Origin of the sequence: Winogradskyella maritima (genome assembly GCF_042650215.1) — a bacterium.
GTDB lineage: Bacteria > Bacteroidota > Bacteroidia > Flavobacteriales > Flavobacteriaceae > Winogradskyella > Winogradskyella maritima.
The window spans coordinates 173,015-230,685 of sequence record NZ_JBHSAT010000022.1 but is presented as its reverse complement, the minus strand read 5'-3'; the positions used below and the strand labels follow the sequence as shown (position 1 = coordinate 230,685).

Sequence of the window (57,671 nt, the reverse complement as noted above, 5' to 3'; positions counted from 1 at the left end):
TCATAGCTGAAGGTGTTGGCGGTACAGGTATTTACGAATACAGTCTAAACGATGGGCCTTTCGGCACGGAAAATACATTCCTCATTTATGAGTCGGGCGATTACACCGTAACTGTTATGGATAGTAACGGGTGTACGGCTTCGGTGACTGCATTCTTTGAATATATCGATGTATGTATTCCAAATTACTTTACGCCAAATGGCGATGGTGTTTTGGATGGCTGGGGTCCTGGATGCGCTCAGCAGTATAGAAACTTAACCTTCGACATTTTTGACCGCTACGGCCGTAAAATTGCGACCCTTAACGTGGACCAAAAATGGGATGGAAAATATAAAGGAAAAGAACTGCCAACAGGAGACTATTGGTATGTTGTTAAACTGAATGATAGTGTAGACGACCGCGATTTTGTGGGCCACTTCACCCTTTATAGATAATATTAAAATTACCCAAAGATGATAAAACTCAACCTAAAACACCTCAGTATTGGCTTGGCCATGCTCTCTGCATCGTTTTGCAGTGTGAGAGCGCAGGAGCTGAACCTACCAGTGTGGACCCAATATTTGGCCGACAATGCCTTTGTGGTATCGCCAACTTTTGCCGGGATTGGAGACAACCTTAAGATTAGAGCTAACGGACTTACCCAATGGGTAGGTATAAAAGGTGCACCAGACAATCAGTCTTTGTATGCTGATATTCGGATTGCAGACCGCTCCGGACTTGGTTTTTCGGTCTATAACGATAGAAACGGAAATACCATACAAACAGGAGGGAAGCTGTCCTTTGCGCATCACTTGATTTTAGACCGAACGTCTGAACAGTACCTGTCTTTCGGGTTGTCCTATAATATTAATAACTTCAGAATTGACATCAACAATTTTAATACAACAGTTGAGAATCCAACGATAGACCCATTTGTAACGGACGACAGACGAACCACGAACAGTAATTTTGATGCTGGTGTCTTATACCGAAACCGAGGGTTTTGGTTAAGTATGAATGCCAATAACATCCTTAGAAAGAAGATTGACGAGGATGAACGAATTTTTGAACCGAATTTGCTTTTCAATCTTCAAACGTATGCAGGCTATACTTATGGCGACCGTCGTAAGGGAGGATTGGAGTATGAACCGTCAGTGTTCTTTCAGTATTTTGCCAGTGACAGCCGTTCGGCGACGGATATCAACTTTAAAGTCCGAAAGTACGGCAGGGACGACAATTACTTTTGGGGTGGAATTTCATACCGTTTCCTAAACGACCAAGTCTTGAAACCTTTGAATGTTGGTCCAATGGTAGGTTTTTCTCAATCTATATTTTACTTTGGGTATGCGTATCAAATTACGACTAATGATTTGGCGGGCTACAACTCCGGAACGCATGTGGTGACGATTGGTTTAAATCTCATTAGGGATATCAGTAACTGTCCGTGTACGCGAAGCCGTGTGAGTTACCGAAGAACGAATTAAAAATATATTTAAGTCAGATTGACCTTCAAAAGTACCAAGATTTAACGCTTTTAAAGAATATCCGTGTTTATACGTTGCTTCAAGATGTATATATGATTTCAAAGCTGTAAGTTCATTTCAAAATTAAAATGCTATGAAATTTCTATACGCCATTATTGGCTTATTACTTATCACATCCTGTGTATCTTCAAAAGGATTGGACTATAAAGAAGGGTCGGACAACGTTTACGAGAATGATGTAAAAAATGTTTTGGACCATAGTGACTGGGATACACTTCTCAAAAAACACGTCAATGCCTCAGGTCTTGTCGACTATCAAGGATTTATTGATGATACATCTAAACTTCAAACTTATATAGATTATTTAGGACAAAACACACCGACCAACTCTTGGAGTTACCAGGAGCAATTGGCCTATTATATTAATGTCTACAATGCCAATACCATTAAACTTATTGTCGATAATTATCCAGTAAAAAGCATTAAGGATGTCGATGCTACGATTTCTCCGTTTCTAAAATCATTTATCAATTTAGGTGGAAAAGAACTGTCTTTGGCGGATGTTGAAAAGGGTATTCTTCAAAAAATGAACGAGCCTCGTATTCACTTTGCAATTAACTGCGCGTCGATTTCGTGTCCAAAATTAATGCGTGATGCCTACACGGCTGAAAACGTTGATGCCTTGATGGAGCAAGCGGGAAAGGAGTTCGTCAACTCAAAAGAAAACGAGATTTCGTCGAATACGGTTCGTTTGTCTGAAATTTTCAAATGGTACAAGAATGATTTTCTAACGGATGCCAATTCAATTTTAGAATACGTGAACCGCTACAGCGACGCAAAAATCAACCCGAATGCTACAGTAGAATACATTGAGTACAACTGGAATCTTAATGATACCAAGTAGTGACTTGTCAGGTTGAGCATTACTTGAGAAGAAACGACAGTTTCAGCGAAAGTACCTTACTCAGTAAGTCGAAACCTTGTTAATGACGAAAAATATGAAATGTTATACTTGTGAGGTTCTAATCTCGAAGTATCGGGACTTTCAGGAATACTAATCCTCAATTATCAACTGACCAGTATATAAGACCTCCACATCGATAATCGGTGGCGTGTTCGTTAAAATAAGATTTCCCGTACTCAACAATTGTCCAACTACAGATTGTTGCGCATTCAGGTAAATATTGTTTGTGCCTCGATGATAAATTTCCGCATTTTGAACGGTAAGCTCACGGCCTTCAAATCGGGCGTCACCAAAGATAAAGTCGAGATTGAGATTGGTCACATTTCCTGTTAAAAAGAAATTGCTGAGGTTATTTTGAATGATAGTCAAATTGGCTACATCCAAATCCAGAATAAAATCGCCGTTGGTATGAAAAGCGTCTTCCTCTTCCAAATCTTCAGAACGAAGCGTAAGATTAGGGAAGCCCAATGCACCCTCACTTTGAACCGCCAATCCTGAACTGTTTCGGATTTCAGTTAATGTCGGTGTTGATACATAAATTTTCGTGATGCCATAATCCCTAACGAGATTGCAGGCATTTCCGTTTTCGATAATCAATTCGCCATTAGCTACCGTTACAGAAATATCATTGTTGAGGTTTTCGCCAGATTCCAAAACGACGGATTTCGGCCCTTCTGAAATAATAAGCTGTGTGCGTTCAAACACCGTGATTTTCGAAAAATCTTCAAGCTCGTACGACACTTGAATGATATCGCCCGCCGTTTGTAGGCAGTCTAAACTCTTTTTCGAACTGCAATTCAGAATAAAAATACATATCCAAAGTAGTTTTAATTGCTTCATAATCGTAATCCTATTCCAAATTCAACAGCTTCAGCTTTTGCGCCGTGCGAGTGTACGTTAACCACTGCAAATACCTTATCCGAGACATAGCGTTTTATGCCCAAACGGTTGTAGAGTCGATTTTCAAACTCTACAGGATAATAGACATAATAGCCCAAATGTGTAATAAATGCGATTTTGTTAAAACGCAATTCGTGCCCTACAAAAAGTCCCAAACGTTTATAATCCTCTTTGCCAGTGACTCCAGATTCTGGAAAAGCGATTGACTGATGCCTCACAAATTCTTTTAAAAATTGAGCAACAAATAACTCCGTACCTGCCAAAATGGTGCTTTTGTGATTGATGCGTTTATCTACAAAGGCGGAAATAGTATAAAACGGAAAACGTCCACTGCCCACAATATCACTCTCGTTAACACCACCTCTCAGAACAAGATTATATTTAAATGGCTCAGAATATTTGGTGCGCTCACCTTCGGGAATGTAGTCTGGCTGGTTCTCATGGTCAAAACGATAATTGGCGCCGACGGTAAAAGCAAAGGTATTTGTGCTGTTATTGGGTGCCTTAACATTGGCATTGGAGTAGTGGATGATATTAAACCCAGCCTGAACGCCAAAACCATCAAAAATATCTTCCTTTATGTAGTTAAACATAAGGTAGGTAGAACTCAGCAAATGCGAGCCGTAGGCATTATTGATAAAGTTGTCGTTACGGTCGTAAGGCTTGTTGGCGTAAGCAATGCCTTGCCCAATACGGAAGACCAGACTTCGGTTAAGCATGTAAAAATTGAAATGCCCATAAACACCAATATTCTCTCCGAGGTATTGGTTTTTCATATCCTGATAACTAAGGGAAAATCCCCAATCTGGATAATTATAACGACGTTCCCATTCGTTGAATCCGTAGGTTTTACGGTTGTAACTTAATATGAAACCTGTGGGATGGTCCGTAATGAGATGCGCGATGTCTGGATTATGCTCCATGATGGTGCCGTAGAATGGCATAGCATCTAATGAAAAGGGCTTTTTTTCAACATCTTGTGCGGATGACAAGAAGTTTGCAAGGATAATAAAGGCAAAGGATAAAAAATGTTTCATAGCGATACGTGCCGTGAATGTAACCAATTTGAAAAACCTTAATCAACTTTTTAAAAAATTTCTGTAACAAAATTATTTTATCGGCGTCCAATAAGTATGGAATCAAATTATTACACCTTAAAACGAGAAGATAACACTTTATTGGTTATCACGCATTTAGCACAATTGTTAACGGCCTTCACGGGTTTTGGAGGTCTTATAGTGCCATTGATTATTTGGGCAACACAAAAAGACAGAGTGGAAGACATGGACGCCCATGGCAAAGCCATCATCAACTTTCAGTTAAGCCTTATAGTATACAGTATCATCTGTATTCCTTTAATTTTATTATTAGGATTGGGCTTAGTAGGCTTACTACTACTTTGCTTTATCTCATTTATATTCCCAATAATCAACGCCATCAAGGCAAGCAACCGAGAATTGCCAAAATACCCCTTATCTCTTAATTTTGTTAGTTAGTTATTTTATTAAAGAGGTAAAGAAAAACGCTCATCTGGTCGATGGGCGTTTTTGGTTTTAGGGGGTATTTACTATTAGTTATTTTTCATTCAATTATTCTCTACTAATACGGATTTTGTAGTTAGTTCATCTCCCCAGCATCCACATCCTTAATAAAATCAATCAGACCAGGGAAGAAATGTTCTTGGTCATCATATTGTGAGAGATGGCTACCGTTAGGGCAGTGGAGGTAGCGACCGTTTTGTACTTCGCTGGCCATCCATTCCATATGTTTGGGGTCCATGGTATCGTACTGAGCACCAATGGTTAGGGTTGGGACTTTAATTTCTTTCAATCGGTCTTGAACATCCCAATTTTTGAGTGTGGCGTCGCCTTTAATCCCGAATTCGCTTGGGCCTTGCATAGTTACATACACATCTGGGTTTAAATGATTGAATCCACGATTGATGGAGTTCGGCCACTCGTCCACAGGCATTCTTATGACATGTTTTACGTAGTAATTATTGACGATAAGCTCTAAATAACGTGGATTACTGTAGTCTTCTTTTTCTTCATAAGTCATAATCTCGTCCAAGACATCTTTCGGTAATTGAGGCGCCAAAACTTCGTCTGAATATTTCTGATACTCAGGAATGGACGATACCATATTAGAGATTATCAGTCCCTTTAAATTATCTTGATATTTTAAGGCATACTGCATTCCTAAAATCCCACCCCAAGATTGCCCAAAAAGGTAGAAATTATCCTTATCTAGGTCTAAAGCTACACGCACTTGCTCTACTTCCTCAACAAAACGGTCTAAATCCCAAAGCGATAAGTCTTTTGGCTGGTCACTGTAATGTGAGCCGAGTTGGTCGTAATAGATATATTCTATGCCTTCTTGCGGGAAGTAACCGTCAAAGGACTCATAGATTTCGTGTGTCATTCCGGGGCCACCGTGTAATAACAGTACTTTCATTTTGGGATTGTTGCCTATACGTTTTGTCCACACATTGAAAGTGCCTTTTGGCGTTTCTATCGGGATGAGCTTAATTCCACCCGTGAATTGGTCGTCCTTATTTTCAAAACTGTGATAGTCTTGAAGCGAAACTTCAGTAGCTTCAGTTTCGGGATGTGTTGTTTCGTTTTTAGGTGTTTCTGCACATGAGAAAACGATTGCTAATAATAGGAATGGGATGAGGGTTTTCATGATTTAAATTTTAAAAATGAAATGGTCTGAAAACCAATGTTTTGTCAATCAGTCCCAAAGTTTCAGGATGGTTTCAGAATCTTATATAATTCATATTAGAATTTGTGTAGATTCTGAAATAAATTCAGTATAACAGATAATTGAGAGTTTTCAGGCCACCTAAATTATTTCTTACCACCAAGCAAACTCGCTAGTAGCGCTACGACACCAAGTCCGATAGTAATATAGGCATTGGTATTGTCTTGTGCTTCTACGCTTAATGGGCCGACGCTCATAGAGGCTTCTGGTACAACCATGGTGTAGATGCCATAGCCTAATAATACGACACCTGCGACGAGTAATACGGTTTTTACTGTTTTGTTCATTGTATTGGTTTTTTAGTTAGTTGATTAAAGATAGATAAAAAAGAATAGAGTGGTAATTATACAATTTATGTCATTGCAAATTTTTTATTTACATAGGACAAAAGCTATGACTGGGTGGTTTCGCTCCTAGTAATGATGCTTTATTTTTTAATTATCCTTAAGTATAATAAGAGTCATTGCGAATCTCGCCATAGCGAGATGTGGCAATCTGTTAAATATTTGGTATAATTTGAAGAGATTACCACGTCGCTTTGCTCCTCGTAATGACATAACAAAAAAAGTCCAGACATTTATCGTCTGGACTTTACTTTAAATTTTGTTCAAAATGGTTTTATCCATTAAGCATCACTGGCATAACCAACATGGTTACTTCTTCGCCTTCATCTAAACCGTCGATTGGCGTTAGAATCCCAGCACGATTTGGCAAGCTCATTTCTAACTGCACATTATCAGAGCTAAGATTGTTAATCATCTCGGTTAGGAAACGTGAATTGAAGCCAATTTGCATATCATCACCTTGGTAATCACAGCTTAAACGCTCTTCGGCTTTGTTGCTGTAGTCGATGTCTTCTGCTGAAATATTTAATTCAGCACCAGCGATTTTCAATCGGATTTGGTGTGTAGTTTTATTCGAGAAGATACTCACACGACGGACTGAATTTAAGAACTGCGTGCGGTCTATCGTTAATTTATTAGGATTTTCCTTTGGAATAACAGCTTCGTAATTCGGGTACTTACCATCGATTAAACGGCAAATCAATTCAGAATTATTAAACACGAACTTCGCATTGGAATCATTATATTCAATAAGAACATCGTCCTCACTTCCCGCTAAAATGCCTTTCAACAGATTCAAAGGCTTCTTTGGCATAATGAATTCTGCCGTTTCGTTGGCAGTCACATCTGTTCTAGAATATTTTACCAACTTATGCGCATCGGTAGCCACAAAAGTTAAGTTGTCAGCAGAAAACTGAAAGAACACGCCACTCATAACGGGTCTTAAATCATCATTGCCTGCGGCAAAGATGGTTTTAGAAATAGCATTCGCTAAAATATCGCCCATTACCGTCGTTCGGCTTGGGTCTTCTAAAGCCACTGCTTTTGGAAACTCAGCACCATCAGCATACGCCAAGGCATATTTACCATGGTTAGAACTGATTTCAACTGTATTGTTCTCTTCTACAACAAAGGTTAATGGTTGCTCTGGAAAGGTTTTTAATGTATCCAATAACAAACGTGCTGGCAGGGCTATAGACCCTTCAGAATCACTCTCAACATCAATAGTCGACGCCATTGTGGTTTCCAAATCACTAGCCGAAACTGTTAATTTAGATTGGTTTAATTCAAATAAAAAATTATCGAGAATTGGAAGCGTGTTGCTGTTGTTAATGACACCACCTAAAACCTGCAATTGCTTCAGTAGATAGGTGCTTGATACTATAAATTTCATACGTTATTATCAGAATATTAAGTCTTACAAATATATCTTAAACCTTAGGTTTTATAAAACAAACTTATCAACAAATCTTACGATAAAATTACCGTGTTTATCGGGCGTATTTCCGTTTTCTAATACGATTGAAAAGGAAGCCAAACAATCCTAAAATAAGTAAAGGCAACACTATATTAACCAATTGCCAAGTTGATTTTTCGTCTTCAATACGTTCGCTATCCATAAACGCGACCTCAATGGATTTGCTTCTAATGTTTATAAGTCCGGAGTCGTCCAGCAAATAATTAACAGCATTCAGCAGGAATTCCTTGTTGCCAAAAGTCCGGCCCGTAAAGCGGTCAAAACCGAGTTGTAACGGTCTGTTGAGTGAGACTTCATTCCTGATGACATCGCCATCGCCAACTACGATTATTTTTGAAGGTTTTCCGTCGGAAAGATAGCCAGGCAATTGAAACGGGAGCACTCTATTTTTGTACACACTGTTAAATTCACCTTCTAATAAAACGGCCAAATTTTGAATGCCAGCGTTATAATTGGCTTCATCCAAATCCTGACCAGGACCAGGCAAGGAAACGGTTTGCAAAGCACCTTGTAACTGTGTTTTTGTGGATGATTTTAAGAGTACGGTTTTTGTAATACCATTTTTTAGCGTATCGATTTGACTTGCAAAATCGAACTTTACCAAATTGATATTATTTGAAATCGGATGAATGGTATCTGCATTAGCCAATGGCGAATAGGTCCATTGCACAGGTTGAAACTGTGTGTTATTGCCTTCACCAAACGCCAGAGGAATAGGTGCAGAGTAAAGGTCTTTTACTAAATTTTGATTCACACGAACGCCGTATTTAAAGAAGAAATCATTCAGGTTTAAATCGCGCGCAATGGTCACGGCATTGCCATTGTCGTTCATGAGGCTGTCCTTTTCCATAATTATGGATTCGGTAAACCAAATGCTTTTTCCGCCTTGCATGGTATATTGGTCTAGCACCAATTTTTCTTCTTCGGTAAAAGGCTCGGTTGGTTTTGCGGAAAGGATTAAATCGAAATTTGAAAGCGCTTTTAAAGTCCCTACCGGATTGGTCGCCACAGAATCTAAAGTAAATTCTGCCAGATTATAATTGGCTCCCAGGGCCGTTAATGCATCGGCCGTTTCAATATCCCGAAGTTGCCCGTTACCTTTAAGCACGGCGATTTTCTTCTCTTTTGCTTTCAAAATGGTATTAAAGGCATCAGCAAAGGCAAATTCCAAATTTTGAACGGAATTCGTGATTTGGTCTTGCTCACCATCCGTAAGGTTTCGTTTTAGTAAAGGTACTTTGGTGGTTTCCAAATCATAACTCGCAAAAGCCCAGGGAAACAACAATTCTTGACTCACTTTCCCACTTTCCTTACTGCTCAATACATAAGGTTCCAAACCGCTTTTAGTTAATTCTGAAATATAGTAGTCTCTTTTGGCTTCATCTTCCAAAGGGTCAATATAATTGACTTTAATCAGCGGATTTATGGATTGAAATTCTTCAATTAAGGATTTTGTTTCAGATTGAAGTATTCTGAATTCGGATGGTAGATTGCCTTCCAAAAAAACATCAATAATTAGCGGAACATCGGCTTGTTCTATGAGCTCGATAGTCGTTTCAGATAAGGTGTAGCGACCATCTTTGGTCAAATCGAAACGTTTGTAGAGACTACCACTTGCAACATTGATAAGTATAATTGCAATGAGACTAACGGCTAATATGACGAGTTTGTTATTCTTCACGCGTTTCAAATTCAATGGGTTGTTGATAGATGTTTAGGCTCGCGACCTTATTGTCTTTAAATGTAATTTCCACATTTTCTTTTTCAGACGTAAAAGCCCCAGGTTCTATGCCCAATCCGTAGTTCCATTTGTTATTGTCATGAGCTTTTTTTGCGTCATCCCAAGTCAGCCATTCTGCTTTACCCAAAAGACCTTCAATCTGTTGTTTTGAAAGGTTAATAAGCGTGTCGCTTTCCACGGTATGGTCAATCATTTCATAACGAAGTGCAGGGTCTTCGGACCATGCTTCAGCATCAAAATATTTTTGATGATGGTAAGAGCTCACAATATTGACAAAGGGATAAAAGACATAGAAATAAACAATGGGAGTAAGGACCACACTAATTAAAAAGACCAGCCATTTTCGTTGGTCTACCGTTTTTAAAAACAAATAAAGCAGGACAAAAACCAGCAACATGAATATGACCAAAAAAGGTGTAATTATCATTTTGCGCTATGTTTAATGTTTAGGGTTGTCCAAATCAGGAAAAATACTGTCACACTCAGAAAATATAATAAATCCCGCGTATCTAAAACCCCTCGACTCATGCTTTTAAAATGGCTTTCCATGCCGAAGGCTTCTATAGAAAAGTCTGTGATATTTGATAGTGCATCAAACCCGAAATAGAAAAAGAAACAGATAAAAATGGCAATCAAAAAAGCCACAATCTGATTGTCAGAAATCGTTGAGGAAAATACACCGATGGATGTGTAAGCTGATGCTAAGAACAACAGCCCGAAATAGCTTCCCAAGGTACTGCCCATATCTAAATTACCAATAGGATTCCCTAATTGGTAAACCGTGTAAACATAGAGTAGTGTTGGTATTAAAGCAATAAGAATCAAAACAAGAGCCCCAAAATATTTTCCAAGTACAATCTGAAAATGGGAGATAGGCTTCGTTAATAATAACTCTAAAGTGCCTTGCTTTTTTTCATCACTAAAGCTTCGCATCGTAACCGCTGGAACGAGGAAAATCAGAATCCAAGGCGCCAATAGAAAGAAAGTAGATAAATCTGCGTAACCATTATCCAGAATATTAAATTCGTTCTTAAAAACCCATAAAAAAAGACCGTTGAGTATAAGGAACACGGCAATCACCAAATAACCGATTGGCGATGCAAAAAAGGTGTTTATCTCTTTTTTAAGTATGGCAAACATTAATCTAATATTGCTTTTTGACGTACACTCCAAGCCTCTGGCTTAGCGTTGAACAAAGGTTTTGTTTTAGACCAAACGTTTTTAAATAATTCAGATTGTCTGTAATTATTTAGAGCGTCTTCCGAAACCCAATGGCTGTAAGTAAAAAATTGGTTAGACTTGTATTCGTCCTGCCAAAGCTCTAAATGCTCACAGCCTTCAAAATTTCGGATTTTATCTTTATTGGTTTCAAAATTAGCTAAGAATGTCTCAATGTCTTCAGGTTTAAAACTCAGTTTTACAACTCTTACTAACAACTTCTTCTCGCGCAAGCGGGAAACTTCTTCATTTCTATCTGTTTCTCGGTCGCGCTTCTCCATCACACCTTATTAAATGTTACTGTAACCGTATCCATAGCTTTTAATCCCATTAGGGAAGAAGCACTACCGACACTATCGCAGTTACTTTTATAAACAGCGATTTCTAAATGGCCAGACGCGCTAAATACGACCAAGCCACGACCTTCATCGTCTCGTTTTTCAATCGGGATATCAAAATTCACCAAATCGCTATACTTTCTATATATTTTCTTGAACTTATAATTACGAGCCGAAATCTCAAACGAACGTGTTTTTTGTATCGTTTCGAAAAACTTCTTTTTGATGTTGGTCACCACATTGCCATAATTGTCGATGTAAATTACAGAACCAATAATTTGGTTTTGCTCATCGTTAACAAAAGGCTCTAAATTTTTGATGGGCTTTATGGTGTTGATAACTTTTCCGATGACTTCGAGCGTACCACCACGAGCAATATGACAGGCTACTTTTACAAACACATCCAAAACCGGGAAACTAGATTCCACCTTATCATGAATGTTGATTTCCACAATCTTGGTCGGTGCAATTTCTTGACAAATCATACTCATAATACCGTTGTTGGCACATATAAAGTAATGGTCATCTAAAAGTACTGCAATATGCTTATTTTCAGGATTTAACTCAGAATCAATACCTATAACATGAATGGTGCCTTTTGGAAAACTAGCGTAAGCATTCAAGATAATGTAAGAGGCCTCAGCGATGTTAAAAGGCGATACAGAATGTGAAATATCTACAATTTTGACGTCGGGTAATTCGCTATAAATTGCCCCTTTAGTAGCGCCAGCAAAGTGGTCTTTTTCTCCAAAATCGGTCGTTAAAGTTATGATGGGCATTGGCTACTTTGTTGATATTTTTTTAAGTGAGCGTCTTTTAAAATTGTTAGATTTGTTTAGACACAAAACTAAGAAAACTTATCACTAAATCAGTTTAGCTTTTGAACGAAATCATCCTAGAACTTGAAGAAATCTCCCCGAAGGAATTCTTCGGCGCGCAGAACGCCAATATTGAACTTATAAAAAAGTATTTCCCTAAACTTAAAATCGTAGCAAGAGGCAACAAAATAAAGGCCTATGGCGATGAAGACCTGCTCGAGGAATTTGACCGCCGAATGGAAATGCTAATGACGCATTTTGGTAAATACAACAAATTGGATGAGAATTCCATTGAGCGTGTGTTGACTAGCCAAAGTTCTGATGATTACACCACATCCAAGCAAAGTGGTGAAGTGATTGTGCATGGCGTCGGAGGTAAATTAATTAAAGCCCAAACCGCCAATCAACGCAAGTTGGTAGAAAGTATGCGTAAAAACGATATGGTTTTTGCTATCGGTCCTGCGGGAACGGGAAAAACCTATACAGGTGTGGCTTTGGCGGTAAGAGCGCTTAAGAATAAAGAAGTCAAACGTATTATTTTAACGCGTCCTGCGGTAGAAGCTGGAGAGAACCTTGGTTTTTTACCAGGTGATTTAAAGGAAAAGCTAGACCCCTACATGCAACCCTTGTATGATGCGTTGCGTGATATGATTCCACCCGAAAAGTTGGAAAATTATATTGAAAACGGCACCATTCAAATTGCGCCATTGGCCTTCATGCGTGGACGAACCTTGGACAATGCCTTTGTTATATTGGATGAAGGCCAAAACACCACACACGCCCAAATGAAGATGTTTTTAACTCGAATGGGAAAGAACGCCAAGTTCCTATTGACAGGTGACCCAGGCCAGATTGATTTGCCAAGACGAACGATTTCAGGATTGAAGGAAGCCTTACTTATTTTGAAAAATACCGAAGGCGTTGGGATTATCTTTTTGGATGATAAGGATGTGATTCGTCATAAGCTGGTTAAGAAAATTATTGAGGCTTATAAGAGTATTGAGAATAGGGAATAAACGAGAAGCCCCATTGTCCTGCGGACATTTAGTTACACTGAATCCGAAGGATTTCCCCGAAGGGGAAAATGAGCTCGATTCTCAATTAATCTTGATGGTAAAGACAAATAAACAAATCAACAGATAAACGACAATCTTGAAACTAAAAACCATAACCGATACCAATTTCAATTTTCCTAACCAAAAAAGCGTTTACAAGGGAAAAGTTAGGGAAGTCTATAACATCAATGACGAGCAGTTAGTGATGATTGCCACGGATAGGCTCAGTGCTTTTGATGTGGTGATGCCAAAAGGAATTCCTTATAAAGGTCAAATCCTCAACCAGATTGCAACAAAGATGATGAAGGATACCGAAGACATTGTCCCAAATTGGTTGGTCGCAACACCAGACCCAAACGTGGCTGTTGGTGATTTATGCGAACCTTTTAAAGTTGAAATGGTGATACGTGGGTACATGTCTGGTCATGCGTCACGGGAATATAAAGCCGGAAAACGTATGCTTTGCGGAGTGCCGATGCCAGAAGGGATGCAAGAAAACGATAAGTTTCCTGAACCGATTATTACGCCAGCAACAAAAGCTGAAAAAGGTGACCATGATGAAGATATCTCACGCGAGGATATTTTAAAGCGTGGTGTTGTGTCTGAAGAAGACTATGTAATTTTAGAAGATTACACTAGAAAGTTATTTCAGCGCGGAACGGAAATCGCATCCAAGCGCGGTCTGATTTTGGTAGATACCAAATATGAATTCGGGAAGACCAAAGACGGTAAAATCGTTCTGATAGATGAAATCCATACACCAGATTCATCGCGATATTTCTATGCAGACGGCTATCAAGAACGCCAAGATAGGGGCGAAGCGCAAAAGCAACTCTCCAAGGAATTTGTACGTCAATGGTTGATTGCAAATGGCTTTCAAGGTTTAGAAGGACAGACCGTACCCCACATGACTGATGATTATATTGAATCCGTAAGCGAGCGCTATATAGAACTCTACGAGAATATTACGGGAGAGACTTTTGTGAAGGCTGATGTGTCAGATATTCAATCGAGGATAGAAGCGAATGTTTTGGAATATCTAGCGCCCTAATTATTCAGGCGCAAGAGGCCCAGGCACCGCATTCTCAATGGCCGGAATAGATTTCAAATAGTTAAAAATCGCTTCTAAATCAGCATCTGTTAAACTTGCATAAGATTCCCAAGGCATTGGAGGCAACAGCATTCGACTGCCTTCCAAACCTTTAAACTTTCCTTGTGTCATCGCGATTTTAAATTGTTCTAAACTCCAAGTGCCCATTCCTGTATCGTCTGGAGTTAAATTCCCCGTAAATGATATACCCCAAGGCCCCATAGTTGCCGTTAAATCCGGATGCGGAAACAAAACGCCTTGTTTGGTGACTTCCGAATCAAATTGTGGTAAGGGCCTGTTTTCAGGATAGCCAGAAAGCATTCTAGACATATCGAATTTCGGGCCTTGCTCTGTCATGACCTTTGGCGTATGGCAGGTATTGCAGTCCATTAACGTTACCAAATACTTTCCATGTTCTATGGATGTATCTGCTTTAGTGACCGATACCGTTTCTTCGTAGTTTTCGGTGGATTTCTTGTTGTTTTCGCAATTAAACAAGAAAGCGCATAGCAAAATAAAAATGTAGTTGGTTTTCATAATGACTAGAGTTTACTCGGCAATAACCCGAATTTTTCCTTAAAGCTTTTCGTAAAATAAGAGAGGTTGGTATAGCCGACGCTGTATGCAATTTCAGAAACGCTACCTTTCTTTTGGATGAGCATTTCATGGGCTTTATTCAAACGCATTTCTACAACAATCTGATTTGCGGATTTATTAGTTAAGGCCTTCAATTTTCGGTGTAATTGCGAGCGACTAAAGCCAACGGCAGACGCCAAGTCCTCAATTGAAAAGGTTTCATTATCTAAATTCTCGCTAATACTATGGGCGACTTTCTGTAAAAAAGTATTATCTAATTGCGCCAAATCCACAGCATCTAGACTTATTAAGTCTGAATTTTGAAACTGCTCCCAAACCTTACGTCTGTTAGCAATAAGATTGCTGGCGCGTACGAGAAGCTCCTCAGGTTGAAATGGCTTAACCACATAAGCATCCGCTCCTTGAGACAGCCCTTCCATTTTATTGGATTGCCCTGCCTTAGCTGTGAGCATCACAATAGGGATATGACTGGTTTTACTATTATTTTTTAAAGCGTTACAAAGTTCGAAACCATCTTTTTTTGGCATCATAACGTCCGTAAAAATGATATCCGGAATATGTTCCATAGCCATCCGCTCGCCTTGTAAACCGTTTTCGGCATTGAGTAATCTGTAATGCGGTTTTAAGATTTGCGATATAAAGGCATTGAGGTCGCTATTGTCTTCAACGATAAGGGCTAGAGGCTTATTGACATCTGAAGGACTTTCAGTTTTTGTTTCTTCGGATGTAATTTCAGGAAGAATATCATTTATCGTTGTTTCAGAATAATCAACCGTTTTTTCGTTATTGACAACGGAAATGGCTTCTGGCAAGTGATTTAAGGTAAACGGTAATCGCACTTTAAAAGTTGTGCCTTCACCCAATCGGCTATCCACACTAATTTGGCCGTTATAAATATCAACCAACTCCTTGGTCAAGGCCAGGCCGATGCCAGACCCTTTGGTTTCCGAGCCTTCAACACGATAAAAACGGTCGAAAATACGTGCTATATCTTTTTCTGAAATTCCATTACCAGTGTCCGTAATCTTTAGGGTTAGGTGACTTTTACTTACGCCTACGGCGACAGTAACCATGCCTCCATTGTTGGAATACTTAAAAGCATTAGAGAGCAGATTGCTCACAATTTTTTCGAGTTTATCACGGTCGTAAAAGGCTTGGTGTTGTTCTTCAGGAAAGCTGGTATTCAATCCAATATTCAAACGTTCAGACATACTTTCAAACGAAAAAATGATGGATTTTAAAAATTGAATGAGACCACCTTGTTTCAAATTTAAATGCACCTTTCCGCTTTCCAATCGGGATAATTCCAATAATTGATCAATCAAATCCTGAAGACGTTCCACATTGTTAGAAATAACGTCATATGATTTACGGCTTATGGTAACGTCTTGCTGTTGTTCAGATTGATTCCGTTTTGAAAAATGGAGCGGACCGGAAATGAGGGATAACGGCGTTCGTAATTCATGACTGATATTGGCAAAAAATTTCGATTTTACATCGTCTAAATCCTTCACACGTTGCATCTCGGCATAAGTTTTCTGGGCGTTGAGTTTGTCTGTTTCATTAGTTTTATTGATGACTTGTCGCCTGTATGCAATGCCAAAGGAGTAAATAATAATCTGAAGAAAAACACCTACAGCAAACGGGTCGAAATACCGAATAAGGTTAAGAACACCTAACGACCACAGGGTTCCAATAATAAGAAATGTAGAGGCGATGATAGAGCCGAAGCCAAAGTAACGGGCAAATTTATCTTGTCTTGTGAAAAAATAAATCGAAAGGCCAAGACTCGCAAAAGAGTATAGATTCATTATAAAATAGTGAAGCTTGAACCCTAAAAAATGTGGCTTGTAATCTGTTATTATTGGAAGAAGCGCAAGGATAAAAACCTCAAGAAAAACAAAGATGGCCAAGCCGAGCATGATTTTATCTGCCTTCGGGAATTTCGTTTTAGAGTTGATAAATGCGCGACCGAAAAACCACCAAGAGTAAAAAATACCGTGAGCAATCAAAGCCCAAAATGTAAAACGATTAGAGCTGATGGTTCCCAAAATAAGACCTATGGTCATGGCCTGGGTCAAGGTACAGAAGCCCAACCAAATGGTAAACCAAAGGAAAACTTTGTCTTTAAAATAAATGTACTGTAAGACGTGGTAAAGAAATATGATAAAGGCAACCCCAAATAAAAACATATTAAAACTACGCTGAAAGCCAAATAACTCATGGTAAAATGGTTGCTCCGGACTTCTGGCCGTTAAATTGAAATACGCCGGATAGCCCATTTTATTACTTTGAACTTTTATGATGATAGTAACAACGTCGTTTGTAGGCAAATTACTAAGGCTTACTTGATTTAGAGCCCAGTGAGCTTTAGTATCACGTTCTGATTTTGAATATTCCACCCCCGATTTTTTATGAAATATCTGTTGGCCATCCACAAAGCCGTAAACATCAATTTTTCCATTGCTTTTAGTCCATGCTGGCGGACCAATGTGTCGGTCTTCAAAATGAAGCGCCCAATCTTTAAGTTGTTCTGTGGCTTTAAGATTAATCTTTCCCCAATATGTCGTGTGCCTTTCTAAATAAAACGGCACCTCATCTCCTGCGATGCTCTTTAAACTAGAGTCGTTGAGTAATTTGTCTATAGTTAAATTAGCCGTAGAATCCTTATAAATTCTTAAATGTGAACTTAAATCATGAACAGGATATCTTGCATCAATTTCATAAACCTCTTGGGCAAAAGCATTTAGATTTAATATGAAAATGAATAGGATGGAAACAAGCTGTTTCATGTTGCTGGCTTTCTATTGTTAAAAGATAATAATTATTGCAATTGGTTCTTTTACAAATATTTGAAAAATATAAAAAGGGCGTTGACACTTATGTTTCATGCATTAACTGTAGGGTTGCAATTGATACTATTAGTGGGATTACGGGATGAATTTGTTAAATCTTGCAACAGGTCTTTTGATGCTGGGGTCTTAGAATCTTCAAATTTGAACATCTTAAAAAATCAAAGCCTTATGAAAATATTTTCTCGACTATTAACCTTATTTATTTCTACATTTTTCCTCTTCGGATGTTCTAACGATGATGACAATACACCTATGCCAGAAGCTTGGGAGTTGGAGGTCAATCAGGTTGCTCAGGTTACCGAATCTTATTCAAATGTAAACGTTGCTACAAACGAAGGTCGATTCGATGCTTCGGGATATGTGCCGAATATGGGACACCACTATATTAATCCGGCGATAATCGATACTACGTTCGATTTACTAAATCCAGAAGTCATTCTCTACGTCCCAGATGATAACGGCGTAATGCAAATGGTAGCTGTAGAGTATGCCGTTTTACCAGAAGACCCTGACAATCCAGGTAATCCACCTGAAGGTTTTACTGGCTCAGAAGATGAGTGGCACTGGCGCGAGGACTTAGGCCAATGGCAGTTGCACGTGTGGACGGTTTTGGAAAATCCAGATGGAGTTTTCGCCATGTTTAATCCAGCGATTGGCGATTAAAATATTAAAGAAGCTATTAATCATGTTGAATGAAGCCGGTACGTTGTAATGACTGCTGGCTTTATTTTTATATAAATTTTGAAATAACGTCATTTCAAAAAAAAGTATATCGGAATCAAGTTCAATTATTGATGATTTGCAGAAATTATTAAAATTAACCACCTCCCTTTCACCCGCTTATTGGCGTATGAAAGTACTCCTCCTTTTAAAGGAGGAGAATAAGAGATTATTTGGTTAAAATTTTTAATGAGAGTAAATTCCTTCCCTTTTTTAGGGAAGGTGGATTCATCGCGCCTAAACGTGATCAAGACGGAAGGGTTGAATTTAAAGCCCAATAACGCGCTCCGTCTGCCGATTGCTTTTTTGTAAGACGTCATAATAAAGGAAGTCGGTGACTTCAGCAATACAGCGACGCATCGGTAAGCCAGACCAGCTGTGCGTTCCACCGTTGATGGAGAATAAGAAATACGATTTTCCTAAACCTTTTAGTTTGTCGGCTATAGCGCGAGACCCATATAGCATCATATAACCCTTATCATCTGGACTACAATAATGATGCGAAGCAATATGATAGGGAACCAAATTGTCATTGGTACCATGAAACAGTTGGGTTGGGATAGCCGTTTCAGTATTAAGATTTTCTAAACCAATAATAGCACCAGCCATACCAATAACGCCAGCAAATTGAAATTTCCGTGGTAAATCCGTCTTTTGTTTTACGTAAACCAAATGCAATACAGCTTCTGCACCAGCACTTGTTCCGGCTAAGACAATTTGGTCTTTGTTGATATTGAAAACTTTATCTTCCTTTAAAATGTAATTTATGGCAGAAACAATATCATCTGCAACACTATCAAAGGCTTCAATCTTTTTTTCGGTTTTTGTATCGCATCCAAAGCCTAATTTTTTCATGGTCAATTCGTACGACATAGAAATGACTGCATAACCTTTCTTCGCCATTTTGGTGGCAAACTCTACAGAATTGGGGTCGTCTCGTTGTCCGCCCGAAAAACCACCACCGTGTACGTAAAGCAACAAAGGTAATTTTTCAGAAGTCGTTTTAGGTCTATAGAAATCGAGTTGAAAGCTATCTTTTTTCTTTTTTTGGTAGGTATGCGTGGATACTTCAATTTCGCTAAATGAATCATCGAGATATAGAGTTTGCGCTGAAACAAAAGGTGCTAAAAGTAAGAGTAGTGTAAGTTGGAAAAATTTCATGCTTAGTCTGTCGATTTTTCAGGCAGACCTTTCAGTTTATCCCAGAGTCGCCGTACATGCGAATATACGAAGGCATTTGTTTTTACATAGTGAAACGATATGGTACACACTGTAACGAGAAAAAGAATGGCGCCAAGTACTGCTTCGTATGGTTCTAAGGTCTTTCCGATGAGTCTATTGAGCCCAAATCCTGTAAAACTTCCATAAATAATAATGAAATGAATCACGTAAATAGATAATGTCTTTTGGCCAATTTTTAGAATAAGGGTTTTCTTCAGGAAACGTTCCAACCCATAAAACAAGCCAAAATAAATAAAGACATTACCCAATCTGGTAAAGAGATAATTATAGTTAGCGGATTTTTGAAACAGCTCAATCTCTGTAGCATAATAGAGTTTATTCAAACCGTAAGACGACCACTCCATTAAGAGATAGCCGACAACCAAAAAGCTAATTACAGTAACGGGTTTGAATTTCGATTTTTCGATATGTCGATAAAAGGCTGTCGCCAAATATCCGCCAAATGCCATATAGCCAAACCATGGAATAATGGTAAAAATAGAACCGTTTTCTTTCGAAATATAGTTTGAAAACACCAAAGGAATTCCATCGATATTCAAATTGCGATAGAGCGGTTCAGACAGGAAAATTAAAATGCCTAAGACGAAACATAAGATAGAAAACACCAAAATATTCCGAAGACACAGAACGTACAATACAATAATGAGAATCAATGATAAGCCAATGCATTGCAACACATCTACGACTAAAAAATAGGTGTTGAATTCGCCAATAAACCACTGCAAAAAAGGAATCCTGAGCAGATATCCAATGGCAATTAGCATAAGTCCGCGTTGTAAACCTTTTCTAATCCTAAGGCTTTCTTGTCCTTTTTCCTTCGCACGAATCAATAAATATGTGAAAATCAATCCTGAAATGGTAAAAAACGTCGGCGCTGTAATCCCCCTGAAGTACGACCATGTATTATAGACAAGGCTATTGGTGTCTCTATATTCGGGCGCCAAAAGTGTGTCAACAAAATGACCCTGCAACATCATTAGGATGGCAAATGCGCGGACGGCATCTATAAAATAAAGACGTTTGGTTTGCAAAAGTTAGTACTTGGTCAGCGCAATTTAAGATTATTTTAAGAAAAGGTTCAAATAGGTTTTAAGTATGAATTATATTTATGGCATAAACTAGCTAATTTGGAAGCATTAAACCAAGCCATGTCTGACTTTTCAGGGTTTGCATGGGGACTGCATTTACTGATTTTATTGATAGGTGGCGGATTGTATTTATTGATTCGTTCTAAATTTTTAAGCTTTCGCTATTTGGGTCACGCCTTGAACGTGCTCCGCGGAAAGTATGACAACCCAAATGACCCAGGGGAGATTTCTCATTTTCAAGCCTTAAGTACAGCGTTAGCCTCAACTATTGGTATGGGGAATATTGCAGGCGTTGCTTTAGCAATTTCAGTTGGAGGTCCTGGTGCTATGTTCTGGATGTGGATAAGCGCTATTGTTGGTATGTCTACAAAGTTTTTCACATCCACCTTGGCAGTATTGTACCGTGGTAAGGACAGTGAAGGCAAAATACAAGGCGGGCCTATGTATTTTATTGTGGAAGGTCTTGGGAAAAACTGGAAGCCTTTGGCCGTGATGTTTAGTGTATTTGGGATGATGGGCGCATTGCCGGTTGTTAATGTCAATCAATTAAAACAAGCCATAAATGATATTGTATTAATCCCGAATGGTGTCGATGTCAGTTTAAAAACCAATTTAATTATTGCAGGTATTCTGGTTGTAGTAACCACTATTGTTATTGTTGGCGGTTTGAATCGTATCAGCAAAATCGCAAGTAAAATGGTGCCGTCTATGGTGGCTCTGTATTTTATTTTGGTTTTGGTGATTTTGGGATTACATATTGAAGAGGTGCCAAAATATTTCATGCTCATATTTACAGATGCCTTTTCAGCCAATTTTTATGAAGGAGATGCTTTTCTTGGAGGCGTTTTAGGCGGTTTGATTTTATTGGGTATTCGTAGAGGAGCATTCTCTAACGAAGCTGGTATTGGTACGGCACCAATGGCGCATGGCGCCGCTAAAACCGACGAACCTGTGCGAGAAGGTTTAGTCGCCATGCTAGGACCAGCTATTGATACTTTAATCGTTTGTACACTGACAGCTTTGGCTATTTTAGTGACAGGTGTTTGGGAAAGTACAGCGGATAATGGTGTTACCTTAACTGCTTCTGCCTTTGACTCGGCCATGCCTGGCTACGGTAAGTACTTGCTGATGATTTGCGTGTTTGTGTTTAGCGTCTCGTCTTTATTTTCCTATTCGTATTACGGAACAAAATGTATGTCATTCATATTCGGGGTGAAGCGTCAAAAATGGTATAATGTATTTTACATCGGGAGTATTATCATTGCTTCAACGACGGATTTCGATGCTATGATTAATTTTATCGATGGTGTTTTCGCTTTTATGGCCATTCCAACGATGATTGCCACATTGATTTTAGCGCCTAAAGTGCTTGAAGCATCAAAAACCTATTTTACCAAATTGAAGAACAAAAACGACCTCTAATTATGAGTCAATACCATATTAAAAATTTTGAAGAGTACTTTCAAGTTTATAAAAAGTCCATAAATCAACCTGAAATCTTTTGGGAAGAAATCGCAGAGGAACATTTTGTCTGGCATAAGAAATGGGATTCCGTTTTAGAATGGGATTTCTCAAAACCCGAAGTCAAGTGGTTTGAAGGCGCTCAACTCAACATCACAGAAAACTGTTTGGATAGGCATTTGGCCAACCGTGGCATTAAAACGGCTATTTTATTTGAGCCAAACGACCCAAATGAAGATGCAGAGCACATTACCTACAAACAGCTTCATGCTCGTGTTTGCAAATTCGCGAATGTCTTAAAAGACCAAGGCATACAAAAAGGGGATAGGGTTTGTATTTACTTACCGATGATACCCGAATTGACTGTTTCCGTTTTGGCCTGCGCACGGATTGGAGCTATACATTCTGTGGTTTTTGCAGGGTTTTCTTCGTCTGCACTCTCATCCCGAATTAATGACTGCGATGCCAAAATGGTCATTACTTCAGACGGTGCATACCGTGGCGCAAAAACCATTGATTTAAAAGGCATTGTGGATGAGGCATTGGAGGATTGTGAGTCTGTAAAAACTGTACTCGTGGCGAAACGCATTCAATCCGACATCAATATGAAAGCGGGTAGAGACCAGTGGTTACAACCACTTTTAGATGAAGCCTACCAAGATTTTAAGGCAGAGGTGATGGAAGCGGAAGACCCTTTGTTCATATTATATACATCCGGTTCAACAGGAAAGCCAAAGGGCATGTTACATACAACGGCAGGGTATATGATTTATACGGCCTACACCTTCAAAAATGTGTTTCAATATACCGAAGACGATATATATTGGTGTACAGCAGATATAGGCTGGATTACAGGCCATAGCTATATCGTCTACGGACCATTGGCCAATGGTGCTACGAGTGTTATGTTTGAAGGTGTTCCAAGTCATCCTGATTACGGTCGATTTTGGGATATCGTTCAAAAACATAAAGTCAATCAGTTTTACACGGCACCAACAGCAATTAGGGCTTTGGCAAAACAAGGAACTTCTTGGTTAAAGGATTATGATTTATCAACCCTAAAAATTTTGGGAACTGTTGGTGAACCTATCAATGAAGAAGCTTGGCATTGGTATAATGATAATGTTGGGAACAATAAGAGTCCTATCGTAGATACCTGGTGGCAAACCGAAACAGGAGGCATAATGATAACTCCTATACCATATGCAACGCCAACAAAGCCAACTTATGCCACTTTGCCGTTTATTGGTATTCAACCAGCATTGATGGATGAAAATTCAAAGGAACTAACTGAGAATCAAGTTCAGGGTCGCTTGTGTATAAAATTCCCATGGCCGTCTATGGCTAGGACCATTTGGGGAAATCATGAGCGGTATCGTGACACATACTTTTCAGCATTTAAAAACATGTACTTTACGGGTGATGGTGCCTTGCGTGATGAAGTAGGGTATTACAGAATTACCGGTCGTGTTGATGATGTAATTATTGTATCTGGGCATAATTTAGGAACCGCCCCTATTGAAGATGCCATAAACGAGCACCAAGCTGTGGCAGAATCGGCAATTGTCGGTTTTCCGCATGATATAAAAGGTAATGCCTTGTATGGTTATGTGACATTAAAAGATTCAGGCGAAAGCAGAAATCATGATAATTTGCGTAAAGAAATCAATCAATTGATTACCGATAGAATTGGCCCGATTGCAAAGTTGGAAAAAATCCAGTTTTCTGCAGGTTTGCCTAAAACACGGTCTGGTAAAATCATGCGACGTATACTCCGAAAAATTGCCTGCCAAGAGACCGACCAATTGGGGGATATCAGTACGCTTCTCAATCCTGAAGTCGTGGAAAGCATCATTGAGGAATCCAAAGCTATTCTTTGAAACCGATGCTAAAGACCGTTATTTTTGATATGGATGGGGTGATCGTTAATACTGAGCCCTTGCACCATAAGGCTTATTACAAAATGTTTGCTGATGTGAATATTAACGTATCCAATGAACTCTACGAATCATTCACAGGACAGTCCACAATAAATATTTGCCGACGTTTGGTAGACCATTTTAATTTGAAAGAACATCCTGAAACCTTAGTGAAACTGAAGCGCCAACACTTTAAATACTTGTTTGAAAACGACGAAAGCTTAGCTCTGATTAATGGCGTTTTAGATGCTATAAAAGAGTATCATAACAAAGGACTCACTTTAGTCTTAGCCTCTTCGGCCTCTATGCCCAATATCAATCGGATTTTTGAACGCTTTAAACTCAACCCATATTTCATTTCAAAATTCAGTGGTGCTGATTTGGCGCAGTCCAAGCCACATCCTGAAATCTTCCTAAAAGCTGTTGAGGCCTCAGGGAACTTAGCTTCAGAATGTATTGTTATTGAAGATTCTACCAATGGCATGAAAGCGTCGAACGAGGCTAATGTCTTCTGTGTCGGCTATCATGGTGATTCAAATTCTAAACAAAATTTTGGTTTATGTGATTATGAGGCTTTTAGTTTTTCGGAATTGACTTTTCAGAAATTGTCTAGTCTCTTAGCTTAATCTGGTCTGTTGAATACCATTTCAATCAATTTTATTAGCTTTTGAATTAAACCTTAGATTCTTAAAGTCTGAAAAAATCAGTATCTTTTGTCTGAACTTTAAAAAATGAAAAAATGGCAAAATTTGAAATGTATAAGGATGCCAGCGGACAGTTTAGATTTAGACTAAAGGCTGGAAATGGACAAAACATATTAAGTAGCGAAGCTTACACAAGTAAAGCTGAGTGCGAAAACGGAATTGAATCCGTAAAAAAGAATTCCAGTGACGACGCGCGTTTTGAACGCTTAGAAGGTAAAAGTGGCAAACCTTATTTTAACTTAAAATCTACAAATGGACAGGTTATAGGTACAAGTCAGCAGTATGCATCTACATCCTCTATGGAAGCTGGAATTGCTTCTGTTATGAATAATGCATCTGGTGCGGATGTTGAAGATATGAGTTAAGCACTAATACCTAGATAGACTAAAAAGAGCAACATATTTGTTGCTCTTTTTTTATCCTTTATCATCCTTTTTCCGGCGTTTTTTCTTTTTCTTCTTTTTGACTTCATTTTCATTGAAATCACCCTTAATCATCTCTTTAATTTTTAGCATGTCTTTTTCTGAGATGAGAGTTTCTAGTTCTTTAAAATGGGTGTCGTCTAGTTGCTTAATAGCATCTTGTCGCTGTATGGAGCGTTCAAACGGAAGCTTGTAAATGGCTATTTTCTTTTCAAAATAACTATTAAGATTTTGCTTAATAATCTCCTTTTGAAAATCGTCTGCCTCTAAAGTTGTAATGAAGTTGGCAAGGTATTCTTCTTGGCGCTCTTTCATTTTGCGCGCATATTCTTCCTTTTGCTCCTCCGTTGGCTCTTGGGGTTGCTGAGGGATTCTACTCTGTCTTAATGGGTCGCCACCGCGTCTCATCTGTGCGTCTACGCTTGTACCAAATCCGATAAGGAGGAGTAAAACAAGTATCTTCTTCATAGCTCTTAATTATATCAATTCTAAAATACGTTCCGTTGGTCTACCAATAACCGCTTTGTCATCGACGACAACTATAGGACGCTCAACCAATTTGGGATAGTTTACCATGGCGTCAATAATGTCATCGTCCGTAAGGTCTTTTCCTTTATAATCGGCTTTCCAGATAGCTTCATTCTTACGCACCAAATCAATAGGAGGGATGTCCAATTTCTCAATAATAGCCTTTAGTTCGCTTTTTATAAGTTTGTCATCCAAATATTTTACGACGGTAAAATCAACACCTTGTTGTTCTAGTAAAGCAACACCTTGTCTAGACTTGGTGCATCTTGGGTTATGGTAAATCTCAATCATCTGTCCGTTTTATAGCAATTAGAGTGCCAAAAATATGGGAATTTTTTGAGTCCTAGAAATATGGTTAGAGCCAATGCGGTATTGACATGTTAAACTGCAAATATCTTCTTCTATGTCCTTAAGTTAGAATGGCGCATTTTCATCGACCTTGGTAAGTAGCCAATGTACATCCTCTTCGTTAATTTCTTTTACATCGTTAAATTTTAGTCGCTTGGCGTGTTTGCCTTTGCCACTAAATTTCAATCTTTCGTGGTCTATACTATCAATATGATGAACATAGAGCAAGCAAGATGCAGCGCAACTTTCTTGTATACCACAAAGCACATTGTTCTTTCCATCCCTAGAATATAGCGCCAATTTCACTTTTGCGCCACCATAAATTTGCTCTTCAATAGTGTTGAAATGAGTATTAATGATTTTTTTCAGCCTAAGGCCCATCTCTTTTGATTTTGGATTTTTGAAAATTTCATTGAAGGAGCTCATCTAATGATTTGTTTTAGTTTTATGAAGACCGTATTGAATTTAGAGAATTCTCAAAAGAACTATTCAACTTATGGATTAGAGCGAAGAATTATCTACACTGTCCTTTTGCCCCATCATCATTAAATAGGCCTTTAAAAATGGTTCAATATCACCATCCATCACTGCGTCTACATTTCCGGTTTCGTGCGCGGAGCGGACATCTTTCACCAATTTATAAGGATGCATCACGTAGTTTCTAATTTGGCTTCCCCATTCAATCTTCATTTTGCCTGCTTCGATATCCTCGCGTTGCGCCATTTGCTTTTGCAATTCTATCTCATATAATTGTGATTTTAGCATCTGCATTGCACGCGCTCGGTTATCATGTTGGGAACGGGTTTCTGAACAGGAAATTTGAATCCCCGTAGGTTTGTGATTCAGTTGTACTTTGGTTTCCACCTTATTAACGTTCTGTCCACCAGCACCAGAAGAACGCGCTGTTGTAATTTCAATATCAGCAGGGTTGATATCTATTTCAAGGGTGTCATCTACCAGCGGATACACATACACCGAGGCAAAACTGGTATGGCGTTTGGCGTTAGAATCGAACGGCGAAATACGTACCAATCGATGTACGCCGTTTTCGCCCTTAAGCCAACCAAAGGCAAAATCGCCTTCAATCTCTAAAGTAACGGTTTTAATGCCAGCCACATCACCATCTTGCAGGTTGAGTTCCTTTACTTTAAAGCCACTCTTTTCGGCATACATTAAATACATACGCATCAGCATGCTGGCCCAGTCGCAACTTTCGGTACCACCAGCACCGGCCGTAATTTGTAAAACAGCGCTGAGGCTGTCGCCTTCTTCGGAAAGCATGTTTTTAAACTCCAATTTTTCAATGGCATTGACCGCCGTTTCGTAGCGGGCTTCCACATTTTCCATTGGTGCTTCGTCTTCCTTAAAGAATTCATACAGCACTTCCAAGTCTTCGTAAAGGGTTTGGGCGTTTTCGTAATCGTTTATCCAGCTCTTTTTCTCCCGAAGCGATTTCATCACCTTTTCGGCTTCCTTGGGGTCATTCCAAAAGTTGGGGTCAAAGGTTTGCTCTTCTTCGTTGGCGATTTCTATGCGTTTGGCATCTAAGTCAAAGATAGTGCCTAAGTGCGTCTAGGCGGGTATTGAGGTCTTTAATCTGGTCTTGTGTAATCATGCTAACTTCCCGCGAAAGCGGGAATCTCTTTATATTAATACTGAAGGACAAATATAACACCTCCCAACAATTTAAGACCGAATAGCAACCCCAATTTTTAGAATTTCCTTAGTTTTATGTTTCAATACTAAAGCATGAAAAAATCTAGCCTCTCCCTCATTTTACTTTTTTTAACCTTTACCGTTTCAGCGCAAATCCTGAATAAGAAAAATCTGAAATCATATTCAGGGTATTTCGACTTTTATTATGATGAATCTGAAGATAAAATATATCTGGAAGTCGACCGTTTGAATGACGATTTTCTCTACGTTAATTCTTTGGCATCAGGCGTCGGAAGCAATGATATCGGGCTCGACCGTGGTAAGCTCGGTAGTCAGCGATTGGTGTATTTTAAGAAAGCTGGAAACAAACTGCTACTTGTACAACCAAACTTAAGTTACCGCGCGAACTCTGATAATGAATTAGAACGAAAAAGTATCGAACAAGCCTTTGCACAATCGGTATTATTCGGATTTCCTATTAAATCTGAAGAGAACGGCACATACATCATCGACCTTACGCCGTTTTTAATGCAAGACGCTCAAAATGTCGCTGGTACCTTAAAGCGAAACAAAGAAGGCACGTATAAAGTCGACAAATCCAAAAGTGCCTTGGCCTTGGAACGGACTAAAGCTTTCCCCGAGAATGTAGAGTTTGAAGCTTTGTTAACCTTTGCGGGAGAACCTACGGGACGAAACCTCAGAAGCGTTACACCAACAGCCTCTTTGGTATCCGTGATTCAGCATCATTCTTTTGTAAAACTTCCGGATAGCAATTACGAGCCTAGAGTATTCGACCCACGTAGTGGTGCAATTTCAGGCTCATATTTAGATTACGCGACTCCAGTACAGGAACAAATCCGAAAACGTTTTATCGTTCGTCATAGACTTGAAAAGAAAAACCCTAACGCTAAAGTTAGCGAAGCCAAAGAGCCGATTATCTATTATTTAGACCCTGGTACACCAGAGCCCGTCCGTTCTGCATTATTAGACGGTGCGCGTTGGTGGAATGAAGCCTACGAAACTATTGGTTTTAAAGATGCCTTTCAGGTTAAAATGTTACCGAAGGATGCCGACCCAATGGATTGTCGGTATAATGTCATTCAATGGGTTCACCGTTCCACACGAGGTTGGAGTTATGGCGCCAGCGTGGTCGACCCGCGTACAGGAGAAATCATTAAAGGCCATGTCAGTTTAGGAAGTCTACGTATCCGACAAGATTTTATGATAGCCCAAGCGCTGATGAATAAACCTTTTGCAGTAAATGATGATAATTATCAGCCCATGCTCGATTTGGCTTTAGCCCGAATCCGACAGCTCAGCGCACACGAAGTAGGACACACCATCGGTTTTGCGCACAACTTCTCGGCAAGTACTAGTGACCGCGCATCTGTGATGGATTATCCGCATCCGCAATTCGAATTAAAAAATGGAAACATCGACTTCAGCAATGCTTATGATGTTGGTATAGGCGAGTGGGACAAAGTCACTGTGGCTTACAGTTATTCTGAATTTGATAAAAATGCTAATGAACGCGAAGAACTCAATAAAATTCTAGAAAATGCAACGAAGTCCGGACTACGGTTTATTTCTGATTCCGACGCTAGAGCACAAGGTGGAGCTCATGGCTTAGCGCATTTGTGGGACAATGGAAAATCAGCATCCGAAGAATTGGAAAATGTCTTAAACGTTAGAGCGAAAGCCATGTCCCAATTTTCCAAAGACAATATTAAAACCAATGAACCTTACACGGTTTTGGAAGATGTTTTTGTGCCTTTATATTTCTTCCACCGTTACCAAACCGAGGCTACTATAAAGCTCGTTGGCGGAATGGATTATAACTATGCTATAAAGGGCGATGGGCAAAAAATAACTGAATATTTGGATAGGACATTGCAGGAGGATGCTTTAAATGCAATACTAAAAACGCTAGACCCAAAAGAGTTAGCCATTCCCAAGAACCTCTTGGATTTGTTTCCGCCAAGAGCTTTTGCCTACGGACGAACGCGAGAATCCTTCAAAGGGAAAACTGGTGTGGCCTTTGACCCCATAAGTGCATCGTCCACGGCTAGCGATATGACCTTGAAGTTATTGCTTCATCCTCAACGCGCTAATCGATTGGTGTTGCAGTCTAGTTTGGATGAAAACCAACTTACCCTGAAAGAGGTCCTAGACGAACTCGTCTCTAACACGATTTTAAAGGAGAATTCTAGCGCATATCACAAGTCCATTCAACATGAAGTCAATGTGAATGTTTTAAAATACATCATGAATTTGGCAACGAAAGACCAAAGCTATTTTGAAGTAAAGGCCATTGCCAATCAGGCATTAACGGACTTAACCAAAAGTCAAATACGAGATGCTATGTCTTCAGCGACGGGCATGCAATATTTGCGTATGATTACGGAATTCATGAAAGAACCAGAAAAGTTTAAAATAGAAACTGTACCACAAATCCCAGATGGTTCGCCAATTGGGATGGATATGTGTAGTTATAATGAATAAAAGTAGACACAAATAAAAGGCGTCATTGCGAATCACGCCGGAGCGGGATGTGGCAATCTCATCAATCACAGTTTCGATTGAAACTTTACGAAACTTATCTCCGCGAAAACTCCGTGTTGGCTCCGAGAAACTCTGCGTAATTATTTACACGAAAATACACAGAGAATTCACAGAGATACACGAAGACATGCGTGAATCCCGATGCTTCGGGAGTGAAATGCGTATCTAAAAAGATAGTAATAAATATGAAAATAGACCTAAGAAGCGACACCGTCACCAAACCAACAAAAGGTATGCTAGAAGCCATACTTTCCGCAAATGTTGGTGATGACGTATATAAAGAAGACCCAACTGTTAATGAGCTAGAAGAGCGTTTGGCCAATATGTTCGGGATGGACCAAGCCTTGTTTTTCCCAAGTGGCAGTATGGCTAACCAAGCCGGACTAAAGCTCCACACCAATCCTGGGGAACAAGTGATATGCGATAAATATGCCCACATCTATAATTATGAAGGTGGCGGTGCATCCTTTAATTCCGGAATTTCCTGTAAGCTGGTTGATGGGCATAGAGGTATGTTTACAGCCGAACAGGCAAAAGCATCTATAAATCCACCCGATTTCTACCATAGTCCTCTGACGTCCTTGATTGCTATAGAAAATACAACAAACAAAGGTGGTGGCGCGTGCTGGGATTTTGAAGAATTAAAACGCATCAAAGCTGTTGCTAATGAGCATAATTTAGGGTATCACCTAGATGGCGCGAGACTTTGGAACGCTTTGGTCGCTAAAAATGAAAGCCCAAAGCAATATGGGGAACTATTTGATACTATTTCAGTGTGTTTAAGTAAAGGTTTAGGTTGCCCCATTGGCTCTGTATTATTAGGGAATTCAGAATTGATGAAAGGCGCTATACGGGTAAGGAAAATTTTAGGAGGCGGAATGCGACAAGTCGGATTTTTAGCTTCAGCAGGATTGTACGCTCTGGATAATCACATCGACCGATTGGCTGAAGACCACAAAAAAGCCATTGAAATTGGCGCTATGCTCTCGCAATTAAATGCTGTTAAAGTCGTGGAACCCATAGAAACCAACATCATTATTTTCGAGTTAGAATCACACATCGATGCAACCGAATTCACTCAAAAATTGGCAGATAACGACATTCACATCATCGGAATGGGAAGTAACAAACTTAGAATCGTCACGCATCTGGATTATACCGATGCTATGCATGAGCGGGTTATGGATGTTTTTAGTGGGTTAGTGTAGAGTGTGAAGTTTTCAGTCGCAGTCGCAGTTTGCAGTATTTTAGTCCGCAGTTGGCAGTAAGTTAGGATATTTTCAAAATTCAGTGTTTACACTACAGCTTTGCGTCTTTGCGTCTTTGCGAGAGTTTTATGAAGCAAACAGTTTTCCCCTTCGGGGAATTAAAGGGGCTTTTTTACAACCCCGGAATATTCGGCATCCCCTCCTTAGCCACCGCAGACAACTCAGCTTCATTAACCGCCGTTGCGCGTTCAATGGCTTTATTAAGGGTAAGAATAAGGTAATCTTCGAGCATGTCCTTGTCAGACAATAAATCGTCATCAATCTCAAGCGATTTTATGGTTCTATTCGCCGTAATTGTAACTTTTAACTTTCCGTCGTTACTGGCTTCATCGAGTAAAACGGTATGCAGTCGTTCTTTCGTTTCTTCAACTTTTTTCTGGGCTTCTTTCAGCTTATTCATCATACCCATCATATCTCCAAACATAATTCAATCTTTAAAATTTATACGTTGCAAAATTAGTAAATTGCACCCTTTTTGAGAAACAAATGCAGAAGACTTCAAACGTTACCGCGCCAAAGGCGAAAAAGATTCCGAAGGAATTAACCATCCACAACGATACTAGAATAGATAATTATTTCTGGATGAACAATCGGGAAGACCCAGAAGTCATTGCACATCTCGAAGCCGAAAACGCCTATCTCGAAGCTGAAATGTCTCATACAAAAGACTTTCAAGAACAATTGTTTTTAGAAATGAAAGGCAGAATAAAGGAAGATGATTCCTCGGTGCCCTACAAATACAATGGCTATTGGTACATCACACGCTACGAAAAAGGCAAGGATTACCCCATCTATGCGCGAAAAAAAGAGAGTCTAGACAATCCTGAAGAAATTCTATTCGACTGTAATGTCATGGCAGAAGGTCAATCCTACTTTAGGATGGTAGGTCTTAGTGTAAGCCCAGACAACACAAAAATTGCATTCGGGGTAGATTACACTGGAAGACGAAACTACACGATTAAAGTGAAGAATCTGGTCACGGGTAACTTAGAATCCGACGTTATCGAAAACACCACTGGCTCTTCAAGCTGGGCAAATGACAATCAGACGTTGTTTTACACCAAAAAAGATGAGGAAACGCTTAGGGCCTTTCAGATTTATAAACATCAATTAGGAGAAACTGAGGATGATTTAATCTTTCAAGAAGCCGATGATACTTTTGGTGTGGCGGTCTACAAATCCAAATCCAGAAAATACATTATCATCGCTTGCTACAGCACATTGACCAATGAATATCATATTCTGAATGCCGATACTCCTGATGGGAAATTCAAAGTCTTCCAACCGCGAATCAGAGGTTTGGAATACAGCATTTCGCATTATGACAATCACTTTTACATTCTTACGAATAAAGATAAGGCAACCAATTTCAAACTGATGAAAACGCCTGAAAACGACACAGGTATTGACCATTGGGAGGAAGTTATTGCCCACCGAGATGATACACTGCTAGAGGATATCGATATTTTTAAGGATTATTTGGTGATTGGTGAGCGCCATAATGGTTTAAATCTCATCCGCGTGAAACGATGGGATAATTCTTCAGATTACTACATAGACTTTGCAGACGAAACTTATACGGCGTTTACCGGAACTAATGTGGAATTTGACACGGAAGTACTGCGCTATGGCTATAATTCCTTGACGACCCCGTCTTCGGTTATAGAATTCAATATGAAAACCAAAAGGCAAACCGTGCTGAAAGAGCAGGAGGTACTCGGTGGCCAATTTGATAAAGACAATTACCAATCTGAACGCATTTGGGCCACGGCAGAAGACGGCACTAAAATCCCAATGTCTGTGGTTTATAAAAAAGGGATGGAGCTTAATGGTGAAAATCCGCTATTACAATATGCCTACGGAAGTTATGGTTCAACCGTTGACCCTTATTTTTCAACGATTCGTTTGAGTTTGTTGGACAGAGGTTTCATCTATGTGATTTGCCATATTAGAGGTGGAGAATATCTCGGAAGACCTTGGTATGAAGACGGAAAGTTACTTAATAAAAAGAACACGTTTTCAGATTTTATTGCCTGCTCTATTCACTTAATAAGAGAAAAGTACACCTCGTCCAAACACTTGTATGCCATGGGTGGAAGTGCTGGTGGTTTGCTGATGGGCGCTATTATTAACGATGCGCCAGAATTGTACAATGGTATTATTTCGGCAGTGCCTTTTGTGGATGTAATGACAACCATGTTAGATGATACTATTCCTTTAACGACTGGTGAATATGACGAATGGGGGAATCCAAACGATAAACTCTATTACGAGTATATGAAATCCTATTCGCCATACGATAATGTCGAGGCTAAAGACTATCCAAATATGTTAGTAACTTCTGGACTTCACGATTCGCAAGTGCAATATTGGGAACCCACAAAATGGGTGGCGAAATTGCGCGAATTGAAGACAGATAAAAATAAATTGTATCTTAAAACCAATATGGACGCTGGTCATGGAGGAGCTTCAGGTCGATTTGAAGCGTTAAAAGAAGATGCGCTGGAGTTTGCCTTCTTGTTTGACTTAGAGGGGATTACCGCATAGTCGTAAAAATTTTGTACCTTTGCACGGTTTGAAAACAAGCGACAGTTTGTATTGAATTAATAGCATTTATGAGAACAGACAAAAAAGTGTATAATAACGTTTTGGAATTGGTGGGCAGTACGCCGTTAATCCGTTTAAATTCGGTCACTAAAGATTTTCAAGGCGAGTATTTTGCAAAGGTCGAGGCCTTTAATCCAGGGCATTCTGCAAAAGACCGAATCGCATTACACATTATAGAAGAGGCTGAACGTCAAGGCATACTAAAACAAGGCGACACCATTATTGAAACGACATCTGGTAACACCGGATTTAGTATTGCTATGGTGAGTATCATTAAAGGGTATCGTTGCATTTTGGCCGTAAGTTCAAAATCTTCGCCAGACAAGATAGACATGTTGAAATCCATGGGTGCCGAAGTGTATGTTTGTCCAGCCAACGTAAAGGCAGATGACCCAAGGTCGTATTACGAAGTTGCCAAGCGTTTACATACCGAAATTGAAGGTTCGGTATATATCAACCAGTATTTCAACAAACTGAATCTCGATGCGCATTACAAATCGACTGGCCCAGAAATTTGGGAACAGACCGATGGAGAAATCACGCATTTAGTGGCTTGTAGTGGCACTGGAGGTACCATTTCTGGTATCGCTAAATATTTGAAAGAGCAATCCCGAAAAGTCGGGACCAATGTAAAAGTCATCGGAGTTGATGCATACGGTTCTGTCTTAAAGAAATATCACGAAACCCGTGAATTCGACGAGAAAGAAATCTACCCATACAGAATAGAAGGCTTAGGAAAGAACTTAATTCCTACAGCTACAGATTTCGATTTAATTGATAAGTTTGAAAAAGTTGCAGATGCCGAAAGCGCACACTCTGCACGAGAAATTTCCAATAAAGAAGGTTTGTTTGTCGGCTACACCAGTGGTGCCGCATTACAGGCCATCAGACAATTAAACGACGCTGGGGAATTTAAATCTTCTGATAAGATTGTAGTTGTCTTTCCAGACCATGGTTCACGTTACATGGGCAAGGTCTATAATGACCAATGGATGGAAGCCCAAGGCTTTTTTGATGAACTTCCAAAATCACAAAAGGCGATAAATTACGTCAAATAAAAAAGGCTTAAAGAGTCCGTTGAATTCTATTCTAACGGGCTTTTTTATGTTCAAAACTTAGTGAATATATTGCTGAAATAAATTATGCTTTCCTAATATTATTAGCTAATTTTGCCCCAACTGACTAAATTATTTTAACAAAACATTAATAAAATCTGAAGCAGATTAATCACCTGTTAAAGACGGAATGAGAAGCGCTTAGAGCATGAAGGATTTATTTGAAAAGATTTACAGAGACAAAGGACCATTAGGAAAATGGGCGGCACAGGCAGAAGGTTATTTTGTGTTCCCAAAGCTCGAAGGTCAGATTTCCAATAGAATGCAATTTCAAGGAAAGAATGTCATTACCTGGAGTATTAATGATTATTTAGGCTTGGCGAACCATCCTGAAGTCCGCAAAGTTGACGCTGAAGCGGCGGCAGCTTACGGTTCTGCTTATCCAATGGGTGCGCGTATGATGTCTGGTCATACCTCTTTGCATGAGCAACTTCAGAATGAATTAGCTGATTTTGTCCAAAAAGAAGCCGCTTATTTATTAAACTTCGGTTATCAAGGTATGGTATCCACGGTAGATGCTTTGGTCTCTAAGGATGATATTATTGTTTACGATGTAGATGCTCACGCTTGTATTATTGATGGAGTAAGATTGCATCACGGCAAGCGTTTTACATACAAGCATAACGACATTGAAAGTTTAGAAAAGAACTTAGAGCGTGCTACTAAAATGGCAGAGCAGACCGGTGGTGGTATTTTGGTGATTTCTGAAGGCGTTTTCGGAATGCGAGGAGAGCAGGGACGTTTAAAGGAAATCGTTGCGCTTAAGAAAAAATTCAATTTTAGATTGTTTGTTGATGATGCCCATGGATTCGGAACCTTAGGAAAAACAGGGGCTGGAGCAGGTGAGGAGCAAGGTGTGCAAGACGACATCGACGTGTATTTCGCGACCTTTGCTAAGTCCTTGGCAAGTACAGGTGCTTTTATTGCGGCAGATAAAGAAATCATAGATTATTTAAAATACAACTTACGTTCTCAAATGTTCGCTAAGTCACTACAGATGCAACTGGTGGTTGGTGCTTTAAAACGTTTGGAAATGCTAAAAACCATGCCAGAGCTTAAAGAGAAACTTTGGGAAAATACCAATGCTCTACAATCTGGTTTAAAGGAGCGTGGTTTTGATATAGGGACTACACAGAGTTGTGTAACACCAGTGTATTTAAAGGGAAGCATTCCTGAAGCTATGGCTTTGGTGAAAGATCTTAGGGAAAATTATGGAATCTTCTGTTCTATAGTAGTTTACCCTGTGATACCTAAAGGGATGATTTTATTACGTTTAATTCCAACAGCTACACACACTTTAGAAGATGTTAGTGAAACCTTAGATGCGTTTGAAGCCATCCGTTCCCGATTAGAAAATGGAACCTACAAGCGTATGTCTGCAGCTTTAATGGCGGCAATGGGAGAATCTTAAAGAGATATTATTTATTGAATATTAAAGCCGTTCTATTATGAACGGCTTTTTTATTAGATATCGTTTGTTGTCATTTGTACACGCTTGTTTTGGTTTAAAAGCAGATATCTTGCTCTCTATCAATCATCTATCCTAAAATTAGTGGTGTTTGGGGTATTGCGTATATTTGGGTGTTAGCTGTAAGTTATAAAAAATGAAAATAGGAAGAAATGAAAAATGCCCATGTGGAAGTGGTAAAAAATACAAATCCTGTTGTATAAATAATGACGACATTGTTAGTATTCCTATAACCAAAGAGATAAGAGAAATATTAGACCGCGAAAATGAAAGGTTTAAGTCAATTATGGGTAGAGATATTACTGGAGACGACCCATTAATTCCATCAACAATACAAGTTTCTGAAGAAGTTTATATTGAAAATTCTGTTTTAATGCTTGAAGAAGTTGGGATTAGACCAGAAATTATTTATGCATTTAAAAAATTAGGTTATTGTGTCGGAGAAAGTCAGTTACATCTTTATTCTAAAGAACAACTTCAAGATTGGGAAGAAGCAGTAGATGAATATTTTCTAATTGAATCTGGTGAAATAGAAATATCAGAAAGTAAGCTTTCTATAATTTTAAGTGAACTATATGATTTATTTGATAAATTAAAATATGTCTATGCACTAATAATTGCTAAACATTCTAATGAAGATGAACAGATAGTTCTAATGGGTAATTTAAACATAGACCATTATATTTTATTTTGTCTTACTAAGAACTTAAAAACAATTGAAGCTATCGGAGTTCTCCTAGATAATCATTTTGGGGAAGACTCTTTAAATTTAACTAGGACTAATTATGAAAATTATTTGGAAATTTTATATGCTAAATATAATTCTAAGTCTTTAAAGGAATATGTTATTGCCAAAGAAGGCATTTTCAATAATACCCATATATATAAAAGAGGTCATATAGTTGATAAGAAAACAGAAGAGAAATTTAAATCCTTAAATAATTATGAAAAATCAAAATTGAATACTAAATACGAATCTATCGATATTGAAATTTATAAATATTTGTACGACCATTTATCTTCTTTTACTCACTTAGATTTAAGAACAGCTGGAAACTATATTGTAGATAGAAGAGGTTTTTCTCACTTGGCAAGAAATATGCTTCCTGATACTGTTATAATTTTATTAGTAATTAATGTAATGATACTGGAAGAAATAAAGGTTCTTTCAATTTTCAAAACCTCAAAAAAGGATGTTGAAAAACTAGTTACCGAATTAGGAAGTTGTTTATTAAAATTATTTAAAGAAGATAAAGTCAACATACATTTTTCAATTAATGATAGAATACATGAAATAATGAAAACCTACAGCTAACAATGGCTATAAGTAATTGCTTGTTCTCGCCTACTTTGGAAATTACTGCGAAATTTCCAACTTGGTGTCTACTTGTAAAGTTAAGTGCTAACCCACACAACTACTCATAGCCGAGACCGTCACAGCACATATTAAACCAAGATTATGAAAAGAATATATTTAATTTTATCTATTATATTAATTACAGTAAGTTGTTCTTCTGATGATGTTGATTATAAAATTGTCAATGGGAAAGTTGAACGAACAATTAATGGAGACGGAATTGCAGACCAATTAGTAACTGTAATGACAAGAAAATCTAGTGGTTCAGGCTTATTTTCAACTACAAAAGTGTTGGATAGTGCAAAAGTAATTACAGATGCAAATGGGTATTTTTCAGTTACATTAGCAAATGAAGTAGATGCATTTGTTACAATTGTTCATCAAGGAGACGAAAATTATTCGGGTTCAGGTATATGGAGAGACTATCCAATTGATGAACCTGTAATAATAAAGATAGATAAGTTTATTAAGTTTAAAATATTAGTGAATAATACTAATCCAATAGACGAAAATGATTTTATTCACATTGATTTTTTTGCAGGACTTTCTAATGTAATAAGAACTCGTATAGAAAATTTTGGTGTAGATAACACATATCATCCAGAAGAGCCACTTCCTGGTGGTGCAATTGGTGCCTATGAAGAAACTTCTTGGACAGGAGCTGATGTTAATTCCATAGTATATTATAGTGTACCTGAGACTGCTGAAGACTTTAAAGTTCGATGGTTTATGAAAAAAAATGGTGTTGAAACTGACGGGTTTACAGAAGATATTCCTTATAATTTGAATCAAATCAATCCATACTCATTTGAATATTAATAATTAGAAAAAAATACGTGCTGTAACAATAGCTATAAATAATTGATTATTCTCATCTACTCCTGAATCCCGCATCGTCGGGACTTTCGTATTTTCGCCTTGGTGTGTATATGACAGCAGGCGGGCTTGTAATGTTAACAGCCAAACCGTGCATGATTCATAGCCGCTACTATTAACTTCAACCCATTAAGTTTAGCTTTATAAAAAGTGTCAACCTATTTTAAGGCGACTCAGAGATTTATTTAAAAACGCTTACAGGGTTTTCCTAAACGTTTTCCGTCGCTTATATATCTCAGGGCTGAAGTGCTTCCAGATTTTGTGTATGGCTTCATTATCCTCTAATTCTGGCGTACGATAACACATTTGTATCCCTTTTTTGGTGAAGGTTTCGTAATATTCATTAAAAATTACGGCGTGGACACCTTTATTCTGGTATTCCGGGTGAATACCAATAAGGTAGAACACGACATCCTTACTATTCTTTTTCGCATTTAAAATATGTGTAAATCCAAATGGGAAGAGTTTTCCTTTTGCTTTTTGTAAGGCATGAGCAAAGAAGGGCATCACTATCGCAAAGCCAATCAATTTGTCTTCCTTATCAGTTACAAAGTTGATGTATTCAGGATTTACAAATTTGATGAACTTCTCTTTAAAATAGGCTTTTTGGTCATCTGTGATTGCTACAAAGGAGGACAACGAGGAATAGGATTCGTTGAACAAATCAAACATCTGATCGGCATATGGCATCACATCTTCTGTTTTTGTAAAAGTCAACGCTTTTAGTCCATAGCGCCGTTTGATTAATTCCTGCGCTTTCTTAAAGGCTTCTGGTTTGACATTGGCAAACGGAAAACGGCTTTCAGAATAATGTTTTTCTGGCGTAAAACCGTGAGCTTCGTAATGCGCCACATAATAAGGGTGATTGTACCAGGTAATCATCGGTGCGATTTTATCAAAACCTTCGGTCATCACACCAACTTTGTCTAGGTTAGAAAATCCTACTGGGCCTTCTGCATATTCCAAATTATTGGCTCTTCCAATGTCTTCAATCTTTTCCAATAGGGCTTTACTAACCGCTTTGTCGTCTATAAAATCAAACCAGCCAAAACGCATCTTTTTAAGCCCTTGACCTTTAATTTCTAGCCAATTGATAATGGCGGCCACACGACCAACGAGTTTACCGTCTTTATAGGCCAAGAAAAATCGGGCTTCTGCATCCTTAAATATTGGATTCTTGTCTTTATTAAATGTTTCAAGCTCTTGCTTAATGATGGGCGGTACCCAATATGGAGAGTCTTTATAAAGTTGGAAAGGGAACTTAACAAATGCTTTTAAGTCCTTTTTAGAAAGCGCTTCAGTAATTTCAATCATTCAATTCGTCAGTTAGTTGTCGAAATCATTTTGTTTGTTTCGTCTTTTGTTGGCTTGTCGTTTCGCCTCATCTTTAGCATCACCACCATTGTCAATTTTCTTATCCTTGTGAAAATCCAATCGATAAGAAGCACCAAAAGCTAAGCTAAAGACAGATGGTGTGTCTTTAGTGTTGAATGTAATATTGGCATCCAATTGAAAGTCTTTAGACCATAAATATGCCCCACCAAACCGTAAAAGGTTATCCGCGTAAAAATCACTTTTAATGCCTTGGGTTTCGCCAAATATCACCCATTGCGGGCTAAACGAATGTGTCAATGTTAGAATGTATTGGAAATCCGACTGGTCTGTTCCGATTCTATCTTTAATAAAATTAGTTACAAATACCCAACCACCTGCAAAATTGTTCTGTGTTGCAACCATGATTTTCGGGCTAAAGCCCTCAATACCAAAAGCCGTATAGGGATTATCTTTTGTATCAAAATTGGCACCAGCGTAAACAGCTACTGCCGGAATCAATGATTTCCATTTAAACTGTCTATTGGCGTGATAGCTGTAGAGATTTGGTTTTTCCTCTTCGGCATTTTTGTAAGGGTCGTAAACTAAATATTTTGCACCAAGGGTAAAGTTTCTAAAATTGGCTCGTGGGTCTTCCGACGAAGGATTAGAGTTTAGATTGGTAAATGTATCATTCTGATATTCGCCATTAACCAATATTTCAAGCTGTTCAAACAATAAACCATATCTCACAGCGAAATTTATTCCATATCCAGAGACCTCATAATTTAAAGGGGTATGCTCTTCCTTTACTGTAAAAGCGCCCAGTTCTAACTGCGCCACATTGGTTCCTACAGCAAATGCACTTTGCGAAACACCTGGTCTATTAGAGTTGATGACCTCCGTATATTGCGCAAAACTAAATTGACAACAGCACAAAAACAGCAGTATAATAAGGGGGCTTTGAGTCTTCATTTGGTTGTGGTTTGTGTTCAAATATATCATTTTTAAACTTTTTTTAAGGAATAAGAACGGAATATAAATGCAGTTAATTGTATTTTTGAAGTCGTTTAATACACTTATGATTCATACAGCTTCAGTATACGGTTTTGTTAGAACCATCCTTATTATTCTCCTCATTTATTTTGGGGTGAAAATTCTAGCACGACTGTTTGCTCCAATTCTTTTGAAATTTGCGGCCAAAAAAGTCGAAAAACGTTTTGGACAACAGTTTGAAGGCTTCAAACAACAGCAACAGCGCCAACAACAACCAAAAACAAAGGTAGGAGAGACGGTTATTGATAAAGTGCCACAGCAAAAATCTTCAAGTACTAAAAATGTTGGCGAGTATATCGATTACGAAGAAATCGACTAGGTATTTTTAATAACTAAACTTTATTTTCTTAGAACTGCACTATAAATTTGAGTATTTTTCAAGTCTATTGATTTAATTTGAATTTATGGCATTCTCCTTTAAGAAGATTCTTCCGCACCTCTTGGTTGTTCTGGGATTTGTAGTATTATCCTTGGCATATTTTAGTCCGGTTTTAAAAGGCAAAAAGATTTTTCAGAGTGATATTATGCACTACATCGGTATGGCGCAACAGCAGAAAGCGTTTAGTGCTACCGAAAATGAAGAAACCTATTGGACCAACAGCGCATTTGGAGGAATGCCAACCTATCAATTAGGTGCAAAATATCCTCATAATTATATTAAAAAGTTAGATTTAGGTCTTCGATTCTTACCAAGACCTGCGGACTATCTTTTCCTTTATTTTATAGGGTTTTATATACTTCTGCTAAGTTTGAAGGTTGATTATAAGTTATCGGCCCTAGGTGCTCTGGCTTTTGGGTTTTCTACCTATCTCATAATTATACTTGGTGTTGGTCACAACGCTAAAGCACACGCCATTGCTTACATGCCATTAGTGTTGAGTGGTATTATTCTGGTATTCCGACAAAAATATATATTGGGTTTTTTACTCACCATAATTGCGATGGGGCTAGAAATTGTAGCAAATCACTTTCAGATGACCTATTACCTATTGCTTTTGGTATTGGTTCTGGGATTGGCGTATCTCATAGACGCTTATCGAAGAAAGATGCTACCTCATTTCTTTAAATCGATTGGGATTTTAGTTGTCGCCGTCATTATTTCTATTGGATTGAATGCCACAAATATTTTGGCCACACAAGAATATGTAAAGGAAAGTACACGTGGACAAAGTGAGTTGACGATTAACGCCGATGGAAGCCCGAAAGTGCAAACTGATGGATTGAGCCGAGAGTACATTACCGAGTATAGCTACGGATTATTGGAAACCTTCAATTTGTACATTCCAAGATTTATGGGCGGTGGAAGTACTGAGGATGTCGGTAAAGATTCTGAAACCTATAAAGCCTATATCAATCTGGGTGTCTCGCCGATAGACGCTTTAGATGGCTCAAAAAATGCATATACTTATTGGGGCGACCAAACTATTGTTGAAGCGCCGGCATATGTAGGTGCCGTTATATTATTTCTTTTTGTATTGGCTTTGTTTTTGGTAAAAGGGCGTTTAAAATGGTGGCTGGTTGGTGGCACTTTTCTTTCTTGGTTATTATCATTAGGAAAGAATTGGTTTTTTGTAACAAATCCTCAGCCTGATAGTAATCCTATAACTAACTTTTTCATTGATTACGTTCCTCTGTACGACAAGTTTAGAGCGGTGAGCTCTATTCAGGTGCTTTTGGAATTGTGCATACCAGTTCTTGGAATTTTCGCCTTAGTTCGCATTTTCAATGAATTTGAAAAGAACGAAGAAAAACTGAAGGCTCTAAAATACGCTGTAGCGATTACCGCAGGACTGGCCCTTATATTTTTATTATTCGGCTCAAGTCTGTTCGATTTTGTTGGTGCTCGTGACGGACAGCTTCGTGAAATTTACGGGCAACCTTTTGTGGATGCTTTAATTGAAGATCGAAAAAGTCTATTTACCTCCGACAGTATTAGAACTTTGGTTTTAGTGCTATTATCGGCAGGTACTATATTTATGTATCTAAAAGAAAAATGGAATGAAAAAGTAGTCATTCTGGTCTTTGCGGGACTGTTATTGTTTGATTTGGTCGGTGTGAACAGAAATTATGTCAACTCCGATGATTTTGTTTCTGCGAGACAAGTGGATAAACCTTACCAAGCCACAACAGCTGACCAAGAGATTTTAAAAGACGATGGGCATTTTAGAGTTTTGGACGCGTCACCCGAAGGCCGGCAGAAACCAGCAAGAGCGGCCTATTTTCACAATTCGTTAAGCGGGTATCATGCGGCCAAATTAGGTCGATTTGATGAGCTGTTCGATTTTCATATCGCGAAGAACAATGTTGAAGTCCTGAATATGCTCAATACCAAATATGTCATTCTCGGTGATGAATCTGGTAGAACAGCTGCGTCTACTGAGTATTTTCAACCAAATGGCAATGCATGGTATGTTTCAAAATTGAAATCTGCGCCGACAGCAAATGATGAAATTTTGGCTTTAGATAGTTTAAAAACAAAAACGGAAGCTATTATCAATCAAACCGCTTTTGTGGATTATAATCTGGACAGGGATTATGAGGTAGATAGTTTAGCACAAATCAAGCTAATTGAGGCCAAACCCAATTATTTAAAATACGAATCCAATTCTTCCAATAAAGGCTATGCTGTTTTTTCAGAGATTTATTACAGCAACGGATGGATTTCTAAAATTGATGGAAAAGAAGTGCCTCACCAGCGCGTTAACTATGCGTTGCGAGGCATGGAAATTCCGGCAGGTAAGCATACCATAGAATTCAGTTTTGAACCTCAAGTTGTTAAAACAGGAAGCAGTATCGCTTTAGCCAGTTCCATTCTGGTAATGCTGTTGGTTTTAGGTGGTTTGTTTTATTCATTCAGAAACAAAACGAGTGAAGACTAAGGTCCTCATAATAACATACTATTGGCCACCAGCAGGAGGTCCAGGCGTGCAACGTTGGTTGAAATTTGTAAAATATCTCCCTCAGTTTGGTGTTCAGCCCATAGTCTATTGCCCAGAAAACCCTAGCTATCCAATTACCGATAGAAGTTTGTTGGATGAAATCCCTGAAAATACAATTGTAGTTAAGCGACCGATAAAGGAGCCTTATCGTTTGGCGAAATTCTTATCTAAAAAAGATACTTCTAAGATAAGCTCAGGAGTCATTCCAGAGAAGAAAAAACAGTCTTTCATTCAGCGTTTGTTGCTCTATGTGAGAGGAAATTATTTTATACCAGATGCCCGTGTTGGTTGGGTAAAACCGTCTGTGTCTTTTCTTTCAAATTATATAAAAGAAAACGCTATAGATACCATTATTACTACGGGACCACCGCATAGTATGCATTTGATTGGTCTAGGGCTCAAACAGAAATTAGGTGTAAGATGGTTGGCAGATTTCCGTGACCCTTGGACAACCATTGGTTACCACAAAGCCTTAAAACTGTCCAAATCTGCATCTCAAAAGCATCTCAATTTGGAAACCAAAGTATTGCAATCAGCCGACCAATTGATAGTCACAAGCAGAAATACAGCAAAGGAATTTCAAGAGAAAACAGAAGCACCCATTTCAGTAATCACGAATGGTTATGACGAGCATGACGTTTCAAGCCAAGCAAAAGATTCAAAATTTTCATTATCGCATATAGGTTCTTTATTGTCCGAACGTAACCCAGAATTACTATGGCAAAGTCTTTCAGAATTAATCGACGAAGAGCGCGATTTTGCTTCTGACCTTAAACTGAATTTATTTGGTGTGGTCAGCGATGCGGTACTAGATTCAATTATAACATATGGACTTAAAGACTATCTCAAAAATCACGGTTATGTGAATCATGATGAAGCGATAAAAGCCCAATTGTCATCGCAACTGTTGCTCTTAATCGAGATTAATTCCAAAGATACCAAAGCCATCATTCCAGGGAAACTCTTTGAGTATTTACATTCCAAAACACCGATTTTAGCTTTGGGACCTGAGGATTCCGATGTTCAGAAGATTATTCAAGATGCTAAAGCTGGCGCTTATTTTAATTATGAGCAAAAGGATTTTCTAAAAGCCTATTTGGTTCAGCAATATAGAGCTTATAAATCTGGCGGTATTTCTAGCAATACCAGTAATATTGAACAGTACAGCCGAAAGGCACTCACGGAACAATTAGCAGAACTAATCCATCAAAAATCTTAGTTTTGTGCTATGGGTATCGTAATTCGCCAATCATTTAAAAACACCATCAGTACCTATCTTGGTTTTGGTATTGGGGCGATAAATACGCTTTTTCTATACACCTATTTTCTTTCGGACACGTATTATGGTTTGGTAGGCTTTATCCTTTCAACCGCAAATATTATGTTGCCTTTTATGGCATTCGGCGTTCATAATGCGCTGATTAAATTTTATTCAAAATATAAAACGAAGAACAGCCTCAATAGCTTTTTAACGCTGATGCTCTTTCTGCCGTTGCTCATTATAATTCCGACTGGTATTATTGGTGTGTTTTGTTATGAAATGATTGCTTCGGTGCTCGCTTCCGAGAACGCCATTATCTACGATTATGTCTGGTACATTTTTATCGTTGCGATTAGCATGGCTTATTTTGAAGTCTTTTTTGCATGGTCGAAAACCCAACTTAAAACGGTTTATGGCAATACGATGAAGGAAGTCTTTCACCGTGCATGTGTGACGCTTTTATTGGTAGCTGTGTATTTTGATGTCTTGACGGTGCAACAGTTTATAACTGCTCTGGTTTTGGTGTATGTCGCTAGAATGTTATTAATGATGGCCTACGCATTTTCCGTAAGATTGCCGGTTCTGAAATTTTATAAGCTCGACGATTTATCGAGCATTATAAAATACGCCTTGCTGATTATCGTCGCAGGTTCGGTGGCAATGTTTATTCTGGATATCGATAAGTTTATGATAGGGCAGATGCTAAAAATTGAAAATGTGGCCTATTACAATGTGGCTATATTTATTGCAACTGTGATTGCCGTTCCGCACCGTGCTATGCATCAGATTATGATGCCTTTAACAGCTCAATTTTTGAACGGAAATCAAAACGACGATTTAAAGGATTTGTATCAACGTAGTTCTATCAACCTATTGGTGTTGGGCGGTTTAATTTTTCTTCTGATTGTCCTGAACATCAATGAACTTTACGCGCTTTTACAGGAACAGTTTAGAGGTGGTGTCTTTGTTGTTTTTATCATCGGCTTGGCCAAGCTATTTGATAGTAGCTTGGGCAATAACAACGCCATTTTATTCAATAGTGATTACTACAGAATGGTTTTGGTATTTGGTGTTGTTTTAGCGATTATGGCTGTGGTGCTGAATATATTGTTAATTCCTATTTATGGCTTGGAAGGTTCAGCCTTAGCAACGTTTTTGGCATTGGTATTCTACAACATCATAAAGCTGGTTTTTGTAAATAGAAAGTTTCGTATGCAACCGTATTCTAGAAAATCCCTTCAAGTTATTGGAATTATTGGTTTGTTAATCGCGTCTTTTTATTATCTGGAATTCCCATTTCACCCTATCTTAAATATTATTCTAAAGTCGCTTTTACTTGTAGTGATTTATCTTGTGCTGATTTACCGTTTTAATCTTTCGGAAGACTTAAAACTTCAGATGAAGAAATATCTCGAGCTATAATTCTTGTGTTTTTTAAATCTTTGAAAAAACCTTCAGTTCTGGTTATTATAGATCTAAAATGTTCCCTTTACTGCATAACCTAAATAATTCGACTATCTATAATTTTCAAACTTTTTTAATTTGCTGAAACTTAATTCTCTAATTTTTCTAATTCAAGAATTTTAAAACTAATTCCTTTTAATAACCGTGTATCGATTTTTTTTGTCGCAATGGTTGAATAATCAATTTCAAATTTTAGAACAATTTCACCATTTTTAATTGAATAGGTTCCTTTTCCATTTTCCTCTAAAATGTAGCCAATAGTTCCACACATTCTTTTAGTTTCGTTTTTCCGCTTTTCCTTTATTGTATATGGCGAGTATCCTTTGTATGCAGTATACTTAAACTGAAAATGATCTTTAATAGTTATATATTTTAATTTGTCAGAACTCAAGTAAATTCCATTCTCTAGTTTTTCCTGACAGTTAATTGAAAAAGAAAGTATTATGAAACTTAATAGTATTATCAATCTCATCATTTATTAGAGTTTTGTCAAATGTAAATTCAAATTTTTATTTATTTAAGATGGAATGATTCAAAGTTTCGTTTTATGAAGTAAAAGTAGACTTTGAATGAGTTAATCTAATATAGAACAAAAAAATATCCCGACTTGTGCTTTAGGGCGCACACTATCGGGATATTCCACTAACCAACCAAAAAAAAATTATCTTATCCTCTTGAGCGTCTGCTTCTTGAAGATCCTGTCGTCGTATTTTTAGACGATCGTGATGATCTTTGAACGTTAGACGATTTACTCTGTCTCTGTTGTGTCGAACGCTGTTTTACAGCTGGTCGACTGTTTCTCTGCGTAGAACGTTGTTGTACCTGCGGTCTACTAGTTCTCGCTTGTGTAGAACGCTGTCCCACATTTGGTCTACTGCTTCTAGTTTGTGTAGAACGTTGCTTAACAGTTCTCTGGCTATTACTAGCTTGCGTGTTTCTACTTCTAGATTGCGACCTACCTTCATTATAAGTACGAGAATTTGCAGTGTTCGGTTTTCTAACCGTGCTTCTGTTTTGTCCTCTTGTATTATTAGACACAGCAGAACGTTGTTTGGTCACATTTCTACCAGAATTATTTCCAAGAGTTCGGGTGTTACGACCTGATTGTGAACGTACTGTACTATTGTTCTGTCTATTTTGCCCTCTAGTTGCAGTACTGTTTTGACGGGATCTAGTTCCTTCATTATTTCTAGCGATTGCACCAGATCGGTTTCTAGAGCTTTGCGCTCTTGAATTCTCATTCTGTCTTGCGTTGCCTCTCGTTGCAGAACTGTTACGACCCGTAGATCTAGAATTCTGTACACGATCTCTACCAGAACGTTGTGTTGCAGAAGTGTTATAACGTCTTCCCGTATCTGCACTGGCCAATCTATTATTTCGGCTTCTGCTAGTTCTGTTATCGGCAATTCTTGAATAACGTCTTTCCGTACGTCTCTGTATATCTCTATCTCTTTGTGTTCTTGGCGACTGTGCGTAGCGATCAAAATATCTCGCTTCACTTCGGCGTCCTAACTGTGAGTACGCTCTTCTGTTAAAGTCGCGCGAAAAACGATAGTTGTTATAGTAAGGTCTGTAGTATACATGTCTTACCGGTACATAATATTGTCTGTAAGGAATGGTATTCACCAAGCAGAAATTTGCCTGCGGAATAGCATAGAACCTGTGCCAAGGTCTATAAATGTAACCTCTATTGTATACATTGATGAATCCTGTAAAGTGCGAAAATACACGGTTACGGTAAAATACATTTAAGCCTCCAATAACGCTTACACGACCAAAATTGTTGTAGTTGATAAAGATGTCTCCAATTTGTGATACACGTCCGTAGTAGTCATAAAAGATTGGTGTATTTTCAATTTGAATGACTGCTCCAAAACTATCATACTGCACATATGGGTTGTAATCATATCCAGTATTGAAACTAAACGCAAACGGACCAGACTGAATACCAACACTCACGTTAGGCCCAAAAGACTGAGCATAAAAATCGAACTGGCCGTCTGGAAAAACTGAAAACTCAACGCCATCTTCAACAAAGATGAACGAATTTCCGTATCCGCGGTAGTTTGGCGACATGATATCCGCCGTGGTGGTGGTTTCTGCTGTAACAGGTCCTGCCGATAAGAGCAAGCCTGTAATGATTAATAAAATCCGTTTCATTTTTTAAGGTTTTAATTGTTCAAGTAGTTAAAATCAAACAGCGTGCCAAAACTTAATCTACATCGTTTTCGTTCGGAAGTTTGCAAAGCAAAGCCCCTAAATTTGCATTTAGGGGCTTGCACCAATTTAAGTAGATTTAGTTAAGGGCAATCATTAGTCATCATCTCGCTTAAATCTTCGTTGCTTAAGCTTTTTATGCTTCTTCACTTTACCATCTTGTTTAAAATAGTAGAAGTTATCGTCTCTGTCATCATCGAAGCGATCATCGTCATCCCAACCATTCTGTAACTGAATGTTGCAGTGCTGATTATTAAAGTTTACAAATCCTCTAGTATGGATAAGACGTCCTCGTCTGTTATATTGAAGTGTTAAACCTCCAACTTGTCTTAGGTATCCATGTCTGTAACTCATATAGACATTACCGATACGACTTACACGGCCCCATCTGTCATAGTTCACAAAAAAATTCCCCACACGTCTTACGCGACCTAGTCTGTCGTGTGTAATTAATACACCTCTAGATCCAAAATGGCTATTGACGTGTCCTGGGGCACCCAAGGTAACGTTGACTTGACTTCGCCTTGTATTACGAAGAAAGTAAAGTCCTGTTGAACGTCTTGGTGAATTGTAGATTAGATCTGTATTAAAATCAAAGCTACCATCAGCAAAGATTAGGAATTCTACACCACGTTCAACAAACGTTACAGGTTGGGTATAACGATAGCGTGATGTAAGATCTAAATCTTTTTTAAGTGTTGCAGAAGTTTTCTCTGCGCCTGCTACAGAAGTTAATGTTATTAACATTGCTGTAAAAAGTAAAACTATTTTTTTCATAGTATTTAAATTTAGATTGTGCCTACTCGTATTTTAGCTTTTCGGCTTACGCTATTTGCTGATTGAAAAACCAATGACCGTGCCAAGATTGTAAACCATTGATAAACAGTGGTGTTTTCGTTGAATTCTGAATACAGATTTTGAATCTATTTTGAAATAGAATTTAGAATACTCATAATTCAGCTTTATTTCGAAGGACTTAAAATTCAATTTTGTAAATTCGAAAATCATTCAACCAACTCCAATGAGCGATACTAAACCCAAATGCGCCAATTGCGAAAAACCTTTTGAAGAAGGCTTTGAATTCTGCCCGCATTGTGGACAAAAAACCAATGAAGAATTGACCATTGGTGTTTTGTTTTACAATACCATTAGCAATTATTTCTCGTTTGATGCACGTTTCTTGAAGAGTTTTGTGCCATTAATGTTTAAACCAGGGAGTTTGGCCAAACGCTTTTTAGAGGGCAAGCGCTTAATGTATTTGCATCCGGCTCAGATGTACTTATTTGTTTCGGTCATTTTCTTTTTTATACTCTCATTCAGCACCCGGGAATGGGTAGCGGAAGCGAATAAAATTAATTCTGAAGTCATTAGTGCTAAAGCCATTGATTCATCCGCGATTAGGCAACAGGTTTTAGATTCTATTGTCATGGCCTCAGAAGAACGTTTTAAGGGTGTTAATTTAAAGATTAAAGGACTTCCAGAAGTTTCTAATGAGATAGATTCTGTAGTTGCCGATACCAAAAAAAGTCAAAAAAACATGAATGTTATTGGGTATACTTTTAATGAAACCGAAGTAGATTCAATGCTCGCAATTGGGGCTTCAGATGAAGAAATCTATAAGGTTATGGGCCTTAAAAAAGACGACGGATTCTTTAAGCGACGCATATTCGCTACTTCATTAAGTATTATGAAAGGTTCTGGAGCAGGCACATTTATTCAAAAAATGTTTGACACTATTCCAATTTCAATGTTCTTTCTTATGCCTTTATTTGCGTTGCTTTTAAAGGTGTTTTATTTCAATAAAGGGCGCTACGCACATCATTTGGTCTTTAGCTTTTACTTCTTTTCCTTTTTATTCACCGTGTTTAGTATTTTATTCGGAATAAGTTATTTGAAATTTGGTATACCAGACTGGATTTATTGGCTTGCTGTACTCTCAACCTTTATCTATTTTTTAATAGCCGTGCACCGTTTTTACGGACAACACTGGTTATTGAGCTTTATTAAGAGTAGTACCATCACCTTTATTTTCATGTTGATGATTTTGCCTATGGCCTTTGTAGTAATTGCCTTGCTCTCTTTGGTGATTTAAAATAAGGATTGGTAATAATTGAAGGCCTTGTGAATAAGTGTATTTTCAACTTCGCAATCTAATTTGGGTTTCCCGATAGCTTCCAGCAATACAAATTTCACCTTGCCGTGACTGTTCTTTTTGTCGTGCTTCAAAAGGTCAATGATGTAATCGATTTCTTTTTCATTGAAGTTGACACCAGAATAGGTTTTCAAGAATGTAGAACTAATCAGCTCCAAATCGGCTTTCGAAAAATCCAGTAATTCTGAAGATAAATAGGTTTCCAACATCATCCCAATGGCAATGGCTTCACCATGGAGCAAAGTGTCTCTCATATCTGATTCCAAACAATAAGATTCTATAGCATGACCAAGCGTATGACCGAAATTCAATATTTTCCGAAGCCCTTTTTCTGAAGGGTCTTCCGACACCACATTGTTTTTGATTACGACGGACTCGTAAATTAATTGGTCTAAATCGTCGAGCGTCAATTGGCTTAAATCTGAAAGTCTTTCAAAATAACTTCTATCCCTGATTAAACCATGTTTAAGCATTTCAGCATAGCCAGAAACCATTTGATTCTGTGGTAAAGTTGATAAAAATGAGGTGTCAATTAAAACCATATCGCCTTCAGAAATTACGCCGACTTGGTTTTTCAATACGCCTAAATCAACCCCGGTTTTACCACCAACAGAGGCGTCAACCATAGCCAAAAGTGAAGTAGGCACGTTGATGTAGTTGATGCCACGCATGTACGTAGAGGCCACAAATCCGCCCAAATCTGTTACTACGCCACCACCTAAATTAATGAGTAAACTCTGTCGGTCAGCGCCGTACTCCGACATGGCTTCCCAAACACCCATACAGATATCTATGGTCTTGTGTTCCTCGCCGTCAGGCATTTCCATGACCTCAACAGGGATGTCGCCCGAGTTCATGTGACTCAAAAACTGAGGCAGGCAGTCTTCATGCGTGTTCATGTCAACCAATACAAATATCATGGACGGGTTTTTGGTCTGTAGATAGGTTTCTAATTCTTGATAAATTACCGAATTAAAATGAACAACAGACGCTTTAGTTTTTATAGATATCATAAGGAACTAATACGTTTTAAGGTTGTGAAATTACTCAGATTTTGAATAAAACTAACACTATAAATCTATATTTTTGTACCACTAAATTTTAGCCGATGCCGTCGTCTTCCTTATTTGAAAATACTGAAACCGCCTTTAAACTTAAGTCCGATTCTGAATTAGAGCGTGCTTATTTTCTGTTTAAAATGATTTCGCATCAGCCTTTGGTACGTATCGGAACGGCGGCGACCAATTTTGCCCTTAAAGCCAATCTGCCTGTTGAAGGCTTGATTCGTTCTACAGTGTTCGACCATTTTTGCGGTGGCGTTAATGAAGAGGACTGTTTACCTGTGATTGATAAGATGTTTGAGCATGGTGTCAGTTCCGTTTTGGATTATTCTGTAGAAGGGAAGGAGACTGAAGAACAGTTTGATGCGGCGATGGAAAAAACCTTAAAGATTATCCGTTTTTCGGATGACCGAAAGGCGATGCCAATTTCTGTTTTTAAACCTACGGGATTTGGACGTTTTTATCTCTATGAGAAGAAGTCTAAAGGCGAATATTTTACATCTGAAGAGCAGTCGGAATGGGATAGGGTTGTTGAACGTTACCATAAAGTCTGTCAACTCGCCAAAGAGAAAGACGTGGAAGTTTTGATTGATGGCGAAGAAAGCTGGATGCAAACCGCGGCGGATGATTTGGTAGAGGAGATGATGCGTATTTATAATACGGATAAACCGATAGTCTATAATACGCTACAATGCTACCGATGGGACCGCTTGGATTATCTTAAAGGCTTGCATGAGCGGGCAAAGGCCAGCGGATTTAAAATCGGGATGAAGATTGTGCGGGGTGCATACATGGAGAAAGAGCGTGATCGTGCTACGGAAATGGGCTATGAGTCTCCTATCTGTGCGAACAAAAAAGCAACAGATGATAATTTTAATGCATCATTAACGTATATCCTTCAGAATTTGGGCGACATCTCCATCTTCATTGGCACCCATAACGAACACAGTAGTCTGTTGGCACTAAAATATATGGATGACTTCGGTATTGCCAAAGATGATAACAATGTCTGGTTTGGACAATTATACGGCATGAGCGACCACATCAGTTTTAACTTGGCAAAATTGGGCTATAACGTCGCTAAATATGTGCCTTTTGGCCCAGTTAAGGATGTGATGCCTTATTTGATTCGCCGTGCTGAAGAAAATACCTCTGTCGCTGGACAGACCAATAGGGAACTGGAATTGATTAAGACGGAACGAAAACGCAGGAAGGTTGAATAGTTTTTTCCAGATAAATCACTTTATTCAGGCTACACGCTTGAGTACTGGATTAAGAATTTAAGTTACAGAAATTCAAGCCCCAAATCAATTTAAAGAATTGAACGTTAAAATTCAGTAATAAAGAGCGAAGGAATGAAGATGCGAAGCGAAGCTTCAAGCACGTAATTCCGAGAGCGAATGGTGCTTTAGCAATTCCCTATATTTTGACAGTGATTTTTTGGTTCGTTTTGCATCAAGGCAAAATGAACAGAATAAAAATTAATCCTAGTATGTTCAAAAGGATGAAGTTTCAAACTGTTGGCAGCTATGATGCTCGGTTACGCTTAACAATAAATTATTTAAACATCATCTTCAAAACCGTAGCTATAGAATCACAATTTTCAACCTTCAAAATTACAGGAATATCTTTATACGAATTTTCGATATGATAGACCTTACAAGAGTCCCTTTCGGTTTCACTCTCTGAAAAATCCACATCACCGTAGCGTATTAATTGCTTCGCAATGATGGTATCAATGTCTCGATTGTTCATCGTTATTGCTACATCTTCAGAATATTTGAGTGTTTTTGAAGCGATATTTTTTGTGGTTCTGGCATTTGGCCCATAATCACAGGAGGCATCTTTTCCGTTTAAAAAAAACATAAGAATGATGAGTCCTATGGCGAAGCCTCCTAAATAATAGCCTAAGCGGTGTATGAATTTCATATCATATGATAAAGAGACAAAAATAAAACACTATAGAATGGAATCCATAATTTTAAACGAAAGAATAAAATTCTTTTTGAAAAATGTTTCATTCGGAGAGGACAAAGCGAAGAGGAATGTAATAATATTGAATTAGGGATGAGATTTCTCTCTACGATCGAAATGACTTGGTTATTCCAATTAAAAAATAAGCAAATTAGCATCGCTAAAGTCAAGACCGAACCACTCGGCAACTGACCTGTTAGTTAAAATACCATGATAGAGGTAGAGCCCACTTCGCAAGCCCTTATCGAATCGTAAGGTATTTTCAATCCCACCATTTTCGCCTATTTCCAAAAGATAGGGTGTAAAAATATTACTAATGGATACAGATGCTGAACGCGAATAGCGCGCAGGAATATTAGGCACACAGTAATGGGTGACGCCATTGTAATCAAAGGTTGGATGGTCGTGCGTCGTGACTTCACTAGTCTCAAAACAACCGCCCATATCAATACTGACATCGATGACGACAGAGCCACTTTTCATATTATCGACCATGTCTTGCGTAACGACTACTGGCGAACGATTATTCCCTCGAATAGCACCAATCGCGACATCACAGCGTTTTAAGGCTTTCAATAAATTTTTTGGTTGCATGGTAGAGGTATAAATAGTCCGATGGATGTTAGCTTGTAAGCAACGTAGTTTGGTAATGGAATTATCGAACACCTTTACATTGGCACCAAGTCCTAAAGCGGAACGTGTAGCAAACTCACCTACAGTTCCTGCACCTAAAATAACCACTTCCGTTGGTGGTACACCATTGATATTACCCATCATTAAGCCGTTGCCACCGTTGACGTTAGACAGTAATTCCGAAGCAATTAAAATGGAAGCCGTTCCTGCAATCTCACTCAGGGAACGTACTGCGGGGTAGGCACCGTCTTCGTCTTTAATAAATTCGAAAGCAATTGCTGTAATTCGTTTTTTGGCTAAGGCTTCAAAATAGACTTTGTTTTGCGTTTTAAGTTGTAGCGCCGAAATGAGTATGGTTTGTGGATTGATGAGTTTAATCTCATCCATAGAAGGCGGCTCAACTTTCAGTAGAATAGGGCAGGAGAATACTTTTGCGGTATCCTTGGTCACTTCAGCACCAGCCTCACTAAAATCCTTGTCTTTAAAATTAGCACCTTTCCCTGCGCCAGACTCAATCATTACACGGTGACCGTTGGCCGTTAAGGCTGAAACCGCATCTGGTGTTAAACATACACGTTTTTCCTGAAATGAGGTTTCTTTGGGAATCCCAATAAACAAGTCTCCCTTTTTTTTGAGAATCTCAAGAGTTTCTTCCTGTGGCAATAATTGTGCTTTGGTAAATGGCGATTTGCTCATAAGTGATTGGCGATTTAGAAACGCACTGTTGGTTGAATTTTCAAATTACGAATTATTTGGGATTTTGAAATAGAATTGGTAATTATCTATGACTTGATAATTCACTTTTAGTTTAACTTTCATGATTAAATAAAGTTTATCTTAGAATCTGAAATTTAAAAATTATAATTTATGAAATTATTTTTTGCCCCTATAGCATTGCTTTTTATTATTCAACTCAATGCGCAGGATTTGAATTATTTAGATATTGAAAATCGAAAAGGACAAGTCTTTTTTAAAATTGGTACGGAGTATAGAATAACACCTTTGCCATACGATGCTGAAACTGTTTACCCCGTGCAAGTTGATAAGCAAAATTCTGGTCTTGCATTTTCAGGGGCTTTAGATTATTTTATATCAAAAAACTTGAGCTTGGGGTTTGGTAATTCAATTAGATACGATTATCTCGGTGGCTTTAATTCATCTCCTAATGGTGATTTTGATATTCAGACTTCCAATAGAGGTTTAATATTTGGTTTTCATTTATATGTGGATTATAATTTCAAAATTTTTAAAGAGAGTGAAATATATTTACGAGTCGGTAGATCATTATTAAATAGAGGTACTCAATTAGACATTAAAGAAACTTTTTTTGATAATGACGGTAATGAGCTGTTTACATCATTTGGTGTAACAGATGCATCTTATGAACCTTGGAATTTTGGATTGGGATGGAAAAAGCGAAAAATAGAACTGCTTGCAGGGATTTACACTTCTAATATTACTGAGTATTTCTTGGTTAATGAGTCATTCGTCGTGCCGTATTTAAAATTTAGCTATAATTTAGGTCGTCTATGATACTATTAATGCTTGTGTTTTGTAATTCTCTTTTGTTTAGCCAATCATCTGATAGTATTTTGGTGAGCAGAGGTTTATTTTAGAAAACACTGAGCTACAGTATTCAAATAGATTCTTCATTTCAACTACAAACGGGAATGTATTTATATTTTAGAGGTGATTATAATACGTTGAACATTCCGGTTTCACTAAAATTTAAACCTTCTAATTGCGACTACTTTTATTCCTTCGGTAGTCAAATTTCTACAATTTCAAATTCAAATAATTTAGAGTTGTCAACTGACGATTTTCAGACATTTAATTTTTATCTATATGGTGAAACCAGGTATAAATTCAAGTCAGGCATTCAAACGTTTTTATCCTTACAGAATGAAATTTATAAAACTGGTAATTATAAGAATTTAAATAGTTTACAAAATAAGCCTCTTAATTTCTACTTTGGAATAAAATTTTAAACCTCAAAAAAGCGTTTTTCATTTTTTGTACAATGAATTTCACCTTTGCACTTATATTCGCTCTCGCTTTAGTGTTGACTTTATTACTTGTTGTCAACGAAATCTTCAATTACAAACTCCTTAAACACCAATTTTTTCAATTCCCCAAGCGTAAACTCGCACGTATCGGATTTTATTTATGTGCCATTGCAGTTTTGACCTTTGCCATACTCAATAGGTTAGAGCTTTGGGGATTTTAAAGCAAAAAGCCAAGAGGTATCTCTTGGCTTTCTTTATAGCTGAAGTTGGTTTTAAAAATACTGTTTGATTTTTCCCCAAATAGAATCGGGTTTTATCATAAACTCTTCCTCCAATTCCTCTAAAGTTTTATCAGCATAATTAATTTTATTAAACATTTTTGCCCTGATGAGATAGATCGAAGGAATTATGACTGCCATAAAGGGTAAAAGCCATATAATGTGAAGCTCATCCATAAAACGTACATCATAATTTAGAGCGCTTACACATTGAAATGAGAACATGGCTATTGGAATTAACAAAACATGATACCACCAATGGCGACAAGTAAAAAACCATATTAATGAAAGTAATAGTGGAATGACTTTCATCATTAATACCCAGATGCCTACATTCGCGCTTCCATATTCGGCA

At 38.2% G+C, this 57,671-nt stretch carries 53 protein-coding genes (2 of these 53 running past the window's edge); 25 read left to right on the top strand and 28 right to left on the bottom strand.

Annotation, left to right across the window (positions count from 1 at the left end; translation table 11 throughout):
- The 3 genes from ACFOSX_RS12985 to ACFOSX_RS12975 form a co-directional block, all read left to right on the top strand.
- Window positions 1-434 carry the final stretch of a T9SS type B sorting domain-containing protein gene (locus ACFOSX_RS12985; RefSeq protein ID WP_386101926.1) on the top strand. The gene continues 7,702 nt to the left of window position 1, outside the view, so the window shows 434 of its 8,136 coding nt (coding positions 7,703-8,136); the start codon falls outside the window, past its left edge; its stop codon occupies window positions 432-434.
- An 18-nt stretch (window positions 435-452) separates the two neighbouring features.
- Entirely contained in the window at window positions 453-1,463 is a 1,011-nt protein-coding gene (locus tag ACFOSX_RS12980) for a PorP/SprF family type IX secretion system membrane protein (RefSeq protein ID WP_386101923.1), read from the top strand.
- A 133-nt stretch (window positions 1,464-1,596) separates the two neighbouring features.
- On the top strand, window positions 1,597-2,367 hold the full coding sequence (locus ACFOSX_RS12975) for a DUF547 domain-containing protein (RefSeq protein WP_386101920.1): 771 nt from the start codon (window positions 1,597-1,599) through the stop codon (window positions 2,365-2,367).
- A gap of 150 nt (window positions 2,368-2,517) precedes the next feature.
- On the opposite strand, the gene ACFOSX_RS12970 is transcribed toward ACFOSX_RS12975, so the two are convergent.
- Window positions 2,518-3,267 carry a head GIN domain-containing protein gene (locus tag ACFOSX_RS12970; protein ID WP_386101917.1) on the bottom strand — a complete coding sequence of 250 codons (750 nt, stop codon included), beginning with the start codon at window positions 3,265-3,267 and terminating at the stop codon, window positions 2,518-2,520.
- On the bottom strand, window positions 3,264-4,364 hold the full coding sequence (locus tag ACFOSX_RS12965; protein WP_386101914.1) for an acyloxyacyl hydrolase: 1,101 nt from the start codon (window positions 4,362-4,364) through the stop codon (window positions 3,264-3,266). The genes ACFOSX_RS12970 and ACFOSX_RS12965 overlap by 4 nt, the downstream gene beginning before the upstream one ends.
- Window positions 4,365-4,460: 96 nt before the next feature.
- Between ACFOSX_RS12965 and ACFOSX_RS12960 the strand changes: the two genes are divergently transcribed.
- Window positions 4,461-4,823, top strand: coding sequence for a DUF4870 domain-containing protein (locus tag ACFOSX_RS12960; RefSeq protein WP_386101911.1), 363 nt, complete (start codon window positions 4,461-4,463; stop codon window positions 4,821-4,823).
- Window positions 4,824-4,944: 121 nt separating this feature from the next.
- On the opposite strand, the gene ACFOSX_RS12955 is transcribed toward ACFOSX_RS12960, so the two are convergent.
- The 8 genes from ACFOSX_RS12955 to ACFOSX_RS12920 all read right to left on the bottom strand — a co-directional run bounded on the left by ACFOSX_RS12955 (window position 4,945) and on the right by ACFOSX_RS12920 (window position 11,987).
- A complete protein-coding gene (locus ACFOSX_RS12955) occupies window positions 4,945-6,012 on the bottom strand; it encodes a proline iminopeptidase-family hydrolase (RefSeq protein ID WP_386101908.1) in 1,068 nt (355 codons plus the stop codon).
- Window positions 6,013-6,176: 164 nt separating this feature from the next.
- Entirely contained in the window at window positions 6,177-6,377 is a 201-nt protein-coding gene (locus ACFOSX_RS12950; protein WP_386101905.1) for a hypothetical protein, read from the bottom strand.
- Window positions 6,378-6,708: 331 nt separating this feature from the next.
- The gene (gene dnaN / locus ACFOSX_RS12945; RefSeq protein ID WP_386101902.1) at window positions 6,709-7,827 is read right to left on the bottom strand and encodes a DNA polymerase III subunit beta; all 1,119 of its coding nucleotides are present in this window, start codon (window positions 7,825-7,827) and stop codon (window positions 6,709-6,711) included.
- Window positions 7,828-7,924: 97 nt separating this feature from the next.
- Complete coding sequence (gene gldG / locus ACFOSX_RS12940) at window positions 7,925-9,592, bottom strand: gliding motility-associated ABC transporter substrate-binding protein GldG (protein WP_386101899.1); 1,668 nt, start codon at window positions 9,590-9,592, stop codon at window positions 7,925-7,927.
- Window positions 9,582-10,079, bottom strand: coding sequence for a hypothetical protein (locus ACFOSX_RS12935; protein ID WP_386101896.1), 498 nt, complete (start codon window positions 10,077-10,079; stop codon window positions 9,582-9,584). Before ACFOSX_RS12935 ends, gldG begins: the two co-directional genes overlap by 11 nt.
- On the bottom strand, window positions 10,076-10,792 hold the full coding sequence (gene gldF, locus ACFOSX_RS12930) for a gliding motility-associated ABC transporter permease subunit GldF (RefSeq protein ID WP_386101893.1): 717 nt from the start codon (window positions 10,790-10,792) through the stop codon (window positions 10,076-10,078). The genes ACFOSX_RS12935 and gldF overlap by 4 nt, the downstream gene beginning before the upstream one ends.
- Window positions 10,792-11,088 carry a putative quinol monooxygenase gene (locus ACFOSX_RS12925; protein WP_386101992.1) on the bottom strand — a complete coding sequence of 99 codons (297 nt, stop codon included), beginning with the start codon at window positions 11,086-11,088 and terminating at the stop codon, window positions 10,792-10,794. Before ACFOSX_RS12925 ends, gldF begins: the two co-directional genes overlap by 1 nt.
- 62 nt (window positions 11,089-11,150) lie before the next feature.
- Window positions 11,151-11,987 carry an SAM hydrolase/SAM-dependent halogenase family protein gene (locus tag ACFOSX_RS12920; protein WP_386101890.1) on the bottom strand — a complete coding sequence of 279 codons (837 nt, stop codon included), beginning with the start codon at window positions 11,985-11,987 and terminating at the stop codon, window positions 11,151-11,153.
- 101 nt (window positions 11,988-12,088) lie between these two features.
- Between ACFOSX_RS12920 and ACFOSX_RS12915 the strand changes: the two genes are divergently transcribed.
- Window positions 12,089-13,042 carry a PhoH family protein gene (locus tag ACFOSX_RS12915; protein WP_386101887.1) on the top strand — a complete coding sequence of 318 codons (954 nt, stop codon included), beginning with the start codon at window positions 12,089-12,091 and terminating at the stop codon, window positions 13,040-13,042.
- A 133-nt stretch (window positions 13,043-13,175) separates the two neighbouring features.
- Window positions 13,176-14,132: a phosphoribosylaminoimidazolesuccinocarboxamide synthase gene (locus ACFOSX_RS12910; RefSeq protein ID WP_386101989.1), complete on the top strand. Its 957-nt coding sequence runs from the start codon at window positions 13,176-13,178 to the stop codon at window positions 14,130-14,132.
- On the opposite strand, the gene ACFOSX_RS12905 is transcribed toward ACFOSX_RS12910, so the two are convergent.
- Both ACFOSX_RS12905 and ACFOSX_RS12900 read right to left on the bottom strand, forming a co-directional pair.
- The gene (locus tag ACFOSX_RS12905; RefSeq protein WP_386101884.1) at window positions 14,133-14,708 is read right to left on the bottom strand and encodes a diheme cytochrome c-553; all 576 of its coding nucleotides are present in this window, start codon (window positions 14,706-14,708) and stop codon (window positions 14,133-14,135) included.
- 5 nt (window positions 14,709-14,713) lie between these two features.
- Window positions 14,714-17,560 (bottom strand): ATP-binding protein, encoded by a 2,847-nt coding sequence (locus ACFOSX_RS12900; RefSeq protein ID WP_386101881.1) that lies wholly within the window; start codon window positions 17,558-17,560, stop codon window positions 14,714-14,716.
- Between the two features lie 231 nt (window positions 17,561-17,791).
- Between ACFOSX_RS12900 and ACFOSX_RS12895 the strand changes: the two genes are divergently transcribed.
- Entirely contained in the window at window positions 17,792-18,286 is a 495-nt protein-coding gene (locus ACFOSX_RS12895) for a hypothetical protein (RefSeq protein WP_386101878.1), read from the top strand.
- A gap of 324 nt (window positions 18,287-18,610) precedes the next feature.
- Here ACFOSX_RS12895 and ACFOSX_RS12890 read toward each other — a convergent pair whose 3' ends face one another.
- Together ACFOSX_RS12890 and ACFOSX_RS12885 are read right to left on the bottom strand one after the other, a co-directional pair.
- Window positions 18,611-19,504, bottom strand: coding sequence for an alpha/beta hydrolase (locus tag ACFOSX_RS12890; RefSeq protein WP_386101875.1), 894 nt, complete (start codon window positions 19,502-19,504; stop codon window positions 18,611-18,613).
- A 2-nt stretch (window positions 19,505-19,506) separates the two neighbouring features.
- Window positions 19,507-20,616, bottom strand: coding sequence for a heparan-alpha-glucosaminide N-acetyltransferase domain-containing protein (locus ACFOSX_RS12885; RefSeq protein WP_386101872.1), 1,110 nt, complete (start codon window positions 20,614-20,616; stop codon window positions 19,507-19,509).
- A 96-nt stretch (window positions 20,617-20,712) separates the two neighbouring features.
- Between ACFOSX_RS12885 and ACFOSX_RS12880 the strand changes: the two genes are divergently transcribed.
- The 4 genes from ACFOSX_RS12880 to ACFOSX_RS12865 all read left to right on the top strand — a co-directional run bounded on the left by ACFOSX_RS12880 (window position 20,713) and on the right by ACFOSX_RS12865 (window position 25,122).
- Complete coding sequence (locus tag ACFOSX_RS12880) at window positions 20,713-22,095, top strand: alanine/glycine:cation symporter family protein (RefSeq protein WP_386101869.1); 1,383 nt, start codon at window positions 20,713-20,715, stop codon at window positions 22,093-22,095.
- Window positions 22,096-22,097: 2 nt separating this feature from the next.
- On the top strand, window positions 22,098-24,014 hold the full coding sequence (gene acs, locus ACFOSX_RS12875; RefSeq protein ID WP_386101866.1) for an acetate--CoA ligase: 1,917 nt from the start codon (window positions 22,098-22,100) through the stop codon (window positions 24,012-24,014).
- Window positions 24,015-24,019: 5 nt separating this feature from the next.
- Entirely contained in the window at window positions 24,020-24,679 is a 660-nt protein-coding gene (locus tag ACFOSX_RS12870; protein WP_386101863.1) for an HAD family hydrolase, read from the top strand.
- A 113-nt stretch (window positions 24,680-24,792) separates the two neighbouring features.
- Complete coding sequence (locus ACFOSX_RS12865; RefSeq protein ID WP_386101860.1) at window positions 24,793-25,122, top strand: YegP family protein; 330 nt, start codon at window positions 24,793-24,795, stop codon at window positions 25,120-25,122.
- A 51-nt stretch (window positions 25,123-25,173) separates the two neighbouring features.
- Here ACFOSX_RS12865 and ACFOSX_RS12860 read toward each other — a convergent pair whose 3' ends face one another.
- The 4 genes from ACFOSX_RS12860 to prfB form a co-directional block, all read right to left on the bottom strand.
- On the bottom strand, window positions 25,174-25,647 hold the full coding sequence (locus ACFOSX_RS12860; RefSeq protein WP_386101857.1) for a hypothetical protein: 474 nt from the start codon (window positions 25,645-25,647) through the stop codon (window positions 25,174-25,176).
- A gap of 9 nt (window positions 25,648-25,656) precedes the next feature.
- Window positions 25,657-25,998 (bottom strand): arsenate reductase (glutaredoxin), encoded by a 342-nt coding sequence (gene arsC, locus ACFOSX_RS12855; RefSeq protein ID WP_386101854.1) that lies wholly within the window; start codon window positions 25,996-25,998, stop codon window positions 25,657-25,659.
- A 123-nt stretch (window positions 25,999-26,121) separates the two neighbouring features.
- Complete coding sequence (locus ACFOSX_RS12850) at window positions 26,122-26,481, bottom strand: hypothetical protein (protein ID WP_386101851.1); 360 nt, start codon at window positions 26,479-26,481, stop codon at window positions 26,122-26,124.
- A 75-nt stretch (window positions 26,482-26,556) separates the two neighbouring features.
- Window positions 26,557-27,670, bottom strand: a protein-coding gene (gene prfB / locus ACFOSX_RS12845; RefSeq protein ID WP_386101848.1) for a peptide chain release factor 2 whose coding sequence is annotated in 2 segments (ribosomal slippage) — window positions 26,557-27,606 and window positions 27,608-27,670 — 1,113 coding nt in all. Because the reading frame shifts where the segments join, the coding sequence is not laid out codon by codon here.
- Between the two features lie 134 nt (window positions 27,671-27,804).
- Between prfB and ACFOSX_RS12840 the strand changes: the two genes are divergently transcribed.
- Complete coding sequence (locus ACFOSX_RS12840; protein WP_386101845.1) at window positions 27,805-30,213, top strand: zinc-dependent metalloprotease; 2,409 nt, start codon at window positions 27,805-27,807, stop codon at window positions 30,211-30,213.
- A 245-nt stretch (window positions 30,214-30,458) separates the two neighbouring features.
- Window positions 30,459-31,481 (top strand): threonine aldolase family protein, encoded by a 1,023-nt coding sequence (locus ACFOSX_RS12835; RefSeq protein WP_386101842.1) that lies wholly within the window; start codon window positions 30,459-30,461, stop codon window positions 31,479-31,481.
- 172 nt (window positions 31,482-31,653) lie between these two features.
- Here ACFOSX_RS12835 and ACFOSX_RS12830 read toward each other — a convergent pair whose 3' ends face one another.
- Window positions 31,654-31,965, bottom strand: coding sequence for a YbaB/EbfC family nucleoid-associated protein (locus ACFOSX_RS12830; RefSeq protein ID WP_386101839.1), 312 nt, complete (start codon window positions 31,963-31,965; stop codon window positions 31,654-31,656).
- Between the two features lie 62 nt (window positions 31,966-32,027).
- Between ACFOSX_RS12830 and ACFOSX_RS12825 the strand changes: the two genes are divergently transcribed.
- The 5 genes from ACFOSX_RS12825 (at window position 32,028) to ACFOSX_RS12805 (ending at window position 38,907) form a co-directional block, all read left to right on the top strand.
- Window positions 32,028-34,088, top strand: a complete 2,061-nt coding sequence (locus ACFOSX_RS12825) for a S9 family peptidase (RefSeq protein ID WP_386101836.1) — start codon at window positions 32,028-32,030, stop codon at window positions 34,086-34,088.
- Between the two features lie 68 nt (window positions 34,089-34,156).
- A complete protein-coding gene (locus ACFOSX_RS12820) occupies window positions 34,157-35,206 on the top strand; it encodes a PLP-dependent cysteine synthase family protein (RefSeq protein WP_386101833.1) in 1,050 nt (349 codons plus the stop codon).
- 205 nt (window positions 35,207-35,411) lie between these two features.
- Window positions 35,412-36,674, top strand: a complete 1,263-nt coding sequence (locus tag ACFOSX_RS12815; protein WP_386101830.1) for an aminotransferase class I/II-fold pyridoxal phosphate-dependent enzyme — start codon at window positions 35,412-35,414, stop codon at window positions 36,672-36,674.
- A 193-nt stretch (window positions 36,675-36,867) separates the two neighbouring features.
- Window positions 36,868-38,046, top strand: coding sequence for a DUF5677 domain-containing protein (locus ACFOSX_RS12810; protein WP_386101827.1), 1,179 nt, complete (start codon window positions 36,868-36,870; stop codon window positions 38,044-38,046).
- A 144-nt stretch (window positions 38,047-38,190) separates the two neighbouring features.
- Window positions 38,191-38,907, top strand: coding sequence for a hypothetical protein (locus tag ACFOSX_RS12805; RefSeq protein WP_386101824.1), 717 nt, complete (start codon window positions 38,191-38,193; stop codon window positions 38,905-38,907).
- A 252-nt stretch (window positions 38,908-39,159) separates the two neighbouring features.
- Here ACFOSX_RS12805 and ACFOSX_RS12800 read toward each other — a convergent pair whose 3' ends face one another.
- Together ACFOSX_RS12800 and ACFOSX_RS12795 are read right to left on the bottom strand one after the other, a co-directional pair.
- Window positions 39,160-40,278, bottom strand: a complete 1,119-nt coding sequence (locus tag ACFOSX_RS12800) for a GTP cyclohydrolase (RefSeq protein WP_386101821.1) — start codon at window positions 40,276-40,278, stop codon at window positions 39,160-39,162.
- A 12-nt stretch (window positions 40,279-40,290) separates the two neighbouring features.
- Window positions 40,291-41,250, bottom strand: a complete 960-nt coding sequence (locus ACFOSX_RS12795) for a transporter (protein WP_386101819.1) — start codon at window positions 41,248-41,250, stop codon at window positions 40,291-40,293.
- A gap of 67 nt (window positions 41,251-41,317) precedes the next feature.
- On the opposite strand from ACFOSX_RS12795, the gene ACFOSX_RS12790 reads away from it, so the two are divergent.
- From ACFOSX_RS12790 to ACFOSX_RS12775, 4 genes are all read left to right on the top strand, one after another.
- Window positions 41,318-41,650: a DUF4834 family protein gene (locus ACFOSX_RS12790; RefSeq protein ID WP_386101817.1), complete on the top strand. Its 333-nt coding sequence runs from the start codon at window positions 41,318-41,320 to the stop codon at window positions 41,648-41,650.
- An 85-nt stretch (window positions 41,651-41,735) separates the two neighbouring features.
- Window positions 41,736-44,210, top strand: coding sequence for a YfhO family protein (locus ACFOSX_RS12785; protein WP_386101814.1), 2,475 nt, complete (start codon window positions 41,736-41,738; stop codon window positions 44,208-44,210).
- A complete protein-coding gene (locus ACFOSX_RS12780) occupies window positions 44,200-45,489 on the top strand; it encodes a glycosyltransferase (RefSeq protein WP_386101811.1) in 1,290 nt (429 codons plus the stop codon). Before ACFOSX_RS12785 ends, ACFOSX_RS12780 begins: the two co-directional genes overlap by 11 nt.
- A gap of 9 nt (window positions 45,490-45,498) precedes the next feature.
- Window positions 45,499-46,953, top strand: a complete 1,455-nt coding sequence (locus ACFOSX_RS12775) for a lipopolysaccharide biosynthesis protein (protein WP_386101808.1) — start codon at window positions 45,499-45,501, stop codon at window positions 46,951-46,953.
- A gap of 130 nt (window positions 46,954-47,083) precedes the next feature.
- Here ACFOSX_RS12775 and ACFOSX_RS12770 read toward each other — a convergent pair whose 3' ends face one another.
- The 3 genes from ACFOSX_RS12770 to ACFOSX_RS12760 all read right to left on the bottom strand — a co-directional run bounded on the left by ACFOSX_RS12770 (window position 47,084) and on the right by ACFOSX_RS12760 (window position 49,989).
- Window positions 47,084-47,470, bottom strand: a complete 387-nt coding sequence (locus ACFOSX_RS12770; RefSeq protein WP_386101805.1) for a hypothetical protein — start codon at window positions 47,468-47,470, stop codon at window positions 47,084-47,086.
- A gap of 191 nt (window positions 47,471-47,661) precedes the next feature.
- A complete protein-coding gene (locus ACFOSX_RS12765; RefSeq protein ID WP_386101802.1) occupies window positions 47,662-49,155 on the bottom strand; it encodes a hypothetical protein in 1,494 nt (497 codons plus the stop codon).
- A 153-nt stretch (window positions 49,156-49,308) separates the two neighbouring features.
- Window positions 49,309-49,989 carry a hypothetical protein gene (locus ACFOSX_RS12760; protein ID WP_386101799.1) on the bottom strand — a complete coding sequence of 227 codons (681 nt, stop codon included), beginning with the start codon at window positions 49,987-49,989 and terminating at the stop codon, window positions 49,309-49,311.
- A gap of 244 nt (window positions 49,990-50,233) precedes the next feature.
- Between ACFOSX_RS12760 and ACFOSX_RS12755 the strand changes: the two genes are divergently transcribed.
- A complete protein-coding gene (locus ACFOSX_RS12755; RefSeq protein WP_386101796.1) occupies window positions 50,234-51,304 on the top strand; it encodes a DUF3667 domain-containing protein in 1,071 nt (356 codons plus the stop codon).
- On the opposite strand, the gene aroB is transcribed toward ACFOSX_RS12755, so the two are convergent.
- Complete coding sequence (gene aroB, locus ACFOSX_RS12750) at window positions 51,301-52,377, bottom strand: 3-dehydroquinate synthase (RefSeq protein WP_386101793.1); 1,077 nt, start codon at window positions 52,375-52,377, stop codon at window positions 51,301-51,303. The two genes, ACFOSX_RS12755 and aroB, sit on opposite strands and share 4 nt — an antisense overlap.
- Window positions 52,378-52,472: 95 nt before the next feature.
- Here aroB and ACFOSX_RS12745 point away from each other — a divergent pair, with 95 nt between their 5' ends.
- A complete protein-coding gene (locus ACFOSX_RS12745; protein ID WP_386101790.1) occupies window positions 52,473-53,648 on the top strand; it encodes a proline dehydrogenase family protein in 1,176 nt (391 codons plus the stop codon).
- A gap of 334 nt (window positions 53,649-53,982) precedes the next feature.
- On the opposite strand, the gene ACFOSX_RS12740 is transcribed toward ACFOSX_RS12745, so the two are convergent.
- Window positions 53,983-54,354: a hypothetical protein gene (locus tag ACFOSX_RS12740; RefSeq protein ID WP_386101787.1), complete on the bottom strand. Its 372-nt coding sequence runs from the start codon at window positions 54,352-54,354 to the stop codon at window positions 53,983-53,985.
- A gap of 180 nt (window positions 54,355-54,534) precedes the next feature.
- Window positions 54,535-55,728, bottom strand: coding sequence for an alanine dehydrogenase (locus tag ACFOSX_RS12735; protein WP_386101784.1), 1,194 nt, complete (start codon window positions 55,726-55,728; stop codon window positions 54,535-54,537).
- Window positions 55,729-55,899: 171 nt separating this feature from the next.
- Between ACFOSX_RS12735 and ACFOSX_RS12730 the strand changes: the two genes are divergently transcribed.
- Window positions 55,900-56,565, top strand: coding sequence for a hypothetical protein (locus ACFOSX_RS12730; protein WP_386101781.1), 666 nt, complete (start codon window positions 55,900-55,902; stop codon window positions 56,563-56,565).
- Window positions 56,566-57,310: 745 nt separating this feature from the next.
- Here the strand turns inward: ACFOSX_RS12730 and ACFOSX_RS12725 are convergent.
- A protein-coding gene (locus tag ACFOSX_RS12725; RefSeq protein ID WP_386101778.1) for a hypothetical protein crosses the window boundary here: on the bottom strand, window positions 57,311-57,671 show its 3' portion. The gene runs 194 nt beyond the window's last position; the window shows 361 of its 555 coding nt (coding positions 195-555); its start codon lies beyond the right edge, outside the window; it ends in the stop codon at window positions 57,311-57,313.

Bases quoted from the DNA above. Each gene is read 5' to 3' on its own strand.
- ACFOSX_RS12980 (WP_386101923.1), top strand. From the start codon at position 453: ATGATAAAACTCAACCTAAAACACCTCAGTATTGGCTTGGCCATGCTC.
- ACFOSX_RS12975 (WP_386101920.1), top strand. From the start codon at position 1,597: ATGAAATTTCTATACGCCATTATTGGCTTATTACTTATCACATCCTGT.
- ACFOSX_RS12970 (WP_386101917.1), bottom strand. From the start codon at position 3,267: ATGAAGCAATTAAAACTACTTTGGATATGTATTTTTATTCTGAATTGC.
- ACFOSX_RS12965 (WP_386101914.1), bottom strand. From the start codon at position 4,364: ATGAAACATTTTTTATCCTTTGCCTTTATTATCCTTGCAAACTTCTTG.
- ACFOSX_RS12960 (WP_386101911.1), top strand. From the start codon at position 4,461: ATGGAATCAAATTATTACACCTTAAAACGAGAAGATAACACTTTATTG.
- ACFOSX_RS12955 (WP_386101908.1), bottom strand. From the start codon at position 6,012: ATGAAAACCCTCATCCCATTCCTATTATTAGCAATCGTTTTCTCATGT.
- ACFOSX_RS12950 (WP_386101905.1), bottom strand. From the start codon at position 6,377: ATGAACAAAACAGTAAAAACCGTATTACTCGTCGCAGGTGTCGTATTA.
- dnaN (WP_386101902.1), bottom strand. From the start codon at position 7,827: ATGAAATTTATAGTATCAAGCACCTATCTACTGAAGCAATTGCAGGTT.
- ACFOSX_RS12935 (WP_386101896.1), bottom strand. From the start codon at position 10,079: ATGATAATTACACCTTTTTTGGTCATATTCATGTTGCTGGTTTTTGTC.
- gldF (WP_386101893.1), bottom strand. From the start codon at position 10,792: ATGTTTGCCATACTTAAAAAAGAGATAAACACCTTTTTTGCATCGCCA.
- ACFOSX_RS12920 (WP_386101890.1), bottom strand. From the start codon at position 11,987: ATGCCCATCATAACTTTAACGACCGATTTTGGAGAAAAAGACCACTTT.
- ACFOSX_RS12905 (WP_386101884.1), bottom strand. From the start codon at position 14,708: ATGAAAACCAACTACATTTTTATTTTGCTATGCGCTTTCTTGTTTAAT.
- ACFOSX_RS12900 (WP_386101881.1), bottom strand. From the start codon at position 17,560: ATGAAACAGCTTGTTTCCATCCTATTCATTTTCATATTAAATCTAAAT.
- ACFOSX_RS12895 (WP_386101878.1), top strand. From the start codon at position 17,792: ATGAAAATATTTTCTCGACTATTAACCTTATTTATTTCTACATTTTTC.
- ACFOSX_RS12890 (WP_386101875.1), bottom strand. From the start codon at position 19,504: ATGAAATTTTTCCAACTTACACTACTCTTACTTTTAGCACCTTTTGTT.
- acs (WP_386101866.1), top strand. From the start codon at position 22,098: ATGAGTCAATACCATATTAAAAATTTTGAAGAGTACTTTCAAGTTTAT.
- ACFOSX_RS12870 (WP_386101863.1), top strand. From the start codon at position 24,020: ATGCTAAAGACCGTTATTTTTGATATGGATGGGGTGATCGTTAATACT.
- ACFOSX_RS12865 (WP_386101860.1), top strand. From the start codon at position 24,793: ATGGCAAAATTTGAAATGTATAAGGATGCCAGCGGACAGTTTAGATTT.
- ACFOSX_RS12860 (WP_386101857.1), bottom strand. From the start codon at position 25,647: ATGAAGAAGATACTTGTTTTACTCCTCCTTATCGGATTTGGTACAAGC.
- arsC (WP_386101854.1), bottom strand. From the start codon at position 25,998: ATGATTGAGATTTACCATAACCCAAGATGCACCAAGTCTAGACAAGGT.
- ACFOSX_RS12850 (WP_386101851.1), bottom strand. From the start codon at position 26,481: ATGAGCTCCTTCAATGAAATTTTCAAAAATCCAAAATCAAAAGAGATG.
- ACFOSX_RS12840 (WP_386101845.1), top strand. From the start codon at position 27,805: ATGAAAAAATCTAGCCTCTCCCTCATTTTACTTTTTTTAACCTTTACC.
- ACFOSX_RS12835 (WP_386101842.1), top strand. From the start codon at position 30,459: ATGAAAATAGACCTAAGAAGCGACACCGTCACCAAACCAACAAAAGGT.
- ACFOSX_RS12830 (WP_386101839.1), bottom strand. From the start codon at position 31,965: ATGTTTGGAGATATGATGGGTATGATGAATAAGCTGAAAGAAGCCCAG.
- ACFOSX_RS12825 (WP_386101836.1), top strand. From the start codon at position 32,028: ATGCAGAAGACTTCAAACGTTACCGCGCCAAAGGCGAAAAAGATTCCG.
- ACFOSX_RS12820 (WP_386101833.1), top strand. From the start codon at position 34,157: ATGAGAACAGACAAAAAAGTGTATAATAACGTTTTGGAATTGGTGGGC.
- ACFOSX_RS12815 (WP_386101830.1), top strand. From the start codon at position 35,412: ATGAAGGATTTATTTGAAAAGATTTACAGAGACAAAGGACCATTAGGA.
- ACFOSX_RS12810 (WP_386101827.1), top strand. From the start codon at position 36,868: ATGAAAATAGGAAGAAATGAAAAATGCCCATGTGGAAGTGGTAAAAAA.
- ACFOSX_RS12805 (WP_386101824.1), top strand. From the start codon at position 38,191: ATGAAAAGAATATATTTAATTTTATCTATTATATTAATTACAGTAAGT.
- ACFOSX_RS12800 (WP_386101821.1), bottom strand. From the start codon at position 40,278: ATGATTGAAATTACTGAAGCGCTTTCTAAAAAGGACTTAAAAGCATTT.
- ACFOSX_RS12795 (WP_386101819.1), bottom strand. From the start codon at position 41,250: ATGAAGACTCAAAGCCCCCTTATTATACTGCTGTTTTTGTGCTGTTGT.
- ACFOSX_RS12790 (WP_386101817.1), top strand. From the start codon at position 41,318: ATGCAGTTAATTGTATTTTTGAAGTCGTTTAATACACTTATGATTCAT.
- ACFOSX_RS12785 (WP_386101814.1), top strand. From the start codon at position 41,736: ATGGCATTCTCCTTTAAGAAGATTCTTCCGCACCTCTTGGTTGTTCTG.
- ACFOSX_RS12775 (WP_386101808.1), top strand. From the start codon at position 45,499: ATGGGTATCGTAATTCGCCAATCATTTAAAAACACCATCAGTACCTAT.
- ACFOSX_RS12770 (WP_386101805.1), bottom strand. From the start codon at position 47,470: ATGATGAGATTGATAATACTATTAAGTTTCATAATACTTTCTTTTTCA.
- ACFOSX_RS12765 (WP_386101802.1), bottom strand. From the start codon at position 49,155: ATGAAACGGATTTTATTAATCATTACAGGCTTGCTCTTATCGGCAGGA.
- ACFOSX_RS12760 (WP_386101799.1), bottom strand. From the start codon at position 49,989: ATGAAAAAAATAGTTTTACTTTTTACAGCAATGTTAATAACATTAACT.
- ACFOSX_RS12755 (WP_386101796.1), top strand. From the start codon at position 50,234: ATGAGCGATACTAAACCCAAATGCGCCAATTGCGAAAAACCTTTTGAA.
- aroB (WP_386101793.1), bottom strand. From the start codon at position 52,377: ATGATATCTATAAAAACTAAAGCGTCTGTTGTTCATTTTAATTCGGTA.
- ACFOSX_RS12745 (WP_386101790.1), top strand. From the start codon at position 52,473: ATGCCGTCGTCTTCCTTATTTGAAAATACTGAAACCGCCTTTAAACTT.
- ACFOSX_RS12740 (WP_386101787.1), bottom strand. From the start codon at position 54,354: ATGAAATTCATACACCGCTTAGGCTATTATTTAGGAGGCTTCGCCATA.
- ACFOSX_RS12735 (WP_386101784.1), bottom strand. From the start codon at position 55,728: ATGAGCAAATCGCCATTTACCAAAGCACAATTATTGCCACAGGAAGAA.
- ACFOSX_RS12730 (WP_386101781.1), top strand. From the start codon at position 55,900: ATGAAATTATTTTTTGCCCCTATAGCATTGCTTTTTATTATTCAACTC.